Raw genomic sequence first — 44,928 nt, forward strand, 5'->3', positions numbered from 1 at the left:
GTTGCGCAAGAAGGGGAGGCTCACGCGCAACGGCAAGTCGGTGTGGCTGTACGCGTTGCGCAACCCGCGCAGCAGTGCGGACTCCGTGGCGTTGTTCGGGTTGCGGCGGGGCAAACAGCGGACGAACACCGGTACGTCCACTTCGTACGTAGCGAGCAGCTGCAGTTCGTACGACTGGAACCACCACAGCTGCGGCGGCACTTCGAGTTGTTCGAGCAACAGCTGCAACAGTTCGAGCAGTTGCAACAGTTCCAGTAGCAGCTGCTCGAGCAGCAGTAGCAGCTGCAGCAGTTCGAGTTGCAGCAGCAGTAGCAGCAGCTGCAGCAGTTCCAGCAGTTAGGGGGAAACTGATGGGAACACCCACCACGCAGGGGACGTGGTTGTCGGCCGAGGAGGCCGGCTACCTGAAGGCGGGACCGCGGCGGGCGGCGGAAACCGTGCTGGCCCGGCTGATCGACAACGACCTGGTGCGGGTGTCGCGCGAGGGCCTCGTCTCCTCGGTTCACCAGAACGGCCACGGCGCCACCACGTCCGTCGAGGCGCGGATGCTGAGCTCTGCGCGGACGCCGGTCCCGTTCGAGCAGATCCTGCCGTCGACGGCGACCAGCACCGAGATGGTCCAGCTGCACCAGCACCTGCTGGGCCGCGGGCTGATGCGGCGGGGGCGGCACCGGCACGAGGGCTGGTGGTTCTCGCTGGCGATCGCGATCCTGCTGTTCGTGCTCGGGTTCTCCGCGCCGGGGTGCTTCTACGGCGTGCCGATCGCGCTGGGGTTCTTCTTCTGGCAGTACGGCCGCAGTCCCGTCACCACCGCAGGCAAGGCGGCGCTGCAGCAGGTGACCGCGCACGACCGGGTGCACGCGGTGGCGTTGCACGGGTTCGACGGCCGGATCGCCACCCAGAGCGTCCGGGCGCTGTTCGGCCTGCCGGAGCAGCTCGTGGTGACGCGGGAGCCGGTCAGGAGGCGCAGGTCCCGGGGCTCCTCTTCGGACGGTGCCGGGTACGCCGCCTACAGTGCGTGCGGCAGCGCCTCCGGGTGCGGCGGCTCCAGCTGTTCGGGCGGTTCCAGCTGTTCTGGCGGTTCCAGCTGCGGTGGCGGATCGAGCTGCGGTGGCGGCGGCGGTGGTTGTGGTGGCGGAGGAGGAAGCTGATGGCGGTTCCCACGGCGGCACGACGCACGGACGTGTCCGCGGAGGAGATCGGATTCCTCACGGCGGGGCCGGGCCGGGCGGCGGAGACCGCGCTGGCCAGGCTGATCGACGGCGGAGTCGTGCGGGTGTCGCGCGACGGCCTGGTGTCCGCGGTGCACCAGAACGGCCACGGCGCCACGACCGACGTCGAGACGCACATCCACAACCAGGTGCGCAGCAAGTCGGTGCGAATCGGTCAGGTGGTGCAGCGCGCCGCGAACAGCGTGAAGATGGACGCGCTGCAACGGGATCTGCGCTCGCGCCGGTTGACGCGCTCTCCCCGGCCACGGCTCGGGGCGTGGTGGGTCTTCCTGGTGATCGGCCTCTTCCTGGCCCTCGCCGCGATCACGGAGCCGTGGCTGCTCATCGGCACGGCCGGGTTCCTCGGGACCGCCTGGTACTCGTTCGGCGCGAAGCCCCTGACGAGAGCGGGCAGGGCGGCGCTCGCCGGGGTGACCGCGAGCGACCGGGTCCTCGCGGTGGCGCTGGAAGGCTTCCGCGGCCGGGTCGGCAACCAGGCGGTCGGTGATCTCTTCGGGCTGTCCCAGGCCGTGGTGAAGATGATCCCGCGCAAGAAGAAGGCGCGGAGGATGGCCCGTGGCGGCGGGGCGTCGGGCTCGGCGGCGGCGTGCGGCAGTTGCGGCAGCGGGTGTGGCAGCAGCAGCTGTTCGTCGAGCAGCAGCAGCTGCGGCAGTTCGAGTGGCAGCAGTTGCTCTTCCGGTGGCAGCAGCTGCGGTGGTGGCGGAGGGGGCGACTGATGGCGGGCATCAAGGACCTGGGCGTCGGCATCGGCTGGCGGTCGGAGATCGACCTGACGGTGGAACGGCTGCCCGGCGTGGACTTCGTCGAGGTCGTCGCCGAGAACCTCCACGTCGGGCACCTGCCGGAGTCGGTGACGCTGCTGCTGGAACGCGGCGTCCCGGTGCTCCCCCACGCCGTGTCGCTGTCGCTGGGCGGCGCCGACCCCGTGGACCTGCACCGGGTCGAGCACCTGGGCGCGGTCGCGGAGGCCGTCGGCGCGCCGATGGTCAGCGACCACGTCTGCTTCGTGCGGGCGGGCGGCCTCGACTCCGGCCACCTGATGCCGGTGCCGCGCACCAGGGACTCGCTGGACGTGCTCGTCGCGAACGTCAAGCTCGCGCAGGCGAACCTGCCGGTGCCGCTCGCGCTGGAGAACGTCGCCGCGCTGCTGGAGTGGCCGGACGGCGAGCTGTCCGAGGGCCAGTTCCTCGCCGAACTCGTCGAGCGCACGGACTGCTGGCTGCTCGTGGACGTCGCGAACCTCTACGCGAACGCCCGCAACATCGGCACCGACCCGGAACGCTTCCTGGACGAGATCCCGCTCGAACGCCTCGCCTACGTGCACGTGGCCGGCGGCGAGCAGCACGGCGACATCTACCACGACACGCACGCGCACGCGGTTCTTCCGGAAGTTCTCGAAGTGCTCGACGAACTGTGCTCGCGCGTCGCACCGCCGGGTGTTCTCCTGGAACGCGACGACAACTACCCGTCCGACACCGAAATCGCGAGCGAACTGGCCGCGATCCGCGCGGTGGTGGACAAACATCGTGCCTGAAAACGGGAACGAGAATAGCCTTTCGTCAGCACGCGAAAGGCTTGCGAATCAACAGGCCGAGCTGCTAAATGCATTGCTCGCGAACGGCCCCGCACCCGCGGGATTCGACGAACAACGCCTGAACGTCGAACGCCGCGCACTGCTGTCGAAACGCCGCGGCATCGTCCGCATGCTCGGCCCGGCCGTCGCCGACGAGCTGGGCGACCGGTTCCGGCGGCTCTTCGACGCCTATGCCGTCGAACACCCACGTCGTGCGGGCTCACGCGCGCGCGAGGATGCCGCATCTTTTGCGGATTGGTGCCGCGAACGCGGCGAACTGTCAGTCAATCGCAAGGCACGCTGGAAGTTCTGGCAGTCGAACTGACGGGCGAACAACACGGGGGCCAGAATCCCCCGTTCGGGCCTGTGTGCCCACAACGACCGTCGTTACGTTCGAAAGGGTCGGGGGACCTTTGTGGACGCATTGCTGTCGCTTTGCCGCGAATGGCCTTCCCGGCCTGCGCGAACCACAGCGCGCAGTTATTCGAAGCATGAGGGGATTCGAATGCGCGGAAAATTCACAGCGCTCGGCGCCGTAGTGGCGCTGGCCCTGACGGCGTTGCCGGCCGGGGTGGCCGGCGCCGCACCACCGGTGCTCGATCACGCCCCACGTCCGGGGCAGGCCCTCGACGAGGTCACCCTCGTCACCGGCGACAGGGTCGTCCTGGGCGGGGACGACCAGGTGCTCGCGATCCGGCCAGGTGCGGGTCGCGAGAAGATGGCCTTCAAGACCGCGCGTACCGCGGACGGCCACGTGGTGGTGGTGCCTCAGGACGCCTTCGGGCCGCTGGCGGCGGGCCGCCTCGACCGCAGGCTCTTCGACGTCACCACGTTGCTGGACTTCGGTTACCGCGACCGCATGCCGCTGATCGTCGACGGCCGGGCCAGGGTGGGAGCGCGCTCGGCGAACGACTGGGCGGCGCTCAAGGCCGAGACCGACAGCGGTGACAAGGTCTGGCTCGACGGCATCCGCAAGCCGAGCCTCGACCGGTCGGTCGCCCAGATCGGCGCGCCGGCCGCCCATCAGAAGGGCATCACCGGCAAGGGGGTCAAGGTCGCGATCGTCGACACCGGTGTCGACGAGAAGCACCCCGACCTCGCCGGTCAGCAGATCGCGGAGAAGAACTTCACGACCGACCCCGACAACACCGACAACGTCGGACACGGCACGCACGTCGGGGCCACGGTCGCGAGCAGGGACGCGAAGTACGGCGGCGTCGCGCCGGGCGCGCAGATCCTCGACGCGAAGGTGTGCGTCGAGTTCGGCTGCCAGGAGTCCTGGATCCTCGACGGCATGCGCTGGGCGGCGGAGCAGGGCGCCCAGGTCGTCAACATGAGCCTCGGCGGCGGTGACACGCCGGACGTCGACCCGCTCGAGCAGGCCGTCAACGACCTGACGGCCCAGTACGGCACGTTGTTCGTCATCGCGGCGGGCAACTCGGGTTCGCCGGGTTCGGTGAGCTCGCCCAGCACGGCCGAGGCCGCGCTGTCGGTCGGCGCCGTCGACCGCGACGACAAGATCGCCAACTTCTCCAGCAAAGGCCCTCGCACCGGAGACAGCGGCCTCAAGCCCGAGGTGACCGCACCCGGCGTCGACATCGTCGCCGCCAAGGCGGGCACCAGCGGCGAGCACGTCGCGTTCAGCGGCACGTCGATGGCGACCCCGCACGTCGCGGGCGCCGCGGCCCTGCTGCGCCAGCAGCACCCGGAGTGGACGCCCGCGCAGGTCAAGTCGGTGCTCGCGACCACGGCCAAGCCCACCGAGGGCGTCAGCGCGTTCGACCAGGGCGCCGGACGCGTCGACGTGGCCAAGGCGATCGGCCAGGTGCTGACCGCCGACACCACGGTCAACCTCGGCCTGCACGAGTGGCCGCACGCCGACGACGTGCCGGTGACCAAGCCGATCACCTACGCGAACCCGACGGACGCGCCGCTCACGCTCGACCTGGCGCTGAAGACGACCGCACCCGCGGGCATGTTCGCGCTCGCCGCCACCAAGGTCACGGTGCCCGCCGGGGGAACCGCGTCCGTGAACATCACCGGCGACACCCGCGTCGGCACGAAGGACGCGGCGTACTCGGCCGAGGTCGTGGCGACGTCCGGCCCGCACACCGTCCGCACGCTCGCCGGCGTCGACCGCGAGGTGGAGAGCTACGACCTCAAGATCGACCTGACGACCCGCGACGGCAAGGACCCGGCCAGCTCGTTCACCTTCGTCGTGGGCCTGGACAACACGGTGTTCACGCCGGTGGCTGGCGCGGGCGACCTGAAGGTGCGGCTGCCCAAGGGCACCTACATCCTCGACACCTCGCTCTCCAGCGGTCCGGAGGAGTCGGACCTGCTCGTCCAGCCGACGGTGGAGCTGACCGGGCACACGACGGTCCAGCAGGACGCCCGGCTCGCGAAGCCGGTGTCGGTGACGGCCCCGGAACCGACCGGTGACTTCACCCTCGGCGTCGTCAGCTACCGGCGCACGCTCGGCGAGACCGGCGGCCTGCAGGCGACGTTCTTCATGTTCGGTGGCTTCGGGGGTCTGCGGGTCGCCCAGGGCGGCGGGCAGCTCCCGCCGGAGGAGTTCTCGTCGATCGCGTCGTTGCAGGCCAACACCACGGCCGACCCGCACACGTTCTACCGGCTCTCCTACGGGATCCCGGGCGGCCTGCCGGGCGGGCTGACCAAGGCGCCGGCCAAGAAGGACCTGGCCGAGGTCAGGACCACGATCGGCGGGACCAGGCCGGACAGCCAGGTGTCCAAGGGCGAGATGCCGTTGACGCCGCAGGGGATCAGCGGTGGCGCCGCGCTCTACCCGGTGGCGCACGGCGCGACCGCGGTCGAGTATCTGTCGACCCAGGACCTGCGCTGGGAGTCCATGGTGATGTCGCGGCACGCCAACGGTTCCCAGGAGCGCCACTCCTCCCCGTTGCGCGACTACCGGGCGGGCAGGTCCTACCAGGAGCGCGAGGTCCGACCGGTGTTCTCGCCGGGTCTGCCCGAGTCGCAGTACGGCTACCTCCAGCAGTACGGCTCGACGTTCTACGTCGGCGCGCCGCTGTTCAGCGACGGCAACCACGGCGCAGGTGACTCCACTGTGGACAGCGCGCGGGTCGCGTTGTACCGCAACGGGGTGCTGCTCGGCGAGACCGACGGCAGCGGCACGTTCACCGGCGTTCCGCTGGCGCGGGGCGACTTCCGCGCCGAGGTGAGCGTCGACCGGGGCAAGCAGTTCGAGTTCAGCACGCAGGTGTCCGCGGCGTGGAACTTCAAGTCCCAGGGCGTCGAGGGCAAGAGCACGGTCCCGTCGCTGCCCGTGGTCCGGTTCGAGCCGAAGCTCGACGGCGACGGCGCGGTGCCGGCGGGGTCGTTGCAGCGCGTCGGGCTGCTCACGCAGTCGCAGGGTGACGCGGGCAACGTGCGCGTCACCGGCGTCGAGTACTCGCACGACGACGGCAAGACGTGGCGCCGTGCGGGCGTGGTGGGCGACAGCGCGTTGATCTACCACCCCGGCAACGCCCAGTGGACCTCGTTGAAGGCCACGGCGAAGGACAGCAAGGGCAGCACCGTCGAACTGACGGTCATCCGCGCCTACAAGGTCGCGACCAAGTAAGTGCGGTGGAGGGGCCCGGGACCGGGCCCCTCTGCTCACGGCAGGTTGAGGACGAGCTCGGCCGCCGGGACGCGGGTGCCCGTGTAGAAGGGGATCTCCTCACGCACGTGCAGCCGCGCCTCGGTGCCGCGCAGGTGCCGCATGAGGTCGACGATGCGGTGCAGTTCGTCGGCTTCGAACGCGAGCAGCCACTCGTAGTCGCCCAGCGCGAACGACGCGACGGTGTTCGCGCGCACGTCCGGGAAGTCGCGGGCCTCCTTGCCGTGGTCCGCCAGCATCTTGCGACGCTCGCCCTCCTCCAGCAGGTACCACTCGTAGGACCGCACGAACGGGTAGACGCAGACGTACTTGCGCGCCTCCTCGCCCGCGAGGAACGCGGGGATGTGGCTGCGGTTGAACTCCGCGGGGCGGTGCAGGGCGACCTGCGACCAGACCGGCGTCGAGACCTTGCCGAGCGGCGTGCGGCGGAAGCCCGTGTAGGCCGCCTGCACCTGCTCGATCTCCTCGGCGTGCCACCAGATCATGAAGTCCGCGTCGGCGCGCAGACCGGCCACGTCGTAGACGCCGCGCACGACGACGCCCTTGCCCTCCAACGCGTCCAGGTAGTCCTGGGTCTCGCTGGCCGCCGCCGAACGGTCGTCCGGCAGCTTGCCGGGTTCGACCCGGAACACCGACCACATCGTGTAGCGGATGGTGTCGTTGAGCTCGTTGTAGTTCAGGCGCGCCATAGGTCCATCTTGGCACGCGCCCCTCAACGCCGGACGCGGCCCAGCAGGTGTGCTGCGACACGGGCGGCGGCCGCGTCGGCGGTGGCGATGCAGGCGGGCACCCCCACGCCGTGCAGGGTCGCGCCCGCGACGGCGAGGCCCGGCACGTCCGCGATGCCGCGTTCGATGGTGTCCACGAGGTCGACGTGGCCGACGCCGTACTGCGGCAGCCCGCCGCCCCAGCGCTGCACCACGGAGTCGATCGGCGTGGCGGTGATGCCGGTCAGCTCGCGCAGGTCGTTGCGCACGGCCTTGACGAGGTCGGCGTCGCTGCGCTGCAACAGCGCCGTCTCGCCGTGCCGGCCGACCGAGCCGCGCAGGATCACCGGTTCGCCGTAGTGCGCCCACTTGCGGGTGGAGAACGTGAACGCCTTGGCGGTGAACGGGGTGATGCGGTCGGAGTACCGCTCCCCCTCCGCGATCAGCGTGCCGGAGCGCTGCGGCAGGACGGTCCCCGGCGGCAGGGCGAGCGCGACGACGGCCATCGAGGCGACCTCGACCTTGCCGTACGCGGCGGACACCTGCGGGGCGATCTCGTGCAGCAGCTTGCGGGCGGACGGCGCCGGGACCGCGAGCACGACGCCGTCGCACTCCAGGTACTCCGGCGTCGCGGCCGAGCCGATCTCGAGCCGCCAGCCGTCGCCGAGCCACGACAGCACCCGGACCGGGAGGCCGAGCCTGATCTCCGGCTTCGCGACCTCGGCGAGCTTGTCGACCAGCGACGACACGCCGTTCGAGAGCGAGGCGAAGACGGGCGGGCGGGCCGCGCGGGGCTGCGGCGGCGCGGGCATCATCATCGCGGCGGCCGCGAGCAGCGAGCCGACGCCCTTGTCCAGCAACGTCGCGATCTGCGGCATGGTGGCGCGCAGGCCGAGCTCGTCGGCCCGGCCCGCGTAGACGCCGCCGAGCAGCGGGCCGACCAGCCGGTCGGCGACCTCGGGGCCGAACCTGTCCTTCATCAGCGTGCCGACGGCGACGTCGCCGCCGAGCTGGACCGGCGGCAGCGTCGGTTCCATCTCGACGCGCAGCGCGCCCTCGGACGACAGCATGTGCCGCACGGTCTCGACGCTCGCCGGGACGCCCATGAACGTGTGCGCCGGCAGTTGGTGCGTGCGCCCGGCCGCGTGCACCGAGGCCTTGGCGTCCGTCGGGTGCACGACGTGGCCGGAGAGCCCGATCTCGTCGATCAGCTCCTGTGCCTCCGGCTTGCGGTGCAGGAACGCCTCGGCGCCCACGTCGAACCGCACGCCCGCGAGCTCGGTGGTGCGGAGCTTGCCGCCGAGCCGGTCGGACTGCTCGATCACGGTGATCCTGGCCTGCGGGCCGAGCAACATGCGCAACCGGTGCGCGGCGGCCAGTCCGGAGATGCCTCCCCCGACGACGGCGACGTGCGGCGCTCTACCGTGCATTACAAGCTGTGGATCAGTTCGACGGTCCGGGTGATGATCTCCGGATCGGTGTCCGGCAGCACGCCGTGGCCGAGGTTGAAGATGTGCCCCGCCGCGGCCTTGCCCTCGGCGTGGATGCGGCGCACCTCGCGTTCGACGGCGTCGAAGCCCGCGAAGAACAGCGCCGGGTCGAGGTTGCCCTGCACGACCGGCTTCGGCAGTTCGGGGTGCGCCTTCTGCAGGCGCTGCACCGCGACGTCGAGCGGGAGGCGCCAGTCGACGCCGACGACGTCCGCGCCGGCCTCGCGCATGGCGGGCAGCAGTTCGCCGGTGCCGACGCCGAAGTGGATGCGCGGGACGCCGGAGATCGTCTCCAGCACGCGCTTCGAGTGCGGCAGCACGAACTCGCGGTAGTCGCGTTCGGACAGCGCGCCCGCCCACGAGTCGAACAGCTGCACGGCCTGCACGCCCGCGTCGAGCTGCGCGTGCAGGAACGCCGCCGTGACGTCGGCGATCTTCGCGAGCAGCGCGTGCCACAGCTCGGGGTTGCCGTGCATGAGCGCCTTGGTGCGCTCGTGGTTCTTGCTGGGGCCGCCCTCGACGAGGTAGCTCGCCAGGGTGAACGGCGCGCCGGCGAACCCGATCAGCGCGACCTCGTCCGGGAGTTCCTTGAGCAGCAACCCGATCGCGTCCTGGACCGGCTGGACCTGCTCGGCGTGCAGCTCGGGCAGCGCCTGGACGTCCGCGAGCGTGCGGACCGGGTGGGCGACCACGGGCCCGGTGCCCGCGACGATGTCGAGGTCGACGCCGGCGGCCTTGAGCGGCACCACGATGTCGGAGAAGAGGATCGCGCCGTCGACACCGTGCCGCCGGATCGGCTGCATGGTGATCTCGCAGACCATCGCCGGGTCCATGCACGCGTCGAGCATCGCGGTGCCCTGGCGCAGGGCCCGGTACTCGGGCAGCGACCGTCCCGCCTGCCTCATGAACCAGACAGGGGTGTGCGACGGGGTGCCGCCACTTGCGGCCACGAGGAGGGGGACTTGAGTGCTCATATCTCTTTCATGGTCCCACGTCCCGGCGTGCCGCCGTCACTCGGCCGGATTGCGAGGCATACAGTCAGTTGTGTGACCGAGCCGGAAATCTTCCGCCGGGCGGTGGGGACGCTCAAGTCGGTTCGCCACAGGCCCGAGATCGAACTCACCGAAGTTCGCCCACCGCAGCGGCTCGCCCCGTGGGCGTACGCGCTGACGGCTGAGGTCACCGGCCCGTCGGACGAACTGTCGACCGGAAGGCTCGTGCTGCTGCACGACCCGGACGGCGACGAGGCGTGGGGCGGTGTCCTGCGCGTCGTGGCGTACGTGCGCGTCGAACTGGACCACGAGCTGGCGTCCGATCCCCTGCTGCCCGAGGTCGGGTGGTCGTGGCTGACCGAGGCGCTGGAGCAGTCGGGCGCGGAGTTCACCGCGCTGGGCGGCACCGTGACGCAGACGTCGTCGGCCCGGTTCGGGGACATCGCGGGTCCCGCCCGCACCGACGACCTGGAGCTGCGCGCATCGTGGACCGCGCTCGACGGGGAACTCGCCGAGCACGGCACCGCGTTCTACGACCTGATGGCGACGGCCGTGGGGCTGCCGCCGGTCGGCGTCACGCTGTTCGGCCAGCGCTGAGCCGGCCAACCGGTCACTTGGTGACCGACTAGTCGGATTCCTTCAGGACCCTCAGCACGTTCGCTCCCGCGAGCTTGGTGAGGTCGTCCTCGGACCAGCCCCTGTCGAGCAGCGCGCCGAAGAGGTTCGGGTAGGCGGAGACGTCCTCCAGGCCCTGCGGGAGCGCCTGGACGCCGTCGTAGTCGCCGCCGATGCCGATGTGGTCGACGCCGACGACCTCGCGTGCGTGCTCGACGTGCGCGACGACGTCGTCGAGGGTCGCGATCGGCTTCGGGTTGTCGACCGCCCACTTCTCGCCGAACGACTTCCGCTGCGCCATGTCCGCGTGACTCTGGCCGGCCTCTGTCATGGCGTCCCGAAGGGCTGCGTCCCATTCAGCGACACGGGGCGACACGAAGTCCGGAACGAATGTGATCATGGCCACACCGCCGTTGGCCCTCAGTTTGACCAACACGTCGTCCGGAATGTTGCGCGGGTGGTCCGCAACCTTGCGGCACGACGAGTGACTGAAGATGACGGGCTTGACGCTCGTGTCGAGGGCGTCGTGCATGGTGCTGGGCGCGACGTGGCTCAGGTCGACGAGCATGCCGATCCGGTTCATCTCGCGCACGACGTCGCGGCCGAACTCGGTGAGCCCGCCGTGAACGGGCTGGTCAGTGGCGCTGTCGGCCCACGGCGTGTTGTCGTTGTGGGTCAGCGTCATGTAGCGGACGCCCAGGCGGCGCAGCGCGCGCAGAACGCCGAGTGAGGAATTGATGGAATGCCCGCCCTCGGCACCGATCAGTGACGCGACACGCCCGGACTGGAAAACTTTTTCAGCTTCGGCGGCGGTGGTCGCGAGGCCGAGGTGATCGGAGTACCGCTCCGCCAACTCGTAGACCAGTTCGACCTGCTCCAGCACGGCGGTGACGGCTCCGTCACCCGCCAGCGCGCCGGGGATCCAGACGGACCAGAACTGCATCCCGAGGCCGCCCTCGCGCATTTTCACGACGTCGGTGTGCAGGCTGGGATGACGTTCGGTCAGATCGATCTCGGCGGCGGTCTCGAAGACGTTCCCGCCCGTTTCCCCACCGGACTCGCGCAGTGCCCACGGGAGGTCGTTGTGACCGTCGACGAGGGGAACGCGCTGCAACAGGGCCCGCGCTCGGTCGGCGCCAGAACCGCTAGACACAACCAACTCCAGGATGTCGTTCTGAGAGGGGCTCGCGTTACACCCCCTATCTAGTTGTCATCCAATCGTGTGACACATGAGGCCATCTGTCACAACTCAATAGGGATAGATACCCGATTGATCGTCCCGTAGACCCGCATGGGCGGCTACGCTGCCCCAGACGACACCACTTTCGGTCGATCAGTGGCGCGGCTGATTGGACGAAAGTCTCCGGTGCCGGTCGGGGGGCACGACCGACTCCAGGGAGGTAGTGACGTGGCTGCCGTCGGCTTAGGTCAGGCCGTTCGTACCACGCCAGCCGGCTCGTTGCCGGCGAACATGGTCCCGCACCCGCGGGAAGAGCTTTTTTCAGTGCTGGTGGTCGACGACCACCCACTGCTGAGGGAGGCGATATCAGCTCGGCTCACCCAAATGGGAGCCGGGACAGTGCATGAGGCCGCATCGGTGGCAGAGGCTCGGGCGCGGGCACTTGCAACCGGTCCTTGCGACCTCGCGATCCTCGATCTGGGCCTGCCGGATGGCACCGGCATCGACCTGGTCACGGAACTCCGTGCCCAGGGCTGGCCCCGCATCGTGGTCCTCGCATCCTCCGACGACCCCTACGCGGTCAGGTCGGCCTTCCAGGCGGGCGCCCAGGCGTACCTCCTGAAGTCCGCCTCGCCGATGGTGGTCACCGACGGGGTGCGCAGGGTCCTCGACGGCGGCGTTTACGCAGATCCGAGCGTGGCACCAGTACTCGCAGCGGGTACTCGGGTGCCGGGCACGGACAACACGCCGCGGGAACTCTCCGCGCGTGAGGTCGAGGTGCTCCAGCTGGTCGCCGATGGCCAGAGCAACAAGGAGATCGGCGAGGCTCTGAGCCTGTCCGCGTTGACGGTGAAGTCTCACCTGTCGCGGATCGGCCGGAAGCTGGGCACAGGAGATCGCGCTCAGATGGTCGCGCTGGCCATGCGTGCCGGCGTGATCCGTTAGACACCGGTTCGAACCACTGAACCGGCCGAGAACACCTGTGAGGGGTGCGATCGTCGTAGGGTCATCCGTTGTGGATGTACCCGCCGACGAGCCAACCGCACCAACCGGACCAGAACCGGTACCGCTGACGGAACCTGCTGATGGGGTCCCGCCCGTGGTCGCCGATCCAGCTGCGCTCCGGCGAGCCGCTGACGCGCTCGCCGGGGCGAAGGGCCCGGTCGCGGTGGACACCGAGCGAGCCTCGGGCTACCGCTACTCACAGCGTGCCTATCTGGTGCAACTGCGCCGGGAAGGCGCCGGCACCTGGTTGGTCGACCCGATCGCCCTCGGCGGTCGGCTAGAACCACTGGTGCAGGCGTTGGAGGGCACTGAGTGGGTGTTGCACGCGGCGTCTCAGGACCTGCCGTGCCTCGCCGAACTCGGTCTCCGTCCCGGCGTGCTGTTCGACACCGAGCTGGCGGGCAGGCTGGCTGGGTTCGAACGCGTCGCACTGGGCACGTTGGTGGAACGGCTGCTCGGTTACCGGCTTGAGAAGGGGCACGGCGCGGCCGACTGGTCGCGCCGTCCTCTTCCCGCCGACTGGCTGACGTACGCCGCTCTGGACGTGGAGCTGCTCGTGCAGCTGCGCGACGTTCTCGAAGCCGAGCTGGAGCGCCAGGGCAAGCTCGCCTGGGCGCTCGAAGAGTTCGAGGCGGTGCGGATGGCGCCGTTGCCGCGCCCCCGCACCGACCCCTGGCGGCGCACGTCCGGTATCCACCGCGTGCGCAACCAGCGGCAACTGGCCCTCGTGCGCGCGCTCTGGGAAGCCCGCGACACCGTGGCCCGCGAACGCGACATCGCCCCAGGACGGGTCCTCCCGGACTCCGCCCTGATGGAGGCAGCCGCTCGCAACCCCGCTTCCGAGTCCGAACTGCTGGCCCTGCCGGTCTTCCGCGGCCGCTCGCAGCGCCGCATGTCCGGCGTGTGGATGAACGCCCTGCGCAAGGCCGGTGCGTTGACCAAGTCCGAACTTCCGGAACCCGCCGGTCAGCACGACGGCCCGCCCCCGCCCAACCGCTGGGCGGACAAGGACCCGGATGCCGCGGCCCGGCTCACCGCCACCCGTGCGGCGTTGGCGGCGATCGCCGAGGCCAACACGCTGCCGGTGGAGAACCTGCTGCTGCCGGACCTGGTGCGGCGCACGTGCTGGCAACCGCCGGCCGACCTGTCACCCGACTCCGTCGCCACCGTCCTGCGGGACGGCGGCGCCCGGTCGTGGCAGATCGCGCTGACGCTGGAGGCTCTCACCAAGGCTCTGGCCTCGACCGCTCCGCCACCCGCCGCCAGCTGATATCCGATATATCAGTTCAGCGGTATTTCAGTTCGACTGGCTCAAATCAACTGTGCGGTGACGACGGCCTCGACGTCCTCGCGCCGGCTCAGGCCGCGCGCGCGGCCGAGTGCCGTCGTCACCGCGCCGAAGGGGTCGACGACCTCGACGCCGACGAGGGCGTCGGCGAGGGCGTCGGCGAGCGCGTCGACGGTCCACGGCTCGTCGCGCTCGACGCGGGGTCCGAGCGACCACCCCCGGTTGGCCGCGATCGACGTGCCGCGCACCGGCAGCACCTGTCCGGACAGCACGTGCCCGGACAGCGGGCACCCGTCACCGGCCAGGTACGTGACGACGGGGGCGACGACGTCCGGCCCGGTCATGCGCTGCGGTGCGTCAGCCCCGGCAGCTGATCTCCATCCCGTCCTCGACGGGGAACGCGACGCTGACGTACCCGTTGGCCGGGTCCCGCACGTACTCGAGGTACCCGGCCATCGACGCCTGGTCGATGTCGTCGGCCACCACCAACGCCCCCGGCGCGAGCCGCGGTTCGAGGTCGCGCAGCACCGGCAGGCAGAGCTCCTTCCACCCGTCGAGCAGCACCAGCCCGATCGGTCCCGCCAGCCCGGCGAGCGACCGCCGGGCGTCACCGGGCAGCACCGTCGCGACCCCGCCGAGCCCGGCCTCCTCCAGGTTCGCGCGGGCCGCCGCCACCTTCACGTCGGACAGCTCCGTCCCGTAGACGTGCCCGCGCCCGTTGTCCCGCACGGCCGCCGCCAGGTAGAGCGTCGAGATCCCGAACGACGTCCCGAACTCCACGACGGTCTCCGGCCGGCAGGCCCGGACCAGCCCGTACAGCAGGTCCCCTCCGCGAGCGGAGATGGGCATGTACACCGAGTCGAGCGCGTCGGCCCGTTCCTGCGCTCCCGCCGCCCTCAGCTCCTCCCACGGCGCCTCGAACGCCTCGTCTCCCTCCGCGGCCTCGAACAGCCGCTCCAGCACTTCACGGACCCGGTCCTCGTGCAACGTGATCGTCATGCGAGCCAGAGTAGACGCAACGTTGCGTCTAGACTAGCCCCGGCTAAGGTACGGCCCGTGGGAGACAGGCGATGACCAGCGACACCGCGCACCGCGGCAACCGGCACGGCCGCAGCGAACAGGCACGCCGCGCCGTGCTGGAGGCGGCCGACGACCTGCTGGCCGAGAAGGGCTTCGCGGGCGTGACGATCGAGGGCATCGCCGCGCGGGCGGGCGTCGCCAAGCAGACGATCTACCGCTGGTGGCCGTCCAAGGTCGACGTCCTGCTGGAGGCGTTCACCGAGGACATGGCCGAACACCTCACCCCGCCCGACACCGGCGACCTGGCCGCCGACCTCCGCACCCACCTGGCGAACCTGGCCGAGTTCCTCACCGCCTCGGACCCCGGCGCCGTCTTCCGCGCCCTGACCGGCCAGGCCCAGCATGACCCGGCCCTCGCGACCCGCCTGCGCGACGAGCACCTGAGCCACCAGCGCGCCCGGGACCGCCTCCCGCTGGAACGCGCCATCGCCCGCGGCGACCTTCCGGACCTCGACGTCGACGAGGCAGTCGACCACCTGGTCGGTCCGGTCCACTACCGGGTCCTGGTGACGGGAACCGAGGTCTCGCGCGCGTTCACCGACAACCTCGTCGCCGCCTTCCTGAAGCAGCACGAACGATGATCACCACCACCCGCCTGGACCTGCTCCCCCTGACGCCGGAGCACGCCCCCGAGATGGCAGGCGTCCTGGCGGACCGGGCGCTCCACACGTTCATCGGCGGCGCCCCGCTCTCCCCGGAAGCCCTCCAGACCCGCTACGAACGCCTGGCCGCGGGCTCCCCCGATCCCGCCCAGCGCTGGCTCAACTGGGTGATCTCGCTGCGCGAGGAGGCGTGCCTCGCCGGCACCGTCCAGGCGACGATCACCGGCCTCACCGCCGAGATCGCCTGGGTCGTCGGCACACCGTGGCAGGGCCGCGGCATCGCCCGCGAAGCCGCCCAGGGCCTGGTCACGTGGCTGCGCACGCAACCGGTCGACGCCGTGATCGCCCACGTCCACCCGGACCACCACGCGTCGGCCGCCGTCGCGGCCGCGGCCGGTCTCAGCCGCACCGACGAGGTCGACGACGGCGAGATCCGCTGGCGGCTGCTCCTCTAGGCCATGAGCTGGCCGACCCGCCGCGCGAGGTCCGCGACCTCGTCGTCGGGCAGGTCGAGCACGCCGCGCGACGCCTCGAAGACGGCGATCTGCTGCTCCTCGTAGGGCACGCCGGGCGGCAACGGCGCGAGGTGCCAGTGGACGTGCCGGTTGGCCTGCTGGCTGCCGAGCGACAGCACGTAGAGCCGTTCGACGGGCAGCACCGCGCTCAGCGCCGTGCCCGCCCGGTGCACCACGTGCTGGATGGCGGCGTACTCGTCGGGGGTGAAGTCGGTGATGGCGTGCTCGCGGTGCTCGACGGGCGCGACGAGGAAGTGGCCGGCCACCGAGGGGAACCTGCTCGCGAAGACGATCGCGACGTCGTCCCGGTAGGCGACGTGGTGCGGGTAGTCCGGGTTGCCGGCGAGCAGCTCGCAGACGAAGCAGGCCCTGCGGGTCAGGGCGAGGTAGCTGTCGGAGTCCAGGGTGACGCGGCTGGTCATGATCCACGTGTACCCGACCGGCGTTGTTGACAGTTGCCGTTGCGAAATATCGGGGAGCAGTGACGGACATATGCCGCCGAGGAGTTGTCCGTCACCAGGAGAGGCCTCCCTTGAAACCTCATCTCCCCCTCGCCGCGGCCGGTCTCGTGCTGGCCTCGGTCCTGTGCGGCGTCACCCCCGCCGCCGCGACCACGGCCGGCACCGACCAGCCGGTACGAACCCAGCAGCGCTGGCTCACCCTCATCACGGGCGACCAGGTGCTGACCGACGACAGAGGCAAGCCGCTGCAGTTCAAGGCCGCACCAGGCCGTGAACACATCCTCGTCACCACGAGAGAGGACGGCGCGCATCTGTACGCCGTGCCCGCCGACGTCGAGCCGTTGATCGCCGAGGGTCGGGTCGACCGGCGCCTGTTCGACCTCGCGTTGCTGAGCAAGCCCGAGTACGCGCGGCACGACGGCCTCAAGGTGCTCGTGTCGCAGGGATCCGGGCTCGCGGCCGCACGGTCGTTCAGCCGCATCGGCGTCGACGCCGTCACGGTCACGGCCGAGTCCGCGCCGACCGTGTGGAAGTCGCTCACCACCGCCCGCACCGCGAGCACCACGATCTGGCTCGACGCGGTGCGCAGGGCGGCGCTCGACCGCAGCACCGCGCAGATCGGCGCACCGCAGGCGTGGCAGGCCGGGCTCGACGGCACCGGCGTGAAGATCGCCGTGCTGGACACCGGCGTCGACAACACGCACCCGGACCTCGCCACGCAGGAGATCGCGGAACGCAACTTCACCGACTCCCCCGACAACCAGGACCGGGTCGGGCACGGCACGCACGTCGCGTCCATCGCGGCCGGCACCGGCGCGAAGTCGGGCGGGAAGTTCCGGGGTGTGGCGCCGGGCGCGCGCATCCTCGACGGCAAGGTGCTCGGCGACGACGGGTCCGGGTACGAGTCCGGCATCCTCGCGGGCATCGAGTGGGCCGTCGAGCAGCAGGCGGACGTCGTCAACATGAGCCTCGGCGGCGAGGACGGCCCGCTGCTCGACCCGATGGAGGTGCTGATCAACCGGCTCTCCCAGGAGACCGGCACGTTGTTCGTCATCGCGGCGGGCAACGCGGGACCGAACTCCGTCGGTTCCCCCGGCAGTGCGGACGCCGCGCTGACCGTCGGCGCCGTCGACCGCGGCGACGCGCTCGCGGGCTTCTCCAGCACCGGTCCGCGCGTCGGGGACGGTGCGATCAAGCCGGACATCACCGCTCCCGGCGTCGGCATCGGCGCCGCGGCCGCAGGCAGGCTCGGCGAGACCAGGCCCAGCCCGGCCGAGGGGTACATCTCGCTCGACGGCACGTCGATGGCCACCCCGCACGTCGCGGGCGCGGCGGCGATCCTCGCGCAGCAGCACCCGGACTGGCGCGGCGAGGAGATCAAGGCCGCGCTGATGGCGTCGGCCAAGCCGGGCGCGCACACCCCGTTCGAACAGGGCGCCGGTCGCACGGACGTCGGCAGGGCGACCACCCAGCTGGTCACCTCGGGGGCGGTCTCGTTCGGCACGGCGCTGTGGCCGCACCACGACGACGTCCCGGTCACCAAGAACGTCGTCTACACCAACAAGGGCGACCAGCCGGTCACCCTCACGCTCAAGCTCGACACCACGGCACCGCAGGGCTTCTTCACGCTGAAGGACGCCACCGTGACCGTGCCCGCACACGGCACGGCCACCACCACCCTGACCGCTGACACCAAACTCGGCGGCGACGCGTCCGGCACGTTCAGCGCGTACGTCAACGCGAGCGGCGGCGGCCAGTCCGTGACGACACCTGCGGCCGTGACGCGCGAAGCCGAGCGCTACAGCCTCACGATCAAGACGATCGGCCGCGACGGCAAGCCCGCCGCGAACTGGGGCGCGAGCCTGCAGGGCGTCACCGGCGAGGCGAAGGGCGCGTTCGCCGGACTCGGCGCCGGCCTGGAGACCCTCCGCGTCGCCAAGGGCCGCTACCTGCTCAACGGCCACGAGTGGGTCAGCCCGGACCAGCCGAACCCGTACTACACCTGGTTCAACGGCACGAACATCGACATCACGAAGGACACCACGATCACGCTCGACGCGCGCCAGGCCAAGCCCGTCGACATCTCCCTGCCCGGCAAGCCGGCCGAACGGCACTCCTACGTCCGGGTCGGCCACAAGGTCCCGGACATGGAGTACGGCTTCGGCCTGCTGGGCGTGCCGCTGAGCGTCCTCAGCACCGCGCACGTCGGTCCCGAGGGCAGGTCCGGCGAGATGAACGAGCTGGTCATCGCCTCCTACACCGGCGCGGACCACGAGGAGTTCCACGTCGTCGACCAGAACACCACGCTCACGAAGTTCTGGACGGGCTATCGCAAGCAGCTCAAGCAGAAGGACCTCGTGACCATCGAGGCGCGGGCGGGCACCACCGCGCCCGACCGCACCGGCTACCTGCACGCCCAGGCCGAGGTCGGGGACAGCCCGCTGTTCGGCGTCGCGTTCGGCTACGCCCTGCCGCACACCCGGAAGGTGAACCTCGCATCCCCCACCAACACCTGGAGCCTGCGCTTCGAACAGGACCACGGCGAGGCGTCCGAGGCGTACTGGAACTCCCCGAACGAGCAGTTCACACCGGGCCGCACCTACAAGAAGACGTTCAACACCGGCGTCTTCGGCCCGCTGCTGACCGACGAACGCCGCGTGGGCCTCTTCCGCGACGGCGACGTCCTGTTCGGCAGCCTGCCGTTCTTCGCCGACGGGCAGGGCCGCTCCGGCGGTTCCGTCGTCGACTCGGGGTCGACGGTGCTCAAGCGCGACGGAAAGGTCGTCGACTCGACCGACCGCCCGCTCGACCTGGAGACGTTCTTCTCGCTGCCCGCGACGCCCGGTCGCTACGAGCTGACCACCACCGCGACCCGCTCGGGCGTGGCGGCGATCAGCACCTCGGTCACCACGACGTGGGGCTTCGACTCGGCCACGACCCCGGGCGTCACGCAGGTGCCGTTGTCGATGGTCCGGTTCACCCCGGACCTCGCCCTCGACGGGACCCTGCCCGCACACCGGTTCCAGCAGATCCCGCTGACCGTGCAGGGCAAGACGAGGTCGTTGTCCGTGCAGGTGTCCTACGACAAGGGCAAGTCCTGGCTGAAGGCGCTGGTCGTCGGCAACGCCGCCTACGTCGTCAACCCCGGCCGCGGCGGCAGCGTCTCGTTGCGCGCCACGGCCACCGGCAGGGGCGGTGACTCGGTCACCCAGACCGTGCTCAACGCCTACCTGACCAGGTAGGACGGAACGGCGGTGCGTCCCGGAGGGGCGCACCGCCTCTCACCGTCCGGGGAACGCCTCGTCGTAGACCGCGCGCAGCCCGGGTTCGTCGGGTCCGCTGTAGCCGCAGCCCATCACGCGCAGGTCGCTGGCCGCGACGAGGTAGGTCCTGCCCGTCTCGGGCTCGAACCCGGCGAGCACCGGCGCGGTGGCGGTGTTGCGGACCTCGACGAGATCGGCCTCACCGAGCCACGCCCGCCGCACCTGCAACGTCACGACGTTGCCCTCGATCTTCAGCACGGTCGCCTCGAACGCCATCTGCGCGCTCTCCCGCAGCACTGCCGCCTCGGGTGCGCGGCAGCGGACCTCCGGATCGACCGGGGCGTCCGCCAGCACCGCGACCGTGGTCTTGCGCCCGTCCGACGAGGTCGTCGTCGGCGCCGACGCCGTGGTGGTGCCGGTCGGCGGCGCGACGCTCGTGGTCAGCCTGCCGCCGCTGGTGTCGGGCAGCCCCGACCCGTTCGCGAGCCCCGGTCGCGTCGAGGTCGGCAACGCGACCTCGGACCGCGGCACCGGTGCGTTCCCGTCGTCGTCCACCAGGAGCACCCCGGCCACGACGGCGACGACCGCGGCCGCCCCGACGAGCACCGGCAGCCTCCGCAGGGCGAACCGGGGTTCCACCGGAACCGCGGCACCGGCGAGGAGCCGGCGCGCCTCGTCCTCGGGCAACGGCCGCAGCGAGGCGGCGGGATCGGCGCGGCGCATCCGGTCGCGCAGGTCGTCGTCGGTCATGGCCGCTCTCCTTCCGCCTGCTCGTCCAGCAGGGACTTCAACTTCCGGCGCGCCCGGTGCAGGCGGATGCTGACCGCGTTGGCGCTCATCCCGACCACCAGGGCGATCTCCGCGGGCCCGAGTTCCTCCCACGCCCAGAGCCGCACGAGCTCGGCGTCCACCTCGGACAGCCGCGCGAGCGCCCTGGCGAGCCCCGGATCCGGGTCGTCCCTGGCGGGCGCGTGCTCGGGCGGTCTCGCGAGCTGCCAGATCCGCACCAGCAACCGGTCCTGCCGCCGCCGCGCCCGGTCGGCGTTGGCGAGGCAGTTGCGCGCCACGGCGTACGCCCAGGCCAGCGGCTCGGCCGGCATCTCGGCCCGGCGCCGCCACGCCACCAGCAACGTCTCGGACAGCACGTCGTCCGCGGTCGCCGCGTCGGTCCGGCGCGCGAGGTACCGGCGCAGCGGCTCGATCAGCTCCTGCGCTACGGCGTCGAAACCCGTCCGGCGCGGTTCCACGTCCACCTGCTCCACCCCGGGTCATGTCCGGCAGGACGCCCGGTCTTTCACCTCGCTCCGGTCAGTTCTCGTCGTCCGGAGGAGGCACGTCCCCGATCAGGTCGCGCGACACCTGTGCGTGGGCGAGCCTGCGGACGGCCTTGAGCACGGTGTCGCCGACGATCGTGCCGATGACCATCGCCTCGATGACCGCGTCGCGCGAACCCTGCCGGGCGATGTACTCGACGTCGGCCTGCGCGATGATCTTCAGCCCCTCCAGGTAGGGGTCGAGCAGGTCCCCCATGTGGTCGTGCCCGACGGACCTGGCGACCGACAGCGCCGCGGCCAGCATGTGGGTCACGTTCGACTCGGTGACGTCGGCGCACTCCTCCTCGCCCTGCCGCTCGAAGAACGCCTGAACGTCCGCGACGGCGAGCGGGTCGAGGTCGACCGCGCTCGGCTGGCTGATGGCCTCCTGCACCGCGCCGAGCTTGGTGTGCAGCGACTCGCGGGTGTCGATGGCCGTGAGGACGTCACGCACCGAGGCGATCGACAGTCCTCCGACGTCCATCAGGGCACGCACCAGCCGCAGCCGCCGCAGGTGCTCGTCGTCGTAATGAGCCTGGTTCGGGCTGGTCAGCACGCCGGCGGGCAGCAGTCCCTCACGCAGGTAGTACTTGATCGTCGGCACCGGGACGCCGCTCTTCTTCGCAAGCTCGCCAACACGCATATGGATAGTGTACCTTCCCGTTTATCGATAGTGGAGATCTCCACTATCCATTCCGTAGCAGGGGGCTCCGATGCTGAAGGCCATGCAGAACTGGCACCGCCCGTTAGTCGTCTTCGGATGGGCGATGGTGGTGCTGATCCCGATCGCGCTCGTCGGACTCCTGATCGACGACCGCACGGTGGTGAACTCGCCGATCTGGCTCAAGCCGTTCAAGTTCGCCGTGTCGCTCGCGCTCTACTCGTTCACGCTCGCCTGGCTGCTCACGTTCCTGCGGCGGTTCCAGCGCGTCGGCTGGTGGGCGGGCACGGTGCTGACGGCGGCCGGCGCGGCCGAGATGGTCGTGATCGTCGGTCAGGTGATCCGCGGCAGGCGCAGCCACTTCAACTTCGAGACGCCGCTCGACACCGCGCTGTTCTCGATCATGGGCTCGACCATCGTGGTGCTGTGGGTGACCCACGCGATCGTCGCGATCCTGCTGTGGCGCACGGACATCGAGAACAAGGCGTTCTCCTGGTCCATCCGGCTCGGGCTCGCGATCTCGTTCCTGGGCCTCGGCGTCGGGTTCCTGATGACCAGCCCGAAGCCCGGCCAGGCGCTCGACGGCGACACGCTCGGCTCGCACACGATCGGCGCGCCCGACGGCGGCGCCTACATGGCGGTCACCGGCTGGAGCACCGAGCACGGCGACCTGCGCGTCGGGCACTTCATCGGCATGCACGCCCTGCAGGTGCTGCCACTGCTGATCGCACTGCTCGGCCGCCGCGCCAACGCCAGGATCGCCTGGGTGCTCAGCGGGTCGTTCCTGGGGATCTTCCTGCTCGTGACCTGGCAGGCGCTGCGCGGCCAGTCCCTCGTCCAGCCGGACGGCACGACGTTGCTCGCGCTGGCCGGAATCGTCGCCGCGACCGCACTGGGACTGGTGTGGGCGCGCGAAACCCAGAAGGAGCTCGTGCCCGCATGACCGCCCTGCTGTTCGACCTGACGTTCCTGGTGGCCGCGCCGTTCTGGGCGCTCATGATCCTCGCGCCCAAGTGGTCGTGGACGCAGAAGATCGCCGAGTCGTACCTGATCGTGCTGCCACCCGCCCTGATCTACGTCGTGCTGCTGGTCCCCGAGCTGACCACGGTGCTGCCGCTGGTCACCCGGCCCGAGCTCGGGCCGCTGGCGGAGTACCTGGCCACTCCCGCCGGCACCGCGCTGGTGTGGGCGCACATGCTCGCGTGGGACCTGTTCGTCGGCCGCTGGATGTACCTCGAGGGACGCCGGCTCGACGTCCACCCGCTCGTCATGGCACCCGTTCTGGTGATCACGATCCTGCTCGCCCCGGTCGGGTTGCCGCTGTTCCTGATCATCCGCAAGGTGTGTGACACAACCAACAGGGGTACCGCAGTGGTTACTGGCCAGTAACTAGGGTTAGAGTTGGCGTTACCGACCGGTAGGGATGTCGCGCAGCCCGACCGGTAGTGGACAGAGTTGTCACCACAAGTGGAGGAGACGCCGTGGCCGCACCAGCAGCGCCGGCACGCGTTCGGAACGTGGTCTTCGTCGACGGCGTACGCACGCCGTTCGGCAAGGCCGGCCCCAAGGGGATTTTCGCCGAGACCCGTGCCGACGACCTGATCGTCAAGGTCATCCGTGAGCTGCTGCGCAGGCACCCCGAGCTGCCGCCGGAGCGGGTCGACGAGGTCGCGATCGCCGCGACCACCCAGATCGGCGACCAGGGCCTCACGCTCGGCCGCACCGCGGCACTGCTCGCGGGCCTGCCGAAGTCGGTGCCCGGCTACTCGATCGACCGCATGTGCGCGGGCGCGATGACCGCCGTGACCACGGCCGCGAGCGGCATCGCGTTCGGCGCCTACGACATCGCCATCGCGGGCGGCGTCGAGCACATGGGCCGGCACCCGATGGGCGAGGGCGTCGACCCGAACCCGCGCTTCCTGTCGGACCGGATCGTCGACACCAGCGCTCTCGTGATGGGCCAGACCGCGGAGAACCTGCACGACCGGTTCCCGCACATCACCAAGGAGCGCACGGACGCCTACGCGGCCAACTCCCAGGCCAAGTACGCCGACGCGCTCAAGAACGGCAAGATCGGGCCGGAACTCGTGCCCGTCGCGACCCGCTCCGCGGAGAACGGCTGGGGCCTCGCGACGGCCGACGAGCCGCCGCGTCCGGGCACCACGGTCGAGGACCTGGCGAAGCTCAAGACCCCGTTCCGCCCGCACGGCCGGATCACCGCGGGCAACGCGGCCGGTCTGAACGACGGCGCGACCGGCTGCATCCTCGCCGAGGAGGAGACCGCGCGCGAGCTCGGCCTGCCCGTCGGCATGCGGATGGTCGGCTACTCGTTCCTGGGTGTCGAGCCCGAGGTCATGGGCATCGGCCCGGTTCCGGCCACGGAGAAGGCGCTGCAGCGCGCCGGTCTGTCCATCGAGGACATCGGCCTGTTCGAGGTGAACGAGGCGTTCGCGATCCAGGTGCTCGCGTTCCTCGACCACTTCGGCATCGCCGACGACGACCCCCGCGTGAACCAGTGGGGCGGCGCCATCGCGACGGGTCACCCGCTGGCCTCGTCCGGCGTCCGTCTGATGACGCAGCTCTCGCGTCAGTTCGCCGAGCGTCCGGACGTCCGTTACGGCCTCACCACCATGTGCATCGGCATCGGCATGGGTGGAACGGTCATCTGGGAGAACCCGAACTGGAGTGGCAAGTGACCATCACCGCTGAGGAAGCAAAGGCGATCTTCCCCGACGAGGTCGTCACCCACGCCAAGACCCGTCTGATCAGCGTGCCCGGCCTCGACAAGCCGGTCGCGTTCATCACGATCGACAACGGCCTGGACCACACGCGTCCGTCGACGTTCGGCCCGCAGTCGCTGGTGTCGCTCGGCGCCGCGTTCGACGAGGCCTACGCGGCCAAGCCCGCCGCCATCGCGGTGACCGGCAAGCCGTTCATCTTCGCGGTCGGCGCGGACCTGTCCGCCGTCGAGCAGGCCACGGACCGTTCGCAGGGCGTCACGATCGGCGCGCTGGGCCACGAGGTCTTCAAGAAGTTCACCGACTCGGACGTCCCGACCTTCGCCTTCGTCAACGGCGCGGTCATGGGCGGTGGCCTGGAACTCGCGCTGTCGTGCCACTACCGCACGCTCGCGTCGAACGCGGCCGCGATCGCGCTGCCCGAGGTGTTCCTCGGCCTGTTCCCGGGCTGGGGCGGCACGCAGCTGCTGCCGAACCTGATCGGCGCCGACGACGCCGTGACGGTGATCTTCGAGAACGCGTTGAACCAGAACAAGATGCTCAAGCCGAAGGAAGCGCTCGCGCTGGGCATCGCGGACGTGCTGTTCGACTCCGCCGACTACCTGGAGCAGTCGCTGCTGTGGCTGTCCGGTGTCGTGCGCGGTGAGATCTCGGTGCCGCGCAAGGAGATCGACCGCGGTGACGCGTGGGACGCGGCCGTGGCACGGGCCAAGGGCATCGTGCACGGCAAGACCAAGGGCGCGGCGCCCGGTGCGTTGAAGGCGCTGGAGCTGCTCGAGCTGGCGCGCGAGAACGACCTCGAGAAGGGCTACGCCGCCGAGACCGAGGGCCTCGCGGACCTCGTCATGAGCGACGAGCTGCGCGCGGGCCTGTACTCGTTCAACCTGGTGCAGAAGCGGGCGAAGCGACCGGCGGGCGCGCCCGACAAGTCGCTGGCGCGCAAGGTCACCAAGGTCGGTGTCGTCGGCGCGGGCCTGATGGCCTCGCAGATGGCGCTGCTGTTCATCCGCCGCCTGCACGTGCCGGTCGTGCTGACCGACATCGACCAGGCGCGCGTGGACAAGGGCGTCGGCTACGTGCACGCCGAGATCGACAAGCTGCTGGGCAAGAAGCGGATCTCGCCGGACGAGGCGAACCGCCTCAAGGCCCTGGTCTCCGGCTCGCTCGACAAGGCCGCGTTCTCCGACGCCGACTTCGTGATCGAGGCCGTGTTCGAGGACCTGGCCGTCAAGCAGCAGGTGTTCGCCGAGGTCGAGGAGCACGTCTCCGCCGAGGCGATCCTGGCGACCAACACCTCATCGCTGTCCATCACGGACATGGCGTCGAAGCTCAAGCACCCCGAGCGGGTCGTGGGCTTCCACTTCTTCAACCCGGTCGCGGTCATGCCGCTGCTGGAGATCGTGCGCGCCGAGCAGACCGACGACGCCACGCTGGCGACGGCGTTCTCGATCGGCAAGCAGCTCAAGAAGTCCTCGGTGCTCGTGAAGGACGCGCCCGCGTTCGTCGTGAACCGCCTGCTGACCCGCTTCATGGGCGAGGTCATCAAGTCGGTCGACGAGGGCACGTCGTTCGAGGTCGCCGACAAGGCCACCGAGCCGCTGGGCCTGCCGATGTCGCCGATGATCCTGTTGCAGCTGGTCGGTTCCGCCGTCGCGCTGCACGTGTCGGAGACGATGCACGGCGCGTTCCCCGACCGGTTCTCGGTGTCGGAGAACATGAAGAAGTTCGTCGCCGCCGGCAAGGGCGCGGTGTGGCAGTGGGACTCGACCGGCAAGCAGACGGTCGACCCCGAGGTCCAGGCCCTGTGGGAGTTCGGTGACGCGCCCCTGACCGGTGACGAGGTGAAGAACCGCGCGCTGGAGGCGTTGGCCGAGGAGATCCGGATCATGCTCGACGAGGGCGTGGTCGCGGAGGCGCAGGACATCGACCTGTGCATGATCCTGGGCGCCGGGTGGCCGTTCTGGCTGGGCGGCATCACGCCGTACCTGGACCGCACCGGCATCTCGGAGAAGGTCACGGGCAAGCGTTTCCTGGCGCCGGGTGTGGCGTCGGTACCCGCCTAGTCCGCTGTGGTCGAAGCCCCGGTTCCTCCTCGACGGAGCCGGGGCTTCTTCATGCCGTGAGGAGCCCACCGGCACGTGCGGAACAGGCAGCGGTGCCTGTCCGCTAGGCCTCCGGCACCATCTGGGGCCGGTGCAGCTCCGCCTTGCCGGCCTGGCAGATGAAGTAGGCGTCGATGTTCGTCGCGCGCAACGTCACCTCGGAGCCCGCCACCAGTTCCCGGTAGCGCGGCAGGTCCGGCAGGCCGAGGGCGACGGTGTCGAACGGGTGGGTCTGGCGCAGCATCAACGACCTGCGCAGTGCCTCGCCGAACGCCCAGCGGGGTGAGTCGTCGTCCTGGGGGACCTCGACCAGCGCGCCTTCGAGGTGGTGTTCGAGCGCGGCCCGCACGTGGTCCGCCGTGCCCCACGTCGCGATGTCCGTGACAGTCATGTGTCAGGTATCGGGTTGAAACGCCGGATCATTAGCCGTTCGGACGTTCCGATCGTGTTGAATCTGGATTTCACGGGCTCCTGAGGCTTCGAGATGATCTCATCAGGGCATGACTCGTCCCGCGATCCTGCTGGACGTCGACGGCCCGCTGAACCCGTTCCTCGCGAAGCCGACCCGGCGCCCGGCCGGCTACACCACGCACCGCATCCGCCCGCACGGCTTCTTCCGGCCGTTGCGCGTGTGGCTCGACCCGTCGCACGGCCCGTGGCTGCTCTCGCTCGCCGCCGCCGTCGACGCCGACCTGGTGTGGGCGACGACGTGGGAGCACGAGGCGAACGAGTTCATCGGCCCGGTCCTCGGCCTGCCCGAGCTCGAGTGGATCGCGTTCGGCGGCGCCGACCACCGCGACGGCCTGCACGCCAAGGTCCCGGCGATCACCGCGTGGGCGGGCACCCGGCCGATCGCGTGGCTGGACGACGAGTTCCAGCGGCGCGACGGCGAGTGGGCCACCGCGCGCCCCGGGACGTTGCTGGTGCCGGTCGATCCCCGCAAGGGCATCGGCATCGACCACCTGGAACGCGTCAGGGCGTTCCTCGCTGGTGCAGGGCGATCTCCGCGAACTCCTGCACCCGTGCGACCGTGATGCCCTCGCGCTGCTCGACGGCGAGCGGGTGGCCCGTCGGTTCGAGCTCGATCAGCGGACGCACCCCGGGCTCCTGCGTGTGCAGCCTGGTCTTGAGGTTGACGGTCGGGTACGCGTAGCCGGGCAGGGCCGTCGACAGCCAGCCGAAGTACGGCGGTTCGGCGGCCCGTGCCGGGTCGTCGAAGACGTCGATCATGCGCTGGTAGTTCACGGGCGAGAGGGACACCCACACGCCCCACTCCAGGTCCTCGTCGGCGTCGCGCACCGGCAGCACGATCCGCCCGCGCACGAAGTGGTGCTCGTCCCCGATCACGCACTGCTCCCCGGCGAGGAAGCTGCCCGGCAGCCCGGCGACTTCCTCCGACCAGTACACCGGCGCCGGCATCGAGTAGGCGAACGGCAGCCCCTCGTGCACCTCACCGCAACACGAACAGCTGAACCCCAGAGCGGTCATGGCGAGAGCCTAGAGCGGCGCTCAGACCTGACGGATCGGCACGACCTCCACCAGCCGGCCGACGTCCTTGAAGTCCTTGACGTTCATCGTCAGCACCGGCACCCCCGCGACCGCCGCCGTGGCCGCGATCTGCAGGTCCATCCGCCGCGGCCGCGGACTGCGCCCGGCCCGCCGCACCAGCGAGGCCATCTGCCCGTAGACCTTGGCCTCCTCGACCCCGAACGGCAGCACCTCGAACGTCTGCAACGCCGCGTAGTACCGCTCGGTCCGCGCGAACCGCTCGACCGGGTCCTCGGTGTCGAGCCCGAAGGCCAGCTCCGCGATCGTCACGGCGCTCAGGTACGGCTGGGCGTGGACGTACTCCCCCAGGTTCGCCCGCTCCAGCCTGATCAGCACACAGGTGTCGAGCAGACAGCTCAGCTGCGCCACGGGTCGTCCAGGGGGTCGTCGGCACCGAACACCTCGTCGGCCGCCCGCCGGTCGGCCTCCCACCGCTCGGCGTCCACCGGGGGCAGGGTGCCGAACAGCACCTGCACGTCCCCGAGCGGCGGCCTGCTGACCGCCTCCTCGCGGTACGGCGAGAGCTGGGCGACGGGCTTGTTGTTGCGGGTGACGACGAAGCTCTCACCCGCCTCGACGCGCCGCATGATCTCCGCGTTGTCGTTGCGGAGCTCACGCTGGCCGATGGCTTTGAGCTGCTGCATACCACCAATGTAGCACCAACGCCAAATAAGTGCTACGGAGTAGCTACAGGGGCGCCGGGCAACCCGGAGGGCATGATCAGGATCGGTACGTCGGGATGGCGCTACCCGGAATGGCGTGACGGCTTCTACCGCGGCGTCCCGCAGCGGCTCTGGCTGAACCACCTGGCCGGGCAGGTCGGCACGATCGAGATCAACAGCTCCTTCTACCGCCACCAACCGGCGTCGAACTACCGCAAGTGGGTCGCCGAGACCCCGCCGGACTTCGTCTTCGCCGTCAAGGGCCCGAAGCTGGTCACGCACGTCCGGCGCCTGCGGGACGCCGGGGACGCGGTCAGGGCGTTCGCCGAGTCGCTCGCCCTGGGCCCGAAGCAGGGACCGGTCCTCTGGCAACTGCCGCCGTCCCTGCGCTTCGACCCGGCGACGATCCGGGACTTCCTCGCCGCGCTCCCGCCGGGCAGGCACGCGCTCGAGCCGCGGCACGAGTCGTTCCGCACCGACGCCTACTTGGACCTGCTCCAAGAACACGACGTCGCTCACGTCGTGTCGGACGCCCCGACGTTCCCGTGCATCGAAGCCGTCACCACCGACTTCGCCTACCTGCGGTTGCACGGGCACGACGAGCTCTACATCAGCTCGTACGACGACGAACAGCTCGGCGCGTGGGCCGAGAAGATCGAGGACTGGGACCGCGACACCTACGTCTACTTCGACAACACCATGCACGGCGCCGCACCGCTCAACGCACTGACGCTCTCGCACCTTCTGCGAGAGCGCTCCCACAGTTAAGCTGTTCAGATATGAGAACGATTCGCGTCTTGGCTCCCCTGCTCCTGGCCGCGAGTCTCGTGGCTCCCGTGCAAGCGCACGCGGAGGAGGCGGCCTGGACCGGCCCCCTCAGCACCCGAGGCCGGTGGATCGTCGACGCCCACGGCGACCGCTTCAAGCTCAAGTCCGGCAACTGGCACGGTGCGAGCGGCACCTACACCGGTTCCGGCGACATCAACGACCCCGCCAACCACCACTCCGGCGAGAAGGCCGACCAGGTGCCGCTCGGCCTCGACCGCGCGTCGATGGCCACGATCATCAGCGGCTTCAAGGAGATCGGCGTCAACAGCATCCGGCTGCCGTTCTCCAACCAGATGATCAGGGACACCACCCCGGTCAACGGCCTGAAGGACGCGCAGCTCAACGGCAAGCGGCCGCTGGAGGTCTACGACGCGGTCGTCGGCGAACTGACGCGCAACAACCTCGCCGTCATCCTCAACAACCACACCACGACCTCGCGCTGGTGCTGCGGCGTCGACGGCAACGAGCGCTGGAACACCAGCCAGAGCACCGACCAGTGGATCAACGACTGGGCGTTCATGGCCGACCGCTACAAGGCGAACAAGCGCGTCGTCGGCGCGGACCTCTACAACGAGGTGCGCCGCAACGTCTGGGACGACCCGAACTGGGGCTGGGGCAACGACCACGACTGGCACAAGGCGTCGCAGCAGGCCGCGGACCGCCTGCAGCAGGTCGCACCCGACCTGCTGGTGATCGTCGAGGGCATCAACTGGACGGGCATCCCGGTCGACGGCTTCGCGCACGGCCGGCCGACGCTGGAACCAGTGCGGTTCCTCAGCCACACGCTCGCGAACCCCGAGAAGCTGGTGTACTCCGCGCACTTCTACGGTTACACGGGCCCGAACCACAGCGGTGCCACGGGAATCGGCGAGACGACCGACCCCCGCTACCAGGACCTGTCACCGCAGGAACACGTCAACGTGCTGCAGCGGCAGGCGTTCTTCATCACCGAGGCGCAGAAGCACTTCACCGCACCGTTGTGGATCAGCGAGTTCGGGGTCGGCGGGCGCGGCGAGAACAACCCCAAGGCACGCGACTGGTTCGAGCGGTTCGTGAACCAGCTGGTCGCGAACGACACGGACTTCGCCTACTGGCCGTTGGTCGGCTTCCACACCAACCGCGGTGGCAACGGGTGGGCGTTGCTGCACTGGGACGCCAACGGCAACCGCATGGGCGTCAACGACGGCGACGACTGGCGGGCCGGTGCGTGGAACCGGCTCGTCACCGCGCCGAGCCGGACCGGGCAGGTGCCGCGCGAGACCCGGTGGAACCAGCTGCTCAAGGAGTCCTGCCCGCAGAGCGGGAAGCTGGTCGGCATCAGCCACACCGGCAACCGCGGCCTGTGCGTCAGCGGTCCACAGTGGAGCGGCACGACGCGCGTCACCAACGAGCAGCACGTGACGAGCGACTGGGCCGTCGGCTACACGAAACTCCAGTGCCCGCAAGGCAACGCCGCCGTCGGCTACGCGAACTTCACGTTGATCTGCGCACCGGTCGTCCAGGGGAACCAGACCCGCGTGCTGTGGTTCGACCGGGGCGACAACCGGCCGGACCAGGGCGGTGACTGGGCGAACGGGCACTACAAGGGCCAGTGCGCCCAGGACGAGCACATCGCCGGTGTCGCCTACAACTGGCGCAGGACGCCGGACGCCTTGCTCTGCCGGAAGTGAAGTCCGAAGTGTTCCAGGAAAGCGGCCGCAGGGTCCTCGATGGTGGTCGAGGTCTTGTGGCCGTTCTCCGTTCGCACGACCTTCTTGTCCGTCACCGTGATCCGTCCGGTGGGCAACGCGAGCGACGCCATCGGCTGGGTGCGGAAGTGCGACTCCGGCGCGGTCTGGTGCCACCAGCACGTCGGGACGAACTCGGCGAGCTCGCGCGGCCGGCGGTCCAGCCGGTAGGAAGGCCTGCCGTTCATCAGCACCTCGACCTCGTCGCCGACGTCGGCGAGCCGGAACGTGCCGGACGGGTTCCGCTGGTCCTCACGCGACTTCCAGTCGAGCGGCCGCGACGTGAACGCGCCGAACCCGACGTCGGCGAGCCAGGTGCCGTCGACGAGCAGCGCGAGGTGGTCGAGCGGCGGCCCGAGCCTCTCCCCGATCGTGCGCGCGCCGAGCAGGTCGACGTGATGTCCCAAGTGCCGCAACAACTCCGCGAACAGCCCGTTGAGCTCGTAGCAGAACCCGCCCCGCCGCTGCGCGACGATCTTGTCGTGCAGCCACGGGACCTCCAGCACGATCCGGGTGTCCATGTGCGTGTAGAGGTTCTCGAACGGAACGCTCAGCAGGTGCCGTTCGTGCAGCTCCGCCAACGACGACGAGCGGGTGGCGCCGATGCGCCGCAGGTATGAATCGAACACGGAGTCGTCCACCGTGCCACGATAGCCAGGTGGGCGAGGTCAGGATCGGCACTTCGGGGTGGGTCTACCCACCCTGGCGCGGCACGTTCTACCCCAAGGGCGTCACGCAGAAGCGCGAGCTGGCGTACCTGAGCGAGCAGCTCGGCTCCGTCGAGATCAACGGCTCGTTCTACTCGCTGCAACGCCCGTCGAGCTACCGGAAGTGGGCCGCCGAGACGCCGGACGACTTCGTGTTCTCGGTCAAGGGCAGCAGGTTCATCACGCACATGAAGCGCCTCAAGGACGGCGACGAGCTCCTCGCGAACTACCTCGCGTCCGGTGTGCTCGCCCTGGGCCCGAAGCTCGGCCCGATCCTGTGGCAGCTCCCGCCCACGCTCCAGTTCGACGCGGGCCTGCTCACGGCGTTCTTCGAGGCACTCCCCCGCACCACCACCGAAGCGGCCGAGATCGCGAAGCGCCACGACCACCGCGTGGACCCGGCCCACACCACCACGGACGCCGAACGGCCGATGCGCCACGCCCTCGAAGTCCGCCACGACAGCTACGTCGTGCCCGAGTTCTTGGAGCTCCTCCAACGCCACGGGATCGCGGTCGTCGTCGCGGACGCCGCCGGCAAGTACCCGCTCATCGAGAAGGTCACGGCCGACTTCGTCTACGTGCGGCTGCACGGCCACGACGAGCTCTACGTGAGCGGCTACACCGACGAGGGCCTGGACCAGTGGGCCGAGAAGGTCAGGGCCTGGCGCGAGCACGGCGACGTGTTCGTCTACTTCGACAACGACGCCAAGGCGCACGCCCCGCGGGACGCACGGCGCTTCAAGATCGTCTGGCCGACTGACCCGAATGGACGCACACTCCATTGCGACGGAGGTGCGCCCATGTCGACGAAGAGCCTCATCGCCGCCCTGGTGATCACTGCGGGCGCGGTTGCCTCCAGTGGGATCGCCGTAGCCCAGAGTGACGGAACCTGCGACAAGGGCGAGTTCTGCGTGTGGGCCGGACCGGAGTACACGGGGGCCGTGCAACGCCTGGACCTGGAGACCGCGAACCCCGGCGAGTGCATCACCCTGACGCTCACCGGCAAGTCGTTCGCGAACCGCCTGAGCAGGGACGCGACCGTGTACCAGCGGGAGAACTGCTCGACCGAGGCCGAGTTCACCACCTACCCGAAGCACGGCACCTACGTGCCGGACGCCTACTTCGTGATCAGGGGCCTGCAGGTGTGGGGTCCTTAACGAGCGCGACCTACTTTAGTCACCCTATGTAACTCCACTCGATCGTGTGAGTACTCACCAGTAGGTCCCCTTTCGTGCCTAAGTTGCCGCCCTATCGAGTGGTGGCAGCTGGAGGAAATGTGACCGTGGCGGGTGAAGCCGGGTTACTCGAACTGATGGCCGGAAGACTGGCCCAAGACGAACTCACCCCACGTGCGGCGGAACTGGTGCTGGCGGCGTGCCGGGGCGACGCGGCGCTGGACCGCGCGCTGACCGGCGTCGCGACCGAGGAGGACGCGCCGCCGGACCGGTCGGACGGGCCCGGCCAGGGCATCTTCGTCTCGGAGATCCGGGTGCGGGGTTTCCGCGGCATCGGCCCGCAGGCACGCCTGCCGCTGGCGCCCGGTCCGGGACTGACCGTCGTCACCGGCCGCAACGGCTCGGGCAAGTCGAGCTTCGCCGAGGCCGCCGAGCTCGCGCTGACCGGCTACAACGCCCGCTGGACCCGCGCCAGGCACGACACGGGGAAGCAGGGCTGGCGCAACCTGCACCAGCCCGACACCGCCGTCGAATTGGAGCTCGTCCAATCCGACCGGGGGGACGGCCCCGCAGACAGCCCGGGAGACGGCAGAGCGGACGGTCCAGCGGGGAAGACGACGATCCGAAGACACTGGGCGCCGGACGACGATCTGGCGCGGGGCGAGTGGACGCAGGACGACCAGCCGTTCGACCACGGCAGGTGGCGCGACGCGCTGGAGACCTACCGGCCGTTCCTGCCCTACAGCGAGCTGAGCACCGTTCTCGACGCCCAACCGGAAGACCTCTACGAGGCGATGCACCGCCTCCTCGGCCTGGAGGCCATCACCGAGGCGCAGCAGGCGCTCGCCGAGCACCGCAAGCGCCTCGCCGAGGTCGTCGCCCGCCCCTACGACCGGCGTGAGCGCGTCCGCGCGGAGCTGCTGGCGTCCCAGGACGAACGCGCCCGCCGCGCCGCCGCGTTGCTCGGCAGCGACTCCCCCGACCTCGACGCGATCGCGGACCTCGCGCTCGGCGCGGAGGTCGGCACCGGCACGAGCCTGCTGCACCAGATCGTGGACGTGGCGCCACCGCCGGAGGACGAGGTCGACCGGGTGCGCGAGACGCTCGACCTGGCGCTCACCGGAGTCACCGCCGTCGCGACGGACAACGCGCAGGACTCGTTGCGGTGCAGCGAGATCCTGCGGCTCGCCATCCAGCTCTCGGAGTCGGCCAGGACCTCCGACTCCGAGCGGGCCCAGACCTGCCCGGTGTGCGACCTCGGCCGGCTCGACGGCCGGTGGCTCGCGAAGGCCAAGGACCGCGCCGAGCACCTCGCCAGGGCCGCCGCGGAACTGCACGGGGCGGCCGACCGCCTGGACGTCGCCGTCGCGGCCACCCGCGCGCTGTGCCAGCCGGTGCCCGAGGTGCTGCTCGAAGCCGAGGGCGTGCTCGACGTGACGACGGCGTTGCAGGCGTGGCAGGCCTGGCACGACTGCGTCGCCATCGACGACCCCGTGCGTCTCCGGCAAGAGGTGTTCGAGCGGTACACCGAGCTCGTACAGGCGGTCGACCAGCTGAAGACCGTCGCGCGGGAGCAGATCGACCGGCGCGACCTGGTGTGGCGGCCGATGGCGATCGCGTTGTTCGAGTGGCACTCGCAGGCCCAGCAGGCGCTGGCGGACTCGCAGGTGCTCGCGGACGTGACCGAGGCGGAGAACTGGATCCGCAAGGCCGCGGCGACGTTGCGGACCGAGCGGATCGCGCCGTTCGCGAAGGAGTCGCAGCGGATCTGGCAGCGGCTGCGCCAGCAGAGCAACGTCGATCTGGGCGCGGTCCGGCTCGGCGGGGCCCGCAACGTCGAGTTGGACGTGTCCGTCGACGGCGTCACGAACTCGGCGCTCGCGGTGATGAGCCAGGGCGAGCTGCACTCGCTGGGGCTCGCGCTGTTCCTGCCGCGGGCGATGGTGGACGAGAGCCCGTTCCGGTTCGTGGTGATCGACGACCCCGTGCAGGCCATGGACCCCTCCAAGGTCGACGGGCTCGCGCAGGTGCTCGCCGACGTGGGGCTGACCCGCCAGGTCGTGGTCTTCACGCACGACGAACGGCTGGTGGAGGCGTTGCGGCGGCTCCGGCTGGCCGCGACCGTGTGGGAGGTGTGCCGCGGTGAGGAGTCCGTGGTGCAGGTGCGGATGTCGGACGACCCGGTCGGCCGCTGCCTGGGCGACGCCCGCGCGATGCGGGGTGACGAGGACCTGCCGGACGCGTTGCGCGCGGAGCTCGTGGCCTCGTGCTGCCGGGCCGCGCTGGAAGCCGCGTCGCACGCCCGGTTCCGGCGCCGCCACCTCGGCAGCGGGATGCCGCACGCCGAGGTGGAACGCAGGCTCGAATGCGCGCTGACGACGCGCCAGAAGCTCACCCTGGCCGTGCTGGACGACCTCGCGGAACCGGCGAAGCTGGTGCCGCACCTGGAGGACGTCGTCGGTTCGTGGGCGGTGGACCTGGTGCAGGCGTGCCGCGTCGGCGGGGACACCGGCGACCTGGACGTGCTGATCCGCGACACCGAACTGCTCGCCGGGTGGTTGCAGCGATGACCCTCCCCTCCGACGTCCAGGACCGGCTCACCTGCGTCGCCAACCTGCTGGCGCGCCCCGACCAGCTCGACGGCGTGCGGATCCGTTGCTGCGCCGAGCTGTTGCGCACGGCGGTGGAACGGTCGGTGGCCCGCGCGTGCGGTGCCGAGAACGCCGACCAGCCCGTGCACGCGTTGCTGATCGCTCTTCCGTCCCATGTGGACAGCGATGTGGCGCAGGACGCCTCCCAGCTGTGGCACGCGCTGCGCCGCGCGATCCGCCACCACGGCTACGAACTGACCCCGAACGTCGCGGAGCTGGCCGGCTGGCACGCCGAGACCGCGGCCGTGGCGGCGGCGCTGAGTTCGCCCCTGAGCCCCATCCCGTCCCCGAACCTGTCACTGTCCGGCACGATCGACCCGAGCTGAAGGCACCGGTGAAACTGCTGCTGTTCGCGGACCTGCACCTGGACACGCGCTTCCCGAGCGCCGGCCCGGAGCGGCGTCAAGCGTTGCGCGACACGTTGGGCCACATCGTCGACCTCGCCCAGGAGTCCGGCGTCGACGCGATGCTGTGCGCCGGCGACCTGTACGAGCACGATCGATGTTCCCCCTCCACGGCCTCGTTCCTGCGGTCGTCGTTCGACTGCCCGGTACCGGTGTTCCTGGTGCCCGGCAACGACGACTGGTACGGGCCGCAGTCGGTCTACCAGCAGGTGGACTGGACGCCGAACGTCCACGTGTTCTCGTCGGAGTCGCTGACGCCGGTGGAACTCGCCGACGGGATCACGTTGTGGGGAGCGGCGAACGTCGGTCCCGGCCCCGCGCGGGACGTCCTCGACGGGTTCGCGGTGGACCGGGGTGGCGTGAACCTGGCGCTGTGCCACGGTTCCGCTCCCGACGACGTCGCGATCACGGGGCTGGACCACGCGTTCCTCGGGCACGTGCACACGCCCGAGCACGCCGCGCACTACACGTTCCCGGGCAACCCGGATCCGCTGACACCGGGCGAGACGGGGGAACGCGGGGCCGTGTTGTGCACGGTGCACGAGGACGGTTCGGTGTCGCGCGAGGTGTTCGACGTGTCAGCGTCGCGGTCGCTCGGCTGGCACGAGGCGGAGCGGACGTTCCCCTTGCTGGACTTCGACCACGTGTCGTCGGAACGGACCGTGCGCGGCCAGTTCGTGCGGGACGTGCTCGCCGATCCGTCGCTGGACGTGACTTTGCGCGGGCGTGTGCTGTCGGCCGGCCTGCGGGCGTTGGAGGAACGATGAGGATCGAGTCCGTTGTCGCGCACGCGTTCGGGCCGTTGCACGACCGCACGTTGCCGCTGGCGCCCGGCCTGACCGTGGTGGCGGGGATGAACGAGTCGGCGAAGTCGTCGTGGCACGCGGCGATCCGCGCGGCGCTGTGCGGTGCACCGGCGTCGCGGCACCGTCCGTGGCGGGGCACGGCGTGGCGGGTGGAGACGATGGTGTCGCTGGAGTCCGGCGAGGTCGTGGTGGTGGACCGCGATTTCAACGACGACACCGCGCCGGACATCTCACGCCACCTGGGCCTCGACCGCGCGTCGTTCGCCGCGACCGCGTGCGTCGACCAGGCGCAGCTGCTGTCGGTGCTGGACGCGGCCGACGGCATGCAGAACCACCTGCGGCGCGCGGCGGCGACGGCGGGCACCGACGGCACGGTCGAGCAGGCGCTGCAACGGCTGACCGCGCCCGTCGACGAGTTGCGCGACGCCCGCAACCGCTTGCGCGAAGCCGAAACCGACCTGGCGGTGGCCCGTCGCGAACACGCCCGGTACCAGGAGCTGAGCGCACAGGCCCGGTTCGCCTGCGCCGCCCGCGCCCGCCTGGCCGTGCAGGAGCACGCCGAGTCGATGAAGGGCCTGTCCGCGCGGGTCGGCAGGCTGACCGAGCTGAAGGAGCGGTTCGGCGACTCGCCGCCGTCCGGCCTGGCCGCGCAGGAGGAACTCGCCCGCGTGGTGAACCGCGCGCTGGCGGCGTGGCGGGCCGCGCCGAACCCGCGCGCGCTGGCCGGCCCGACCGCCGCGACGCTCGAGGCCGAACTCGAAGCCCTGCCGTCGCCGCCCGTCGGTGAGACCGCGCTGGACGACGAACTCCGCGTGGTCGCCTCGGCCCATGCGACCGCGTCCGCCGTGGCCGCCGCGCACGACGAACGCCGTCCGCAGCCCCCGACGACCGCCGAGCCGTCCGTGCTGCGCGGCCTGGCCACCCGCCTCGACCCGGCCGCCGGTGGCCGCCTGACCACGGCGTCGATCGACGTGGACACCGCGCGCCAGCACCAGGACCACGCGGCCGCCGACGCGGCCCGCACCCAGGTCGAGGCCGACGTCGCCGCGGCCCGCGTGCAGGAGATCGCGGTGCCGAACCCGTTCCTGCGCAACGCTTTGCTGGCGTTGAGCTGCCTCACCTCCGTGGTGGGCCTGCTGCTGTTCCTGACGGGCCAGCACCTCGCCGCCATCGGTGTCGTGGTGGCCGCCCTGGTCGCCGGCGTCGGCGGCGCCCTGTCCCGGGGCAACAGCACCCACCGCGAAGCCGCCGTGACCTTCGCCGCCGAACGGGCGGCCGCCGCCACCGAATCGCGCGCCCGCCTGTTCACCGCGGACCGCACCCTCGCCGAAGCAGAGGGCCAACGCGCCGTGGCGCTCGAAGCCGTGCGAATCCACGACGAGGCCGTCGCCGAGTGCGCGTCCCTGCGGATACCGGCGGACCGCGAAACGTTGTGGCGCCTGGCCAACCGCGGCGCCTGGGAAGCCGAACACGCCGACCTGGTCTGCGAGGTGGCCCGCACCGAGAAGGTGGTGCGCGTGGAACTGGCCGCACGCGGCAAGGTGGACGCCACGATGACCGTCCCCGACCTCCTCGTGGACTACGAGACCGACTGCAAGGTCCGAGGCCGACAGGCCCAGCTGGCAGCCCAGCGCCCCCTCCTGGCCCGGGCCCTGGCGGACCGCCGCCTGGCCGAAGCCGCCGTGACCGAAGCCGCCACCGCCAGAACCCGCGCGTTGAACCTCCTCCGCGAGGCCGTCAAGGCCATCGGCGGCACCGGCGACCGCCCGGATGACCTCCTGCGCGCCATCGCCGAGTGGCAACGGGGCTGGGACCGCCTCCTGCGCGAGGCGGAGGACGAACGCAACGCCTGGGCGGAACTCCAGTCCCTGCAAGCCGACGGCACCCTCGACGACCTCGAGACCACCCTCTCCGCAGCACAGACGCACCACGCAACCTTGGTGGAAGCCACCCTCCGCTACGCCACGGTCCCGCCGGCGGACCCATCCCTGGCCCCCGCCGCGGAAGCCCTCACCGCCACGGTCACCGAACTGGCCAGAACCCTCCCCAGCGTCCCGGACGCCGAGGAGGCGGTGGCAACGGCAACAGCGGCCCTGGCCGAGATCTCAGCCGAGGTGGAGGCCATAGACCTGGCCTCCCGCTACCTGACCGCGGCACGCGAGAAGGTCCACAGCACCATCGCCCCTGCCCTGGAGGACACCCTCCGCACCTGGCTCCCGACCGTCACCGACGGCCGCTACGTCGACGCCGCCGTGGACCCCGCGACCCTGACAGTGCGCGTCCGCACCGCCACCGAATCGTGGCACCAGGCCTCCCGCCTGTCCCTCGGCACGGCCGAGCAGATCTACCTGCTGCTCCGCGTGGCCCTGGCGCAGCACCTGGCCACCGAACCGTGCCCGCTGCTGCTGGACGACGTGACCGTGCAGGCGGACGACACCCGCACCCACGCCGTCCTCGACCTGCTGCTGCAGCTGTCGGCGGACCGGCAGATCGTGCTGTTCGCGCAGGACACGGCGGTGGCGGAGTGGGCGCGGGAGAAGCTGGGCGAACGGGACCTGCTGCACCAGCTCACCCAGGTGGCGGCCTGAGCGACCGCACGAGCGCGAGGACCCGGTCGGCGACGTCGGCCGGGTCCTCGTGCTCCCAGACGCGGACGACGCGCCAGCCCGCCGCCGCGAGCTGGACGTCCGCGTCCCTGTCGCGAACGACCACACCGTGCAGCTTCACGCGCCACCACTCGCGGTTCGCCTTGGGGAGTTGGCCGTGTTCCGGGCACGAGTGCCAGAAGCAGCCGTCCACGAACAAGGCGATCCGCGGACCGCGCGCCTGCGCCGGTTGGTGCCGGGCGCCGCGACGTCGACGAGGTAGCGCAGCCCTCTGCGGTGCAGAGCCCTCCTGACCGCCATCTCCGGCGCGGTCCCGACCCGCCGTGTGCGGCGCATGACCTTCGACGTCGCCTCGGACGTGGCGGCCGGCGCGGGGCCGGGATCGACGTGGCGGTACACGACCGGCAGCTTCGCAGAATTGTCAGACCCCGCGGTTACCGTCGAGGTATGACCAACGCCGCCTACCGCAAGCTCTCCCCCGACACCGACGCGAAGCTGGCCGACCTCGGCCTGCGCCAGGCGGTCCTGGACCGCGCGATCACCGCCGGGATCGACGCCCGCGCCGCCTCGCCCCCGTTCGGGCCGACGAACGCGCCGGGTCTGCTCGACTGGATCCATCGGGTGGGCACGTTGCGGGAGTTGCTGGCGGCGGAGGGGTGGCAGCGGCTTGACCACTGGAACGCCGGGCTGATCCGGCACCCGTCGCGACCCGTGTTGCTCGGGACGTTGCAGGGAAATCGCGGCACCGGGTCGCCGGAGGCGCCGTTGCGCAGCGACTATGCGAAGGGGCCCGCTATTGCGGCGATGATGCGGGACAACGACCACGACCAGTTCGCGCTGTTCGAGAACGTGCGCGGCGAAGGGCTCAAGTTGTGGTTCCTGGTGACCTATCCGGTGCAGCTGGAGGATCGGCTGTTGGTGTTGCGGGAGGTCTCGCAGCCGGAGCCGACGCCGCAGAACCAGATCATCGAACGGTGGGCGCACCGGATCGTGTTGCCGCCGATGGAGTTCCCACTGGCCAAAACGCCCAATGTGGACGGTCCGGAGGAGGTGGACTTTCCGGTCGCGCTGCGCCGGCGGGGTTAGTGGGACATGCCCGCGGCGAGGTTCGCCAGGGCGCCGGCGGCGACCAGCAGGGCCAGGGTGAGGGTGGCCAGGGCGAGTGGTCTGCGCAGGCTCGTGGTGTGGCGCATGCGGTAGGTGGTGGCGAGGCTGAGCAGCGCGCAGGCGATCGGGGCCGTCCACACCCAGTGCGGCCAGCGGATCGCGCCCACCACGGAGAGCCCCAGGAACAGCAGGCCCAGCAACCAGGCGGCGAAGCCCGCGGTGCGCAGCACCTGCTCCTGCCGTTGGGCTCGATTGTCTTGGGCCACGCAGCCACGTCCGATCCACCTGTGTCCAGCGCCGCACGTTCGACGTTACGCCAAACGGCCTTGTGCCGCCGGTGTGCGCGCTAGGCCTGGGGCCGTCTGGCAGTGCGGACGGGCAAGAGCGACAATGACCGGATCATGCTCACGCCCTCGCGACTCACGCTCGCCCGCACCCGGCGCGGTCTCACCGCGGCCGAGCTGGCGCGGAAGTCGGGGGTGCAGGCGCGGGCGATCACCGAGTACGAGCGCGGGGTGCGCACCCCGTTGCCGGCCACGGTCGAGTCGTTGGCCGGGGCGCTGGGATTTCCCTCGGCGTTCCTCGATGCACCGGAACCGCCGCGGCCGCAGAACGCACCGCAGGACGCCCAGGTGACGGCGGCCGCTCAGCTCGCGATCGAGTTCAACGGGTGGCTCGACCGGCTGTTCGTGTTGCCGCAGCCCGATCTGCCGGCCCCGCGCACAGCGCCGCAGGGGGTGCGGGACGCGTGGCGGCTCGCTGACGGGCCCGCACCGAACATGGTGCAGTTGCTGGAGTCGCACGGCGTGCGGGTGTTCTCGTTGCCGGTCGACTGCGTTGTGCAGGAAGCCTTTTCTTGGTGGCACAACGGGACGCCGTTCGTGTTCCTGGCGCCGACAGCCTCGCCGGAGCAGGCCAGGTTCGACGCCGCCGTGCAGCTGGCGGTGTTGCTCGGGCACGACGAACCCGAGGAGTTCGCGGCGGAGTTCCTGATGCCCCAACGGCAGCTGCCCGGCACCGATCACCGGCACTGGCACGTGGGGCGCGAGCAGTTCACGAGGTGGGCGAACGTGCACAGCCTCGTGCCGGGTGGCATGGCTCGCCGGGAAACCTCGAAGCTGCTCACCAAGGTGTTCAAGGTCCTGCGCGAGAACGGGACCACGCCGTCGCACGTGGCCAAGGAACTCGGCCTCGGGCTCGAGGAGCTCAACGGGCTGGTGTTCGGGCTCGTGCTCACGGCCCTGCCGGGTGGTGGCGAGCCGGGACCGCGCGGGCGCGCGCGGCTGACGCTCGTCCACTGATTCCGGTCGGCGGAGGCGTGCACTCACGGTCGGCGGTCGACCGCGATCTGCGACCGAATTCCGTCACTCGGTGGAGTCTCTCGCCCGTCAGAGTGGGCCAAACGAGCGATCTGTGAAACGTATCGCCCGGCGTCACCGACACTGAGAGTGACGGGAAGCCGAGTCGTGAGGATGCCCCATGACGATGCAGCAGCGCACAGAACCTTCGCCCGCCGCCGTCCTGATCGCCGTTGCCGTGCTCGCGCTGGTTCTGACCGTTGCTTTCGGCCCTCTGGGCTTCGTCATCGGTCTCGCGTTGTTCGCGTTGATGTTCATAGGAACCAAGAACAGGTCCGCCGAGCCGATCGCCCCGGCGCGGACCCGGTCCCGCCTGCGTCGCCTGTCGACGGCCGGGCGGGTCTCGATCGTCGGCGAGTCCCACCACCAGGACGCCATCGGCGAGATCGTCCGGCTCGCCACGACGCAGACACCCGGCTCACCGGACGACACGTCGGTCCCGGCCGTCGCGGTGCTGGTGCCGGAGGCCGGTAACCGGAGTGCGGTGCGGGTCGACCTGCTGCGCGGCGACGGGTCCGCTGTCGCCGCCGGGTACCTGCGCGGTGAGCAGGCCGGTGAGTACGAGCCGCTGCTGTGGGAACTCGCCGAGCGCGGCGAGGTCGGTTCGTGTCCGGCCCGCATCATCGTCAGCGGCCAGCGGTACGGCGTGCACCTGCACCTCGGCGCACCGCAGTTGTTGCTGCTGGACCACGACGCCCTCGGCACGGCTCCCACGTTGCCGGCGGAACAGCAGGTGGCCGTCGTCGGAGAGAGCGTCCATCAGCACGTGCTGCACCGCGTGGTCGACGGCCGCACGCCCGTGCACGTGATCGCCGAGTTGAGGGACAGCAGGATCGCCAGAGGGTCTCACGTCGGTGAACACACCCTCGAAGTGCTGCTCGAAGGCGAGTCGATAGGACAACTCACGCACGCGATGGGGCTTCGCTACTCCGACGTGGCGCAGGAGTGGCGCGACCGCACGGGGCGCGCGCTCTGCGAAGCCGTCATCACCAACGAGGGCACGCGCGGTCTTCAGGCGAACTTGCTGCTGCCCAGGTAGTCGGCGAACGTCCGCGGCGCACGCCCGAGCACCCGCTGGACGCCGTCGGCGATGTGTGCTTCCTTCCCCTCGCGGATGAGCACGATCAGCATCGTGATGAGCTCGGCGATCTCCTCCGAGTAGCCGTGCTCCAGCAACACCGGGGTGAACTCCGCCTCCGGGAGGTCCACGTACCGCACCGGCTTGCCGGTCACCGCGCTGATCCGCGCCAGCACCTCGGGGAACGACAGGACCTCGCCCCCGCTGAGGTCGTAGGTCTGCCCGTGGTGGCCGGGCCGGGTCAGCGCGACGACGGCGACCTCGGCGATGTCCACCGCGTCGATGAACGGGTGCACGCCCTGACCGGCGGGAACGGCGAGTTCCCCGTGTTCGATGGACGGGGCGAACACGTCCTCGTCGAAGTTCTGCATGAACCACGTCGGCCGCAGGATCGTCCACTCCGCACCGGAGTCCTTGATCGCCGCCTCGAACGGGTCGTCGCCCGGGGCTCCACGCATCGACAGCAGCACGAATCTCGTGACGCCGGCCTTCACCGCGACCCTCACGAACTCGGCTAGCAGCAGGGGGTTCTCCGGCGGCACGACGTAGACGGCGGTCGTGCCGGCGACTGCGGGCTCCCAGGTGTCCTGGTCGGACCAGTCGAACTTCGTCGAGGCGGACCGGGACGCCGGACGGGCCGCTGGGCCGAGGAGTGCGGTGACGCGACGACCGGTCTTGCCGGTGGCGCCGAGCACGAGGACCGAATCAATGTTGATTGCGCTCAATGTTGACATGACCAGAGCTAATCAACGTTGACGCGGACGATCCATGTCCACACCACCGGCATCCTTGCTCGTTCGTCCACGTGGTAGTTGTGGGGCATGAGTCAGCGTGATCTCGTGGACCTGAGGGACGCCCTGCGCGCGTTCGCCGCTGCCCGTGACTGGGACAGCTACCACACGCCCAAGAACCTGGTGATGGCGTTGTCCGCGGAGGTCGGCGAGCTCACCGACCTCTTCCAGTGGCTGACGCCGGAAGAGGCGAGGGACGCGATGAAGGACCCGGAGCTCGCGTGGAACGTCCGCGACGAGTTGGCGGACGTGATGCACTACTTGACCAGGCTGGCGGACAAGCTCGGTGTCGACCTCGTGGAGGCCGCGTTCGCCAAGATCGAGCGCAACGAGCTGAGGTTCCCGACCGGGAGCCTGGTGCCCGTGCCGCTCGAGAAGGGCGAGTAGGGAACGTCCGGGCGCTGCGCGTTCGCCGGAGACGCGCCGTTCCCCATGCGGCATCGCTTCGACTTCGCGACGGAGAACGGCGCTCCCGTGTTCAGCGTCGACAAGAAGGCCTGGACCGTGACCACCTCCTGGTCCCGGTCCAGATTCCTGGCGTCGACCGCCGGCTCGTGTTCGCCCTGGCCTTGGCGCTCGACGCACTGCAGTCCCGCTAGGACTAGAGGTAAGTCAGCAGGAGGAGGATCAGGCACACCAGCAGCACGACGCCGAGCACTGCGGGCAGGATCGACTGCGAGGACGGCGCGGGCTCGCGGGCGTGCCTGCCCCGCCTCCTGCGCGCTCGCCACCGCAAAGGTGCCTCCCCTGCCCACTGCTCGTTCATGACGATCACGGTAGGGAGGCACAACCCGAGCCTGACTCACGTCACCCGCTCGCCGAGGTCTCATCACCCGGTCAGCCGCTCAAGGCGTACGGCGCCACATGCACGAAGGCATGCGGAAAAAGGCACAAAAAAGCCCTGCGGGGAGCGCTTGTGGCGCTCAACCCGCAGGGCAAATTAAGTTCGGCGGCGACCTACTCTCCCACACCGTAACCAGTGCAGTACCATCGGCGCAGAAGGGCTTAACTACCGGGTTC

46 protein-coding genes, 1 rRNA gene and 1 pseudogene (1 of these 48 cut by a window edge) are annotated in these 44,928 nt (G+C 70.4%); 28 read left to right on the plus strand and 20 right to left on the minus strand.

Going from position 1 to position 44,928, the window contains the following annotated elements; genetic code table 11:
• The 6 genes and pseudogenes from QSK25_RS41175 to QSK25_RS41200 form a co-directional block, all read left to right on the plus strand.
• Positions 1-340, plus strand: the final stretch of a protein-coding gene (locus QSK25_RS41175; protein ID WP_285646716.1) for a TIGR04222 domain-containing membrane protein. 458 nt of this gene lie to the left of the window's left edge; 340 of the gene's 798 nt are visible here — the last part of the coding sequence; the start codon falls outside the window, past its left edge; the stop codon is at positions 338-340.
• Positions 339-1,151: pseudogene (locus QSK25_RS41180) on the plus strand (TIGR04222 domain-containing membrane protein); the annotation flags it as partial. The gene QSK25_RS41175 and the pseudogene QSK25_RS41180, both read left to right, overlap by 2 nt.
• Positions 1,151-1,948, plus strand: coding sequence for a TIGR04222 domain-containing membrane protein (locus tag QSK25_RS41185; protein WP_285646718.1), 798 nt, complete (start codon positions 1,151-1,153; stop codon positions 1,946-1,948). The pseudogene QSK25_RS41180 and the gene QSK25_RS41185, both read left to right, overlap by 1 nt.
• On the plus strand, positions 1,948-2,766 hold the full coding sequence (locus QSK25_RS41190) for an MbnB/TglH/ChrH family RiPP precursor modification enzyme (RefSeq protein WP_285646780.1): 819 nt from the start codon (positions 1,948-1,950) through the stop codon (positions 2,764-2,766). The genes QSK25_RS41185 and QSK25_RS41190 overlap by 1 nt, the downstream gene beginning before the upstream one ends.
• Positions 2,759-3,130: an SCO6045 C-terminal-like domain-containing protein gene (locus tag QSK25_RS41195; RefSeq protein ID WP_285646719.1), complete on the plus strand. Its 372-nt coding sequence runs from the start codon at positions 2,759-2,761 to the stop codon at positions 3,128-3,130. The genes QSK25_RS41190 and QSK25_RS41195 overlap by 8 nt, the downstream gene beginning before the upstream one ends.
• Before the next feature lie 180 nt (positions 3,131-3,310).
• Entirely contained in the window at positions 3,311-6,409 is a 3,099-nt protein-coding gene (locus QSK25_RS41200; RefSeq protein WP_285646720.1) for a S8 family peptidase, read from the plus strand.
• 35 nt (positions 6,410-6,444) lie between these two features.
• Here the strand turns inward: QSK25_RS41200 and hemQ are convergent, their stop codons facing one another.
• From hemQ to hemE, 3 genes are read right to left on the minus strand one after another with little or no spacing between them, the layout of a single operon-like run.
• Positions 6,445-7,137, minus strand: a complete 693-nt coding sequence (gene hemQ, locus QSK25_RS41205; protein WP_285646721.1) for a hydrogen peroxide-dependent heme synthase — start codon at positions 7,135-7,137, stop codon at positions 6,445-6,447.
• 23 nt (positions 7,138-7,160) lie between these two features.
• Complete coding sequence (gene hemG, locus QSK25_RS41210) at positions 7,161-8,585, minus strand: protoporphyrinogen oxidase (RefSeq protein ID WP_285646723.1); 1,425 nt, start codon at positions 8,583-8,585, stop codon at positions 7,161-7,163.
• Entirely contained in the window at positions 8,585-9,619 is a 1,035-nt protein-coding gene (gene hemE, locus QSK25_RS41215; RefSeq protein WP_285646725.1) for a uroporphyrinogen decarboxylase, read from the minus strand. Before hemE ends, hemG begins: the two co-directional genes overlap by 1 nt.
• A 72-nt stretch (positions 9,620-9,691) precedes the next feature.
• Here hemE and QSK25_RS41220 point away from each other — a divergent pair, with 72 nt between their 5' ends.
• Positions 9,692-10,234: a DUF3000 domain-containing protein gene (locus QSK25_RS41220; RefSeq protein ID WP_285646726.1), complete on the plus strand. Its 543-nt coding sequence runs from the start codon at positions 9,692-9,694 to the stop codon at positions 10,232-10,234.
• A 28-nt stretch (positions 10,235-10,262) separates the two neighbouring features.
• Here QSK25_RS41220 and QSK25_RS41225 read toward each other — a convergent pair whose 3' ends face one another.
• Positions 10,263-11,405: a dipeptidase gene (locus QSK25_RS41225; RefSeq protein WP_285646727.1), complete on the minus strand. Its 1,143-nt coding sequence runs from the start codon at positions 11,403-11,405 to the stop codon at positions 10,263-10,265.
• A gap of 255 nt (positions 11,406-11,660) precedes the next feature.
• Here QSK25_RS41225 and QSK25_RS41230 point away from each other — a divergent pair, with 255 nt between their 5' ends.
• Positions 11,661-12,377 (plus strand): response regulator, encoded by a 717-nt coding sequence (locus QSK25_RS41230; protein ID WP_015099292.1) that lies wholly within the window; start codon positions 11,661-11,663, stop codon positions 12,375-12,377.
• Between the two features lie 70 nt (positions 12,378-12,447).
• Positions 12,448-13,707 (plus strand): ribonuclease D, encoded by a 1,260-nt coding sequence (locus tag QSK25_RS41235; protein WP_285646736.1) that lies wholly within the window; start codon positions 12,448-12,450, stop codon positions 13,705-13,707.
• A 41-nt stretch (positions 13,708-13,748) separates the two neighbouring features.
• Here QSK25_RS41235 and QSK25_RS41240 read toward each other — a convergent pair whose 3' ends face one another.
• The gene (locus QSK25_RS41240) at positions 13,749-14,069 is read right to left on the minus strand and encodes a hypothetical protein (protein WP_285646738.1); all 321 of its coding nucleotides are present in this window, start codon (positions 14,067-14,069) and stop codon (positions 13,749-13,751) included.
• Between the two features lie 13 nt (positions 14,070-14,082).
• Complete coding sequence (locus QSK25_RS41245; RefSeq protein WP_285646739.1) at positions 14,083-14,724, minus strand: O-methyltransferase; 642 nt, start codon at positions 14,722-14,724, stop codon at positions 14,083-14,085.
• Positions 14,725-14,795: 71 nt separating this feature from the next.
• On the opposite strand from QSK25_RS41245, the gene QSK25_RS41250 reads away from it, so the two are divergent.
• Together QSK25_RS41250 and QSK25_RS41255 are read left to right on the plus strand one after the other, a co-directional pair.
• A complete protein-coding gene (locus tag QSK25_RS41250) occupies positions 14,796-15,386 on the plus strand; it encodes a TetR/AcrR family transcriptional regulator (protein WP_285646740.1) in 591 nt (196 codons plus the stop codon).
• Positions 15,383-15,862 carry a GNAT family N-acetyltransferase gene (locus QSK25_RS41255; RefSeq protein ID WP_285646742.1) on the plus strand — a complete coding sequence of 160 codons (480 nt, stop codon included), beginning with the start codon at positions 15,383-15,385 and terminating at the stop codon, positions 15,860-15,862. The genes QSK25_RS41250 and QSK25_RS41255 overlap by 4 nt, the downstream gene beginning before the upstream one ends.
• On the opposite strand, the gene QSK25_RS41260 is transcribed toward QSK25_RS41255, so the two are convergent.
• Positions 15,859-16,344, minus strand: a complete 486-nt coding sequence (locus QSK25_RS41260; RefSeq protein ID WP_285646744.1) for an HIT family protein — start codon at positions 16,342-16,344, stop codon at positions 15,859-15,861. The genes QSK25_RS41255 and QSK25_RS41260 overlap by 4 nt on opposite strands.
• Positions 16,345-16,454: 110 nt before the next feature.
• Here QSK25_RS41260 and QSK25_RS41265 point away from each other — a divergent pair, with 110 nt between their 5' ends.
• Entirely contained in the window at positions 16,455-19,625 is a 3,171-nt protein-coding gene (locus QSK25_RS41265; protein ID WP_285646745.1) for a S8 family serine peptidase, read from the plus strand.
• A 39-nt stretch (positions 19,626-19,664) separates the two neighbouring features.
• Here the strand turns inward: QSK25_RS41265 and QSK25_RS41270 are convergent, their stop codons facing one another.
• From QSK25_RS41270 to QSK25_RS41280, 3 genes are read right to left on the minus strand one after another with little or no spacing between them, the layout of a single operon-like run.
• Positions 19,665-20,396, minus strand: a complete 732-nt coding sequence (locus QSK25_RS41270) for a hypothetical protein (RefSeq protein ID WP_285646746.1) — start codon at positions 20,394-20,396, stop codon at positions 19,665-19,667.
• Complete coding sequence (locus QSK25_RS41275; RefSeq protein WP_285646747.1) at positions 20,393-20,899, minus strand: RNA polymerase sigma factor; 507 nt, start codon at positions 20,897-20,899, stop codon at positions 20,393-20,395. The genes QSK25_RS41270 and QSK25_RS41275 overlap by 4 nt, the downstream gene beginning before the upstream one ends.
• A gap of 55 nt (positions 20,900-20,954) precedes the next feature.
• Positions 20,955-21,602 carry a MerR family transcriptional regulator gene (locus QSK25_RS41280; protein ID WP_285646748.1) on the minus strand — a complete coding sequence of 216 codons (648 nt, stop codon included), beginning with the start codon at positions 21,600-21,602 and terminating at the stop codon, positions 20,955-20,957.
• A gap of 70 nt (positions 21,603-21,672) precedes the next feature.
• Here QSK25_RS41280 and QSK25_RS41285 point away from each other — a divergent pair, with 70 nt between their 5' ends.
• The 4 genes from QSK25_RS41285 (at position 21,673) to QSK25_RS41300 (ending at position 26,421) form a co-directional block, all read left to right on the plus strand.
• Positions 21,673-22,563, plus strand: a complete 891-nt coding sequence (locus QSK25_RS41285) for a hypothetical protein (RefSeq protein ID WP_285646749.1) — start codon at positions 21,673-21,675, stop codon at positions 22,561-22,563.
• Positions 22,560-23,009 (plus strand): ABA4-like family protein, encoded by a 450-nt coding sequence (locus QSK25_RS41290; protein ID WP_285646751.1) that lies wholly within the window; start codon positions 22,560-22,562, stop codon positions 23,007-23,009. The genes QSK25_RS41285 and QSK25_RS41290 overlap by 4 nt, the downstream gene beginning before the upstream one ends.
• 92 nt (positions 23,010-23,101) lie before the next feature.
• A complete protein-coding gene (locus tag QSK25_RS41295; protein ID WP_285646752.1) occupies positions 23,102-24,316 on the plus strand; it encodes a thiolase family protein in 1,215 nt (404 codons plus the stop codon).
• Complete coding sequence (locus tag QSK25_RS41300) at positions 24,313-26,421, plus strand: 3-hydroxyacyl-CoA dehydrogenase NAD-binding domain-containing protein (protein ID WP_285646753.1); 2,109 nt, start codon at positions 24,313-24,315, stop codon at positions 26,419-26,421. Before QSK25_RS41295 ends, QSK25_RS41300 begins: the two co-directional genes overlap by 4 nt.
• Positions 26,422-26,524: 103 nt before the next feature.
• On the opposite strand, the gene QSK25_RS41305 is transcribed toward QSK25_RS41300, so the two are convergent.
• Entirely contained in the window at positions 26,525-26,851 is a 327-nt protein-coding gene (locus tag QSK25_RS41305) for a hypothetical protein (RefSeq protein WP_285646754.1), read from the minus strand.
• Positions 26,852-26,960: 109 nt separating this feature from the next.
• Between QSK25_RS41305 and QSK25_RS41310 the strand changes: the two genes are divergently transcribed.
• A complete protein-coding gene (locus QSK25_RS41310; protein ID WP_285646755.1) occupies positions 26,961-27,494 on the plus strand; it encodes an HAD domain-containing protein in 534 nt (177 codons plus the stop codon).
• Here the strand turns inward: QSK25_RS41310 and QSK25_RS41315 are convergent.
• The 3 genes from QSK25_RS41315 to QSK25_RS41325 are packed head-to-tail and all read right to left on the minus strand — an operon-like array spanning position 27,433 to position 28,652.
• Positions 27,433-27,948 carry a DUF2199 domain-containing protein gene (locus tag QSK25_RS41315; protein ID WP_285646756.1) on the minus strand — a complete coding sequence of 172 codons (516 nt, stop codon included), beginning with the start codon at positions 27,946-27,948 and terminating at the stop codon, positions 27,433-27,435. The genes QSK25_RS41310 and QSK25_RS41315 overlap by 62 nt on opposite strands.
• Positions 27,949-27,969: 21 nt before the next feature.
• Complete coding sequence (locus QSK25_RS41320) at positions 27,970-28,377, minus strand: type II toxin-antitoxin system VapC family toxin (protein WP_285646757.1); 408 nt, start codon at positions 28,375-28,377, stop codon at positions 27,970-27,972.
• Positions 28,365-28,652: a type II toxin-antitoxin system Phd/YefM family antitoxin gene (locus tag QSK25_RS41325; protein ID WP_285646758.1), complete on the minus strand. Its 288-nt coding sequence runs from the start codon at positions 28,650-28,652 to the stop codon at positions 28,365-28,367. Before QSK25_RS41325 ends, QSK25_RS41320 begins: the two co-directional genes overlap by 13 nt.
• A gap of 72 nt (positions 28,653-28,724) precedes the next feature.
• Between QSK25_RS41325 and QSK25_RS41330 the strand changes: the two genes are divergently transcribed.
• Positions 28,725-29,438, plus strand: a complete 714-nt coding sequence (locus tag QSK25_RS41330; RefSeq protein ID WP_285646759.1) for a DUF72 domain-containing protein — start codon at positions 28,725-28,727, stop codon at positions 29,436-29,438.
• Between the two features lie 29 nt (positions 29,439-29,467).
• Positions 29,468-31,168, plus strand: coding sequence for a glycoside hydrolase family 5 protein (locus QSK25_RS41335; RefSeq protein WP_352236990.1), 1,701 nt, complete (start codon positions 29,468-29,470; stop codon positions 31,166-31,168).
• On the opposite strand, the gene QSK25_RS41340 is transcribed toward QSK25_RS41335, so the two are convergent.
• Complete coding sequence (locus tag QSK25_RS41340; protein WP_285646761.1) at positions 31,123-31,866, minus strand: arylamine N-acetyltransferase family protein; 744 nt, start codon at positions 31,864-31,866, stop codon at positions 31,123-31,125. The genes QSK25_RS41335 and QSK25_RS41340 overlap by 46 nt on opposite strands.
• Before the next feature lie 17 nt (positions 31,867-31,883).
• Between QSK25_RS41340 and QSK25_RS45525 the strand changes: the two genes are divergently transcribed.
• The 5 genes from QSK25_RS45525 (at position 31,884) to QSK25_RS41370 (ending at position 39,556) form a co-directional block, all read left to right on the plus strand.
• On the plus strand, positions 31,884-33,089 hold the full coding sequence (locus tag QSK25_RS45525) for a DUF72 domain-containing protein (RefSeq protein WP_352236992.1): 1,206 nt from the start codon (positions 31,884-31,886) through the stop codon (positions 33,087-33,089).
• Between the two features lie 155 nt (positions 33,090-33,244).
• A complete protein-coding gene (locus QSK25_RS41355; protein WP_285646763.1) occupies positions 33,245-35,677 on the plus strand; it encodes an AAA family ATPase in 2,433 nt (810 codons plus the stop codon).
• Positions 35,674-36,084, plus strand: a complete 411-nt coding sequence (locus tag QSK25_RS41360) for a hypothetical protein (RefSeq protein WP_285646764.1) — start codon at positions 35,674-35,676, stop codon at positions 36,082-36,084. Before QSK25_RS41355 ends, QSK25_RS41360 begins: the two co-directional genes overlap by 4 nt.
• An 8-nt stretch (positions 36,085-36,092) precedes the next feature.
• The gene (locus tag QSK25_RS41365; protein ID WP_285646765.1) at positions 36,093-36,929 is read left to right on the plus strand and encodes a metallophosphoesterase family protein; all 837 of its coding nucleotides are present in this window, start codon (positions 36,093-36,095) and stop codon (positions 36,927-36,929) included.
• Positions 36,926-39,556, plus strand: a complete 2,631-nt coding sequence (locus tag QSK25_RS41370) for an AAA family ATPase (RefSeq protein ID WP_285646766.1) — start codon at positions 36,926-36,928, stop codon at positions 39,554-39,556. The genes QSK25_RS41365 and QSK25_RS41370 overlap by 4 nt, the downstream gene beginning before the upstream one ends.
• On the opposite strand, the gene QSK25_RS41375 is transcribed toward QSK25_RS41370, so the two are convergent.
• Positions 39,537-39,767 (minus strand): PDDEXK family nuclease, encoded by a 231-nt coding sequence (locus QSK25_RS41375; RefSeq protein WP_285646767.1) that lies wholly within the window; start codon positions 39,765-39,767, stop codon positions 39,537-39,539. The two genes, QSK25_RS41370 and QSK25_RS41375, sit on opposite strands and share 20 nt — an antisense overlap.
• A gap of 254 nt (positions 39,768-40,021) precedes the next feature.
• Between QSK25_RS41375 and QSK25_RS41380 the strand changes: the two genes are divergently transcribed.
• Entirely contained in the window at positions 40,022-40,660 is a 639-nt protein-coding gene (locus QSK25_RS41380) for a hypothetical protein (RefSeq protein ID WP_285646768.1), read from the plus strand.
• On the opposite strand, the gene QSK25_RS41385 is transcribed toward QSK25_RS41380, so the two are convergent.
• Positions 40,657-40,947 (minus strand): hypothetical protein, encoded by a 291-nt coding sequence (locus QSK25_RS41385; protein ID WP_285646769.1) that lies wholly within the window; start codon positions 40,945-40,947, stop codon positions 40,657-40,659. The genes QSK25_RS41380 and QSK25_RS41385 overlap by 4 nt on opposite strands.
• A 135-nt stretch (positions 40,948-41,082) precedes the next feature.
• Here QSK25_RS41385 and QSK25_RS41390 point away from each other — a divergent pair, with 135 nt between their 5' ends.
• Positions 41,083-41,982, plus strand: a complete 900-nt coding sequence (locus tag QSK25_RS41390; RefSeq protein WP_285646770.1) for a helix-turn-helix domain-containing protein — start codon at positions 41,083-41,085, stop codon at positions 41,980-41,982.
• 178 nt (positions 41,983-42,160) lie between these two features.
• On the plus strand, positions 42,161-43,078 hold the full coding sequence (locus QSK25_RS41395; protein WP_285646771.1) for a hypothetical protein: 918 nt from the start codon (positions 42,161-42,163) through the stop codon (positions 43,076-43,078).
• Here the strand turns inward: QSK25_RS41395 and QSK25_RS41400 are convergent.
• Positions 43,051-43,842, minus strand: coding sequence for an NmrA family NAD(P)-binding protein (locus QSK25_RS41400; protein WP_285646773.1), 792 nt, complete (start codon positions 43,840-43,842; stop codon positions 43,051-43,053). The genes QSK25_RS41395 and QSK25_RS41400 overlap by 28 nt on opposite strands.
• A 96-nt stretch (positions 43,843-43,938) precedes the next feature.
• Here QSK25_RS41400 and QSK25_RS41405 point away from each other — a divergent pair, with 96 nt between their 5' ends.
• On the plus strand, positions 43,939-44,295 hold the full coding sequence (locus QSK25_RS41405) for a nucleotide pyrophosphohydrolase (RefSeq protein ID WP_285646775.1): 357 nt from the start codon (positions 43,939-43,941) through the stop codon (positions 44,293-44,295).
• Between the two features lie 214 nt (positions 44,296-44,509).
• On the opposite strand, the gene QSK25_RS41410 is transcribed toward QSK25_RS41405, so the two are convergent.
• Together QSK25_RS41410 and rrf are read right to left on the minus strand one after the other, a co-directional pair.
• Entirely contained in the window at positions 44,510-44,674 is a 165-nt protein-coding gene (locus QSK25_RS41410; RefSeq protein WP_170176444.1) for a hypothetical protein, read from the minus strand.
• A gap of 178 nt (positions 44,675-44,852) precedes the next feature.
• A 5S ribosomal RNA gene (gene rrf / locus QSK25_RS45655) occupies positions 44,853-44,928 on the minus strand; the annotation flags it as partial.

The sequence above is a fragment of the Lentzea sp. NBRC 102530 genome (genome assembly GCF_030269365.1).
Classification (GTDB): Bacteria; Actinomycetota; Actinomycetes; order Mycobacteriales; family Pseudonocardiaceae; genus Lentzea.

Excerpts from the sequence above, each read along its gene's own strand:
- QSK25_RS41185 (WP_285646718.1), top strand. The coding sequence starts at position 1,151 with ATGGCGGTTCCCACGGCGGCACGACGCACGGACGTGTCCGCGGAGGAG.
- QSK25_RS41190 (WP_285646780.1), top strand. The coding sequence starts at position 1,948 with ATGGCGGGCATCAAGGACCTGGGCGTCGGCATCGGCTGGCGGTCGGAG.
- QSK25_RS41200 (WP_285646720.1), top strand. The coding sequence starts at position 3,311 with ATGCGCGGAAAATTCACAGCGCTCGGCGCCGTAGTGGCGCTGGCCCTG.
- hemQ (WP_285646721.1), bottom strand. The coding sequence starts at position 7,137 with ATGGCGCGCCTGAACTACAACGAGCTCAACGACACCATCCGCTACACG.
- hemG (WP_285646723.1), bottom strand. The coding sequence starts at position 8,585 with ATGCACGGTAGAGCGCCGCACGTCGCCGTCGTCGGGGGAGGCATCTCC.
- hemE (WP_285646725.1), bottom strand. The coding sequence starts at position 9,619 with ATGAGCACTCAAGTCCCCCTCCTCGTGGCCGCAAGTGGCGGCACCCCG.
- QSK25_RS41240 (WP_285646738.1), bottom strand. The coding sequence starts at position 14,069 with ATGACCGGGCCGGACGTCGTCGCCCCCGTCGTCACGTACCTGGCCGGT.
- QSK25_RS41245 (WP_285646739.1), bottom strand. The coding sequence starts at position 14,724 with ATGACGATCACGTTGCACGAGGACCGGGTCCGTGAAGTGCTGGAGCGG.
- QSK25_RS41250 (WP_285646740.1), top strand. The coding sequence starts at position 14,796 with ATGACCAGCGACACCGCGCACCGCGGCAACCGGCACGGCCGCAGCGAA.
- QSK25_RS41255 (WP_285646742.1), top strand. The coding sequence starts at position 15,383 with ATGATCACCACCACCCGCCTGGACCTGCTCCCCCTGACGCCGGAGCAC.
- QSK25_RS41260 (WP_285646744.1), bottom strand. The coding sequence starts at position 16,344 with ATGACCAGCCGCGTCACCCTGGACTCCGACAGCTACCTCGCCCTGACC.
- QSK25_RS41270 (WP_285646746.1), bottom strand. The coding sequence starts at position 20,396 with ATGACCGACGACGACCTGCGCGACCGGATGCGCCGCGCCGATCCCGCC.
- QSK25_RS41280 (WP_285646748.1), bottom strand. The coding sequence starts at position 21,602 with ATGCGTGTTGGCGAGCTTGCGAAGAAGAGCGGCGTCCCGGTGCCGACG.
- QSK25_RS41285 (WP_285646749.1), top strand. The coding sequence starts at position 21,673 with ATGCTGAAGGCCATGCAGAACTGGCACCGCCCGTTAGTCGTCTTCGGA.
- QSK25_RS41290 (WP_285646751.1), top strand. The coding sequence starts at position 22,560 with ATGACCGCCCTGCTGTTCGACCTGACGTTCCTGGTGGCCGCGCCGTTC.
- QSK25_RS41305 (WP_285646754.1), bottom strand. The coding sequence starts at position 26,851 with ATGACTGTCACGGACATCGCGACGTGGGGCACGGCGGACCACGTGCGG.
- QSK25_RS41310 (WP_285646755.1), top strand. The coding sequence starts at position 26,961 with ATGACTCGTCCCGCGATCCTGCTGGACGTCGACGGCCCGCTGAACCCG.
- QSK25_RS41315 (WP_285646756.1), bottom strand. The coding sequence starts at position 27,948 with ATGACCGCTCTGGGGTTCAGCTGTTCGTGTTGCGGTGAGGTGCACGAG.
- QSK25_RS41325 (WP_285646758.1), bottom strand. The coding sequence starts at position 28,652 with ATGCAGCAGCTCAAAGCCATCGGCCAGCGTGAGCTCCGCAACGACAAC.
- QSK25_RS41330 (WP_285646759.1), top strand. The coding sequence starts at position 28,725 with ATGATCAGGATCGGTACGTCGGGATGGCGCTACCCGGAATGGCGTGAC.
- QSK25_RS41355 (WP_285646763.1), top strand. The coding sequence starts at position 33,245 with ATGGCCGGAAGACTGGCCCAAGACGAACTCACCCCACGTGCGGCGGAA.
- QSK25_RS41360 (WP_285646764.1), top strand. The coding sequence starts at position 35,674 with ATGACCCTCCCCTCCGACGTCCAGGACCGGCTCACCTGCGTCGCCAAC.
- QSK25_RS41370 (WP_285646766.1), top strand. The coding sequence starts at position 36,926 with ATGAGGATCGAGTCCGTTGTCGCGCACGCGTTCGGGCCGTTGCACGAC.
- QSK25_RS41380 (WP_285646768.1), top strand. The coding sequence starts at position 40,022 with ATGACCAACGCCGCCTACCGCAAGCTCTCCCCCGACACCGACGCGAAG.
- QSK25_RS41390 (WP_285646770.1), top strand. The coding sequence starts at position 41,083 with ATGCTCACGCCCTCGCGACTCACGCTCGCCCGCACCCGGCGCGGTCTC.
- QSK25_RS41395 (WP_285646771.1), top strand. The coding sequence starts at position 42,161 with ATGACGATGCAGCAGCGCACAGAACCTTCGCCCGCCGCCGTCCTGATC.
- QSK25_RS41405 (WP_285646775.1), top strand. The coding sequence starts at position 43,939 with ATGAGTCAGCGTGATCTCGTGGACCTGAGGGACGCCCTGCGCGCGTTC.
- QSK25_RS41410 (WP_170176444.1), bottom strand. The coding sequence starts at position 44,674 with ATGAACGAGCAGTGGGCAGGGGAGGCACCTTTGCGGTGGCGAGCGCGC.